The organism is Pseudomonas persica, assembly GCF_900291015.1.
Lineage (GTDB): Bacteria > Pseudomonadota > Gammaproteobacteria > Pseudomonadales > Pseudomonadaceae > Aquipseudomonas.
The window spans coordinates 1-55,425 of record NZ_OLKL01000016.1 but is presented as its reverse complement, the minus strand read 5'-3'; the positions used below and the strand labels follow the sequence as shown (position 1 = coordinate 55,425).

The window sequence follows — 55,425 nt, the reverse complement described above, 5'->3', positions numbered from 1 at the left end:
CATCGGACTTGGCCGCCGCCACCAGCGCCCGCAGCACCGCCTGGCTATGCTGCTCGGCCTGGGCCGGCGGCAGGCGGTCGACGGTCTGTGGCTCGGCGGCGGCCACCTGCTGGCGCGCCTGCCAGTTGCCGTAGGCCTTGTAGGCCAGCACACCGAGCGCAGCCAGGCCGCCATAGGTGAGGGCCTTGCTGCCATATTTGCGGGCTTTCCTGTTGCCCAGCAGCAAGCCCATGGCGCCCGCCGCCAGGGCACCGCCACCGGCACCGGAAAGCAGGCTGCCAAGGCCGCCGGCACTGGTGCCTGGCTTGCCAGAGCTGCCCTTGCCGGTCTGGCTGGCGAGCAAGTCCTGGCCGGACTTGAGCAACTGGTCGAGCAATCCCCGGGTATTCATCAAACGGTCTCCACGTTGGCCAAGGGAGCCGTCAGGTTAAGCCCTGTCTTGCCGATCGCCATGGGGGGATTTGCTTCCGGATGTTGCATTGGCTGGCAAAAAGCCAACTAGACTCGATATCGCCAATACCGCGCGCAACCGCACTACGTTTATAACGATCGCTTCACGGCTTGCTTGATGACTGCCCCGACCAAAATCGCCAAGAAGAGGGAACACCATGTCAGTGCACAAGACCGCCTTGCTCGGCGCCACCGCCTGCGCCGTGCTGGCCAGCGCCAGCCTGCTGGCTGCCGCACCGCCCAAGGCCCTGGGACCCGGCGAGGGCCGCCTGGACATCGTCGCCTGGCCCGGCTACATCGAGCGCGGTGAAAGCGACAAGGCCTACGACTGGGTGACCGGCTTCGAGCAGGAAACCGGCTGCAAGGTCAGCGTCAAGACCGCCGCCACCTCGGACGAGATGGTCAGCCTGATGACCAAGGGCGGCTACGACCTGGTCACCGCCTCGGGCGATGCTTCACTGCGGCTGATCGCCGGCAAGCGGGTACAGCCGATCAACACCGCCTTGATCCCCAACTGGAAGAACATCGACCCACGGCTGCAGAACGGTGGCTGGTACGTGGTCGACAAGCAGGTCTACGGCACTCCGTACCAATGGGGGCCGAACGTGCTGCTGTACAACACCGACGTGTTCAAGCAAGCGCCCAGCAGCTGGGGCGTGCTGTTCGAGCCGCAGAACCTGCCCGACGGCAAGCCGAACAAGGGCCGCGTGCAGGCCTACGATGGGCCGATCTACATCGCCGATGCGGCGTTGTACCTGAAGACGGCCAAGCCGGAACTGGGCATCCAGGACCCGTACGAGCTGAGCGAAGCGCAGTACAAGGCCGTGCTGGACCTGCTGCGCCAGCAGCGACCGCTGGTCCACCGCTACTGGCATGACGCCACGGTGCAGATGAGCGACGTAAAGAACGAAGGCGTGGTCGCCTCCAGCTCCTGGGGCTACATGGTCAATGGCCTGAAGGCCGAGAAGCAGCCAGTGGCCTCGACCATTCCCAAGGAAGGCGCGACCGGCTGGGCCGACACCACCATGCTGCACAGCGAGGCCAAGCACCCCAACTGTGCCTACAAGTGGATGGACTGGTCGCTGCAGCCGAAGGTACAAGGTGACGTGGCGGCCTGGTTTGGTTCGTTGCCTGCGGTGCCGGCAGCCTGTACCGGCAGCGAGCTGCTGGGAGCCGAGGGTTGCAAGACCAACGGTTTCGACAACTTCGACAAGATCGCCTTCTGGAAAACCCCGCAGACCCAGGGGGGCAAGTTCGTGCCGTATAGCCGCTGGACCCAGGATTACATTGCGATCATGGGTGGGCGCTGAGGTTGCCTGAATGCCTGTGCCGGCCTCTTCGCGGGTAAACCCGCTCCCACAAGTTCATCACCGCCTGTACAGGTGGCGCTTTACCTGTGGGAGCGGGTTCACCCGCGAAGAGGCCGGCACAGGAGAAACTTAGATGCCTGGAGCCAACGCATGCCCCTAGCCGTCCAGTTCACCCAGGTTTCCCGCACCTTCGGCGAGGTCAAGGCCGTCGACCAGGTCAGCATCGACATCATCGATGGCGAATTCTTCTCCATGCTCGGCCCCTCTGGCTCGGGCAAGACCACCTGCCTGCGCCTGATCGCCGGCTTCGAGCAACCCAGCAGCGGTTCGATCCGCATCCACGGCGTCGAAGCCGGCGGCGTGCCGCCCTACCAGCGCGACGTCAACACGGTATTCCAGGACTACGCACTGTTCCCGCACATGAACGTACTGGACAACATCGCCTACGGCCTGAAGGTAAAAGGCGTTGCCAGGGCCGAACGCCACAGCCGCGCCGAAGAAGCCCTGGCGATGGTGGCCCTGCCCGGCTACGGCGCGCGCAAGCCGGCGCAGTTGTCCGGTGGCCAACGTCAGCGCGTGGCCCTGGCCCGCGCGCTGGTCAATCGGCCACGGGTACTGCTGCTGGACGAGCCGCTGGGCGCGCTGGACCTGAAGTTGCGCGAACAGATGCAGGGCGAGCTGAAAAAGCTGCAGCGCCAGCTGGGCATCACCTTCGTTTTCGTCACCCACGACCAGACGGAGGCGCTGTCGATGTCCGACCGGGTGGCGGTATTCAACCGGGGCCGCATCGAGCAGGTCGACACCCCGCGCAAGCTGTACATGCAACCGGCCACCCCCTTCGTTGCCGAGTTCGTCGGCACCTCCAACGTTGTGCGCGGCGAACTGGCCACGTTGCTCAATGGCAGCCCGGCGCCCTTCTCCATCCGCCCCGAACACATCCGTCTCGGCGTCCCGGCCACAGCCGGTCAGCATGTCCAGGTCAGCGGCCTGCTGCACGATATCCAGTACCAGGGCAGTGCCACCCGCTACGAGCTGCAACTGGACAGCGGCCAGCTGCTGGCGGTGAGCCAGGCCAACGACCGCTGGCAGGCGCAGGCACAGGCCTGGCAACCCGGGCAACGGGTACAGGCACACTGGCCCCGTGAAGCCATGACGGTGCTGCAGGAAACCGAGGGCCGCTGACATGAGCACACTGCGCGGCCTGGCCAACCTGCTGTACCGGCGCCCCAACCTGTACCTGGCCCTGTTGTTGATCCCGCCGCTGACCTGGTTCGGCGCGATCTACCTGGGCTCGCTGCTGAACCTGTTGTGGCAGGGCTTCTATACCTTCGACGACTTCACCATGGCGGTGACCCCGGACCTGACCCTGGGCAATTTCGCCGCGCTGTTCAACCCGTCGAACTTCGACATCATCCTGCGCACCCTGGGCATGGCGTTGGCAGTGTCGCTGGCCAGCGCGGTGCTGGCCTTCCCCATCGCCTACTACATGGCGCGCTACACCAGCGGCAAGACCAAGGCGTTTTTCTACATCGCGGTGATGATGCCGATGTGGGCCAGCTACATCGTCAAGACCTATGCCTGGACCCTGCTGCTGGCCAAGGGCGGCGTGGCCCAGTGGTTCGTCCAGCAACTGCACCTGGATGCCCTGCTGCAAACGGTGCTGGCGGTGCCGGGCGTAGGCGGCAGCACGCTGTCGACTTCGCACCTTGGGCGCTTCATGGTGTTCGTGTACATCTGGCTGCCGTTCATGATTCTGCCGATCCAGGCCTCGCTGGAGCGCTTGCCGCCGTCGCTGCTGCAAGCCTCGGCAGACCTCGGCGCCCGCCCCGGGCAAACCTTCGTGCAAGTGATCCTGCCGCTGTCGATTCCGGGCATTGCCGCCGGCTCGATCTTTACCTTCTCGCTGACCCTGGGCGACTTCATCGTGCCGCAGCTGGTCGGCCCGCCCGGTTATTTCATCGGCAGCATGGTCTATGCCCAGCAAGGGGCGATCGGCAACATGCCGATGGCCGCCGCGTTCACCCTGGTGCCGATCGTGCTGATCGCGGTGTACCTGTCCATCGTCAAGCGCCTGGGGGCCTTCGATGCACTCTGAAAAAGCCTCGACCGGGCTGCGCCTGGCGGCCTGGGGCGGCTTGCTGTTCCTGCACTTCCCGATCCTGATCATCTTCCTGTACGCCTTCAACACCGAAGACGCGGCGTTCAGCTTCCCGCCCAAGGGTTTTACCCTCAAATGGTTGGCCGTGGCCTTCACCCGGCCCGATGTGCTGGAGGCGATCAAGCTGTCGCTGCAGGTGGCCTGCCTGGCCACGCTGATCGCCCTGGTGCTCGGCACACTGGCGTCGACGGCGCTGTACCGGCGCAACTTTTTCGGCAAGGAGAGCATTTCGCTGATGCTGATCCTGCCTATCGCCCTGCCCGGCATCATCACCGGCATCGCCCTGCTCTCGGCGTTCAAGACCCTGGGGATAGAGCCCGGGGTATTCACCATCGTGGTCGGCCACGCCACGTTCTGCGTGGTGATCGTCTACAACAACGTAATCGCCCGTCTGCGGCGTACTTCGCAGAACCTGATCGAAGCCTCGATGGACCTCGGCGCCGACGGCTGGCAGACCTTCCGCTACATCATCCTGCCCAACCTCGGCTCGGCGCTGCTGGCCGGCGGCATGCTGGCCTTTGCCCTGTCGTTCGACGAAATCATCGTCACCACCTTCACCGCCGGCCACGAACGCACCCTGCCGATCTGGCTGCTCAACCAGCTCAGCCGCCCGCGCGACGTGCCGGTGACCAACGTGGTCGCCATGCTGGTGATGCTGGTGACCATGCTGCCGATCCTTGGCGCCTATTACCTGACCCGTGGCGGCGAAAGCGTCGCGGGCAGTGGCAAATGACCCTGGAGGAGTCCCCGATGCAAACGCAGATGCTGATCAATGGCCAGCTGGTCGCTGGCGAAGGCCCGGCCTGGACCGTGCTCAATCCCGCCTTGGGCAGTGCCCTGGCGCAGATCAACGAAGCCAGCGAGGCCCAGGTGGACAGCGCCGTGCGCGCCGCCGACCAGGCCTTCGACAGCTGGTCGCAAACCAGCCCCAAGGAGCGCTCGCAGGCCTTGCTGGCGCTGGCCGACACTATCGAAGCCCATGGCGATGAACTGGCCCGGCTGGAATCGCAAAACTGCGGCAAGCCGCTGAGCGCCGCGCGGAATGACGAGATCCCGGCAATTGCCGATGTGTTCCGCTACTTTGCCGGTGCAGCGCGCTGCCTGGGCGGTTCGGCGGCCGGCGAGTACCTGCCGGGCCACACCTCGATGATCCGCCGCGACCCGCTGGGCGTGGTCGCCTCGATCGCACCATGGAACTACCCGTTGATGATGCTGGCGTGGAAGATCGCCCCGGCCCTGGCTGCCGGCAACACGGTGGTGATCAAACCCTCCGAGCTGACCCCGCTGACCGCCCTGCGCCTCGGCGAACTGGCCCAGGACCTGCTGCCAGCAGGGGTGCTGAACATTCTCTTCGGCCGTGGCCAGACGGTCGGCAACCCGCTGGTCAACCATCCCAAGGTACGCATGGTGTCGCTGACCGGCTCGATCCCCACCGGCGCGCACATCATCAGCGCCACCGCCGACAGCGTGAAACGCATGCACATGGAACTGGGCGGCAAGGCCCCGGTACTGGTATTCGACGATGCCGACATCGACGCCGCCATCGACGGCATCCGCACCTTCGGCTTCTACAACGCCGGCCAGGACTGCACTGCGGCCTGCCGACTGTATGTGCAGGATGGCATCTACGAGCGCTTCGTCGAACGCCTGGGGGCCGCAGTGGCCAGCCTCAAGCCAGGCCTGCAGGAGGCCAAGGACACCGAACTGGGGCCGCTGATCAGTGCCCAGCACCGCGACAAGGTCGCGGGCCTTGTGCAACGCGCGGTTGCCCAGCCGCACATTCGCCTGGTGACGGGTGGCAAGGCGATTGATGGCGACGGCTTCTTCTTCGAACCGACCGTGCTGGCCGACGCCCTGCAGGACGACGAAATCGTGCGCAACGAAGTGTTCGGCCCGGTAGTGTCGGTGACCCGCTTCAACGACGAAGCCCAGGCACTGGAATGGGCCAACGACTCCAACTACGGCCTGGCCTCGTCGGTGTGGACCCGCGACACCGGCCGCGCCCACCGCCTGGCGGCGCGCCTGCAGTATGGCTGCACCTGGGTGAACACCCACTTCATGCTGGTCAGCGAAATGCCCCATGGCGGGCAGAAGCATTCGGGGTATGGCAAGGATATGTCGATGTATGGGCTGGAGGACTATACCTGTGTGCGGCATGTGATGATCAAGCATTAAGCGGTTGTGTTGATCGAGGGGCCTTGCATCCCCTCGGTCAACATCTCAGAAGTTTCCTGCAAGCACGACCCCCACCCTCCTACTGCTCATCCATTGAGCCACCCTCATTGGTATCATAATCTGATACCATGAATAACCATCAGCAAGCCACACTTGAAGCAGTACTGAAAAAGCCGGTTCCCAGGACGCTGGAATGGGTGCGACTGGAGTCAATGTTGGTATCACTGGGTGCCCGGGTCATCGAAGGAAGAGGGTCACGGGTTCGCTTTGAACTCAATGGCGCAGTAGCAACCTTCCATCGCCCTCATCCGGACAGACACGCCAAGCCCTATCAACTAAGAGACACCCGCCAGTTCCTCGAGCAGGCAGGAGTAATACCATGAATGTCATGACCTACCGCGGCTACGCCGCTCGTATCGAATACAGCGACGAAGACCAGTTACTGATCGGCCATGTCGCAGGTATTCGCGATGTGATCGGTTTCCATGGCGAATCTATCAGTGAGCTGCGCCAAGCATTCGAAGACGCCGTGGACGATTATCTTGAGACTTGCCAACGCCTGGGCCGTGAGCCACAGAAAACCTACTCCGGCAAGCTCAGCCTGCGCCTGGAGCCTACCCTTCATGCCAGTGTGGCGGCCAAGGCCGAGCTGGCCGAGAAGAGTATCAACCAGTGGGTAAGCGATATTCTCAGCAAGGCTGCCTATAGCTGAATTGAGATGCCGACACGGTCGTTGTAGGAGCGGCCTTGTGTCGCGAAAGGGCCGCAAAGCGGCCCCGGCAATATCAGCGGCGGAGCTGAAAACCTGGGGCCGCTTCGCAGCCCTTTCGCGACACAAGGCCGCTCCTACAATCACCGCGTAATGTTTGGGTCAGGTCAATCCCGCAAGTCCGACTCGTGAATCGGGTTGGCCCGGCTGGTGGCGCGCTGGTACTGCGCTGGCCAGGTAGCTTTGTTGCCGCCCAGGTCGTCGTCAGCATGCAGCGGCCAATACGGGTCGCGCAGCAGTTCGCGGGCGAGGAAGATGATGTCGGCCTGGCCAGTGCGCAGAATGTGCTCGGCCTGAGCCGGTTCGGTGATCATGCCCACGGTGCCGGTGGCGATTTCCGATTCCTTGCGCACGCGCTCGGCGAAACGGGTCTGGTAGCCGGGGCCGGTGGGGATTTCGGCGTTTACCGAGGTACCGCCAGAGGACACGTCGATCAGGTCGACGCCCAAGCCACGCAGGCGGCGCGCCAGTTCAACGGTTTCATCCGGGTTCCAGCCGTCCTCGACCCAGTCGGTCGCCGATACCCGCACGAACAGCGGCAACTCGGCAGGCCAGACCTTGCGCACGGCCTCGACCACCTGCAGGGTCAGGCGGATACGGTTTTCGAAACTGCTGCCGTACTCGTCGCGACGCTGGTTGCTCAACGGCGACAGGAACTGGTGCAGCAGGTAGCCATGGGCGGCGTGGATCTCGACCACCTTGAAACCGGCCTTCAGGGCACGCTCGGTCGAAGCGACGAAGGCGGCGATCACATCCTGGATTTCGTCATGGATCAGCTCGCGTGGCGGTGTGTGTTGCGGGTCGAAGGCTATCTTCGACGGCCCTACCGGCTGCCAGCCGCCCTCCTCGAGCTTGACGCTGCCTTGCTTGCCCAGCCACGGGCGATAGGTGCTGGCCTTGCGCCCGGCGTGAGCCAGCTGGATGCCGGGCACGCCCCCCTGGGCGGTGATGAACCGGGTAATGCGTTGTAACGGGGCGATCTGCGCGTCATCCCACAGCCCGAGGTCTTCAGCGGTGATGCGGCCATCGGCGGTCACCGCCACGGCTTCAGTGATTACCAGGCCCGCGCCTCCCACGGCGCGGCTGCCTAAATGGACAAGGTGCCAATCGTTGGCCAGGCCATCGACGGCGGAATACTGGCACATCGGCGAAACGGCGATGCGGTTGGGCAGGGTCAGCTGACGCAGGGTGTAAGGCTCGAGCAGCAGGCTCATGAGGGCACCTCCCAAGGACTCCAATGGTGATCCGGCCCGGACACTCAATTGCACGTCCCTGGCCTGGGTCCGGTCATTCTTCAGACTAGACCAGAATGGTTGGGGGGGAGGTTCCATGGGATTCTGGATGGGGCGCGCGGGGGGTTGGCATGAGGATGATGGCGCCTGGGAGATCGAGCGCCGCCCGCGCGGCGCATCGCGAGCTGCGCTCGCTCCTACGTTTGTTTCGGGCCAGTTATTCCTGTGGGATTTGCGCGCGAACGCTTTGGCGCATGACGTGACATCGTGTCGTACGAACCAGGCGGTCGCGCGCGCCTGTCACAGGCGTGACTGGCCCGAAACAAACGTAGGAGCGAGCGCAGCTCGCGATGCGCCGCGCGGGCGGCGCTCGATCTCATAAGCGACACCCTTCCCGAGGCAGGCACCTGGCAGAGACTTACAGTCAGCGCGGCTCCATATGGGCAATCATCAATTGCACACTTTCATTGCCACGAAACTCGTTCACATCCAGTTTGTAAGCCAACTCGACCCAACGCACCGTCGGGTTCGGCCACACTTCGCGGTCAATGCCAAAGGCAATGCCATCCAGCCGCACCGAGCCGCACTCGCTCTTGAGCACCACCTTCAGGTGCCGCTCGCCCACCACGCGTTGCTCCACCAGCTGGAACACGCCATGGAACAGCGGCTCGGGGAAGTGTTGGCCCCAAGGACCGGCATGGCGCAGGGCCTTGGCCAGGTCGAGGTGAAATTCCTCCACCGCCAGGCTGCCATCGGACAACAGCCGGCCTGTCAGGTCCTCTTCGCATAACTGGCGCCGCACTTCTTCGTCGAACGCCTGGGCAAATGCCGGGAAATTGGCCTCGGGCAACGACAACCCGGCGGCCATGGCGTGGCCGCCGAACTTGCTGATCAGTTGCGGGTGACGCGCCGCCACGGCATCCAGCGCATCGCGAATATGGAACCCCGGCACCGAACGCGCCGAGCCTTTGAGCATGCCGTCACCGGCATCGGCGAAAGCGATGGTCGGCCGGTGATAGCGCTCCTTCAGGCGCGAAGCCAGAATACCGATCACCCCCTGGTGCCAGTCGGCATCGAACAGGCACAGGCCGTACGGCATCGACTCGACCGGCAGGTCCTTGAGCTGGGCCAGGGCCTCGCGCTGCATACCCTGCTCGATGGACTTGCGGTCCTGGTTCAGGTCATCCAGTTGCTGGGCCATGTCCTGGGCCAGGGCCGCATCCTCACACAACAGGCATTCGATGCCCAGGCTCATGTCATCCAGGCGCCCGGCAGCATTCAGCCGTGGGCCGAGGATGAAACCGAGGTCGGTCGAGGTGATGCGCCGGTGATCGCGGCGGGCCACTTCGAGAATGGCCTTCAACCCCGGGCGGGCACGGCCGGCGCGAATGCGCTCCAGGCCCTGATGCACCAGGATGCGGTTGTTGGCATCCAATGGCACCACGTCGGCGACGCTGCCCAGGGCAACCAGGTCGAGCAATTCGCCGATGTTCGGCTGCGGTTGCGTTTCGTAGCGCCCCAGGCTGCGCAGGCGCGCACGCAGGGCCATCAGCACATAGAAGATCACCCCGACCCCGGCCAGCGCCTTGCTCGGGAAACTACAGCCCGGCTGATTGGGGTTGATGATGGCATCGGCGTCGGGCAACTCCGCGCCCGGCAGGTGGTGGTCGGTGACCAGCACCTTGAGCCCGGCGGCCTTGGCGGCAGCCACACCGTCGACGCTGGAAATGCCGTTGTCCACGGTGATCAGCAGCTGCGGCTGGCGTTGCAGCGCCACCTCGACGATTTCCGGGGTCAGGCCGTAGCCATACTCGAAGCGGTTGGGCACCAGGTAATCGACATGGGCCGCACCCAGCAGGCGCAGGCCCAGCACGCCGACGGTACTGGCAGTGGCGCCGTCGGCATCGAAGTCGCCGACGATGAGGATGCGCTGGCGCTGGTCGAGGGCCTCGACCAACAGGTCCACGCCAGCCTCGATGCCCTTGAGCTGCTGGTACGGCAGCAGGCGCGCAAGGCTTTTGTCCAGCTCGGCCTCGCTCTGCACGCCACGCGCGGCGTACAGGCGAGTCAGCAAGGGGGGCAGGTTACCCAGGAATGGCAGGGTCGGCGGCAGGGGGCGAGGTTCGATACGCATGGGTTGTTTCAGCCGCGCTCACCTAGCAGCCACTGCAACTGGACTTCATGCTGGCCACGATCGTCGGTGACGAATACGGTACCTTCGCTGATCATCACGTCCCATTTGATGCTGCGCGGCATGTCGGTGGCCAGGGTCTCCAGTACCTCTTGCGGCACCGCGGCGATGCTCAGGTTCTTCAGGTTCTTGACCGCGCCCACCACCTTGCCCTCCCACACCCGCAGGCTGCCGTATGCCAGCAGGCTAGTGCGTTCGGTGCGACGCGAGCACCAGGTCAGGCGGTCGGCATCCGGTTGGCCGACTTCGATCCAGTGCAGCACGCGGTCGTCCAGGCTCTTTTCCCACAGCGCCGGTTCATCGACATCCGACAGGCCGCGGCCAAACGACAAGTTCTCGTTGTACCAGAGCGCATACGCCAGCAGCCGAACTGCCATGCGCTCTTCGGTTTCCGAAGGGTGGCGCGCGATGGTCTGCTTGACGCTTTCGTAGACGTTGCGATCAAGGTCGGTGAGATTCAGTTCGAACTTGTAGGTGGTGGACGGCTGGGCCATGGTCGACGGGCTTCGTGCAAAAGAAAAGTGGCACAGTCTAACCCATCCGCACCTTCCATGCGCCGCAGCAGTACCCGGCGAAACCGACGTGTGATAAAACCACGGCTCTGCCCAACTGCCACGGATGCCCCATGTCGACGCCCAGCAAACCCCTCGCCGGCCTCAAAGTTGTCGAACTCGGTACCCTGATCGCTGGCCCGTTCGCCTCGCGCATCTGTGCCGAATTCGGCGCCGAAGTGATCAAGGTCGAATCGCCCGATGGCGGCGACCCGTTGCGCAAATGGCGCAAGCTGTACGAAGGCACCTCGCTGTGGTGGTTCGTGCAGGCGCGCAACAAGCAGTCGCTCACCCTCAACCTCAAGCACCCCGAGGGCCGCGAGATTCTCAAGCGCCTGCTGGCCGAAGCCGACATCCTGATCGAGAACTTTCGCCCGGGCGTGCTGGAAAAGCTCGGCCTGGGCTGGGACGTGCTGCACGCGCTCAATCCGCGCCTGGTAATGGTGCGCCTGTCGGGTTTCGGCCAGACCGGGCCAATGAAGGACCAACCGGGCTTCGGCGCCGTGGGCGAGTCGATGGGCGGCCTGCGCTACATCACCGGCTTCGACGACCGCCCACCGGTGCGCACGGGCATTTCCATCGGTGACTCGATTGCTGCCCTGTGGGGGGTGATCGGCGCACTGATGGCGCTGCGGCACCGGGAAGTCAACGGTGGCCAGGGCCAAGTGGTGGACGTGGCCCTGTACGAAGCGATCTTCGCCATGATGGAAAGCATGGTCCCGGAGTTCGATGTGTTCGGTTTTATCCGCGAACGCACCGGCAACATCATGCCGGGCATCACGCCCTCCTCCATCCACACCAGCGCGGACGGCAAGCATGTGCAGATCGGCGCCAACGGCGATGCGATCTTCAAGCGCTTCATGCAGGCCATTGGCCGCCCCGACCTCGCCGACGACCCGACTCTGGCCACCAACGATGGCCGCGACCTGCGCCGTGACGAGCTGTACGGGGTGATCGACCGCTGGGCCAACAGCCTGCCGCTGGAGCAACTGATGCAGGTGCTGAACAGCGCCGAAGTGCCGGCCAGCCGTATCTACTCGGCCGAGGACATGTTCAACGACCCGCAATACCTGGCACGCGAAATGTTCCTGCAGGCCAAACTGCCGGACGGCAAGCCGTTCCGCATGCCGGGCATCGTGCCCAAGCTGTCGGACACTCCCGGCTCCAGCGAGTGGGTCGGCCCGGCGCTGGGCGAACACACCGAGGCGCTGCTCAGTAACCTGGGCTACGACGCGGCGGCCATCGCCAGCCTGCGCGCAGCAGGCACAGTCTGACCCTGGCGCTGCCCTGGTCCATGCGTGCTGCCCGTTGCCTACGTCAGCTGGCCCTGCTGTGCGGGCTGCTGCCCACATTGCTGCTGCAGCCTGCCAGCGCCAAGGAGCGCATCTTCTGGCTGGCGCGTGACCTGCCGCCGTTCACCATTTTCGAAGGCCCGGAGCAAGGCCAGGGGGTGATCGACCAGCTGTTGCCCCTGCTGATCGGGCAGATGCCCGAATACGACCACAGTATCGTGCGGGTCAACCGCGCCCGCAGCATCCAGATGCTGCAAGACCGCAACAGCTTCACCTGCGACCCGACCTTGCTGTGGACACCGGAGCGCGCCGAGTATGTGCACTTTTCCATTTCATCACTGGGCGTGCTCAGTGGCGGCGTGGTGTTGCGCAAGGACAGCCAGAAACTGGTGGCGCCTTACCTCGCCGGCCAGGAGGTAGACCTGCATGGCCTGCTGAGCAAGCCCCCGCAGAAGCTGGGGGTGGTCGCCGGGCGCAGCTACGGCACGCAGATCGACGCCATCCTGCGCCAGTTACCCGACACCGCGCTCATTCACCACTACGGCAACGACGCCACCGCCAACCTGCTGCAGATGCAACAACTGGGGCGCCTGCGCCTGGTGCTCGGCTACTGGCCTGAAGTGCGCTACCTGATCGAGCAGCAAGGCGGGGCACTGGCTGATTATCGGTTTCATCCTGTGCAGGGGGTGAACCACTACCAGTTTCTGCATGTGGGCTGTTCGCGCAACGCGCTGGGGCGTGAAGCGATTGCCCACATCGACCAGTTGCTGCCTGCCCTGCGCCGGGATGTGTTGCCGGGGTTGTACGCACGCTGGCTGGACCCGGCCTTGCAGGAAGACTACCTGGAAGAGAGCCGGCGCTTCTTCGAAGACCACTGATTGCCTGTTCCGGCGATAGGGCCGGTGCAGGCAAGACCAAAAGAAACCCCGGACGCTGGGGAGAAACGCCCGGGGCCAAGCGAAAGTCCTGGAGGACTTCTCGTGACAGTCCTGCCAGCGCCGGAGCAAAGCACTGGTCAGGCTGCACTACAGTCTCTGATAAACCACTCAGGCAAAGGTTCCATGGGGTTGCTGGCGTTGCTGCAACGCCGCGATCACACAAGGTTGCAAACGCCCTTCGGCGATCTGCAGGTCACGGTGGAGGCCATCCACCAGGTCGATCAACAGGCGTTGTTCCTGCAACTGGCGCTCGCTGACCGTGCGCCGCAGTGTGATGCCGGCGAGGCGGTCGTGAACGGTCAATTGGCGATTGCCCAGGGCATCGGCGACGCCGAGGTGGGTCTGGTAGGGGGTCAGGGCTTCGTTGAGCAGTCTGCAGATTCTTTCCATCCGGATCACTCGCTGCGTGGTGGGCTATAGAGGAACTGACCAACAGACGCAGCGGAAAGTTCGTTACACCGCGGCTGCTTCAGTGAGCATGCTGGGCGGACGTGACAGTTTGAATACGCCGCCAGGGACGCACCTGCATTGCTTGCAGGGCACGCTGCAGGCGTGGCATCGAAAGCGGCCAGGGCAGCTCGGCGAGCACCCACAACCCGCGGCTTCTGGCCTCTTGGGCAAGGTTGCGGCGCCTGGGGGTAGCCTGGCCGACAAACAGCAAAGCGCGTGTTCGATGCTGCTGTTCGAGCAAGGCAAGTCCGGCCCGGGTTGGCATGCCGTGGTCAAGGATCAGCAGGTCGGGGCAGTGATCGGCGCTCAGGCAGGCGTCGAGGTCTGCGCTGGTTTCGCTGATGCGCACATGGAAAATGCCCTGGGCGTTGAGGGCCTGGTGCAGGAGGATCTGATGGGATGGGCGAGCCTGGTGGATCAACACGTAGGGCTGGTGCATGAGCCGCTCCTGGTGGGAGGACCGGCTAATTTATGCTTGGCGCGGGGCGCCCTGAATAGGATATTTCTGATTGAGCAGTGGGAGGATTCGGAGAATCAGGGCTGCTCTGCAGCCCATCGCCGGCAAGCCAGCGCCCACAGGGACTGCACATGATCTTGGGTCTATGCGGTCGGGGTGCAAGCTGGCTTGCCGGCGATGGGCCGCAGAGCGGCCCCGATGTTTACAGAGGCTTGCCGCGGTTACCATGCTGGCTGACAAAGCCCTGCACAGCCTTCAGGTCATTGGCCAACACCGTGCAACGCTCTTCACGGCTGAACAGGTCGCTGAGGTGCGCAGGCAGTTCCAGCGCCTTGCCCACACCGGCCTTCTCCACCGCGTCCGGGAACTTGACCGGGTGCGCGGTACCCAGCACCACCATTGGCGTGTCCAGGCTGCGGCGGCACTCGCGGGCGGCCTTGACGCCAATTGCGGTGTGCGGATCGAGCACTTCACCGGTAGCGGCGAACACTTCGGCGATGGTCTCGCAGGTTTGCTCGTCGCTGACTGCCAGCGAGTCGAACAGCTTGCGCGCTTCGGTCCAGCGGTCTTGCTCGACACTGAAGCCGCCACCTTGCTTGAAGTTGGCCATCAGCTCGGCAATGGCGCCACCGTTGCGGCCGTGCAGGTCGAACAGCAGGCGCTCGAAGTTGGACGAGACCATGATGTCCATCGACGGCGACAGGGTCGCGTGCAGGGCTTCCTTGACGTACTGGTTGCCGCTCATGAAGCGGTGCAGGATGTCGTTGCGGTTGGTGGCGACGATCAGCTGGCTGACCGGCAGGCCCATGTTGCGCGCCAGGTAGCCGGCGAAGATGTCGCCGAAGTTGCCGGTCGGCACCGAGAACGCCACGGAACGCGCCGGGCCACCCAGCTGCAGGGCTGCGTGGAAGTAGTAGACGATCTGGGCCATGATCCGCGCCCAGTTGATCGAGTTGACCGCAACCAGGCGGGTGCCCTTGAGGAACGACTGGTCGGCGAAGCTGGCCTTGACCATTTCCTGGCAGTCGTCGAAGTTGCCTTCAATGGCGATGTTGTGGATGTTGTCGCCAAAGATGGTGGTCATCTGCCGGCGCTGCACTTCCGACACGCGCTGGTGCGGGTGCAGGATGAAGATGTCGACGTTGTCGCAACGGCGGCAGCCTTCGATGGCGGCGGAACCAGTGTCACCGCTGGTGGCGCCGATGATCACCACGCGCTCGTTGCGCTTGGCCAGCACGTGGTCGAGCAGGCGGCCGAGCAGTTGCAGGGCGAAGTCCTTGAACGCCAGGGTCGGGCCATGGAACAGCTCCAGCACCCACTCGTTGCTGTTCAGTTGACGCAGCGGGGCAACTGCGGCGTGGGCGAACTCGCCGTAGGTTTCTTCGAGGATCTTCTTGAAGTCGGCGTCGGCGATGCTGCCTTCGACGAACGGGCGCATCACCCGGAAGGCAAGTTCGTGGTACGGCAGGCCGGCCCACGAGGCGATTTCTTCCTGGGTGAAGCGTGGCAGGTTTTCCGGGACGTACAGGCCGCCGTCGCTGGCCAGGCCAGCCAGCAGGACGTCTTCGAAATTCAGGGCCGGTGCCTGGCCGCGGGTACTGATATAGCGCATGGGTGCAAACCTTCGATGCTGGGGCCGGGGCCGCGCTGGCGGCCCGCCGGCACTATTGTTAGTTGAGCTGCTCGACGCGAATGCGCACGACCTTGCCGACCACGTCCTGCAGGGCTTCCAGGGCGACGATGGCGTCGTTGATACGCTGCTCGACCACGCCATGGGTCAACAGGATCATCGGCACCAGGCCGTCCTGTTCCTCGGCTTCCTTCTGCATGATCGACTCGATGTTGATACCACGCTCCGAGAGGATGCTGGCCACCTGGGCCAGTACGCCCGGGTGATCCTTGGCCTGGATGCGCAGGTAGTAGGCGCTTTTGCAGGCTTCGATCGGCAGGATCGGGTGGGCCGACAGCGAATCCGGCTGGAAGGCCAGGTGCGGCACGCGGTTTTCCGGATCGGAGGTCATGGCACGGACCACATCGACCAGGTCGCCGACCACCGACGAAGCGGTAGGCTCCATGCCGGCACCAGCGCCGTAGTACAGGGTGGAACCGGCGGCGTCGCCGTTGACCATGACCGCGTTCATCACGCCGTTGACGTTGGCGATCAGGCGGTCGGCCGGGATCAGCGTCGGGTGCACGCGCAGTTCAATACCTTCGGCAGTGCGGCGGGCCACGCCCAGGTGCTTGATGCGGTAGCCCAGGGCCTCGGCGTAATTCACGTCAGCAGTGGTCAGCTGGGTGATGCCTTCGGTGTAGGCCTTGTCGAATTGCAGCGGGATGCCGAACGCGATCGAGGCGAGGATGGTCAGCTTGTGCGCGGCATCGATGCCCTCAACGTCGAAAGTCGGGTCGGCTTCGGCGTAACCCAGCGCCTGGGCTTCGGCCAGCACGTCCGGGAAGGCACGGCCCTTCTCACGCATTTCGGTGAGGATGAAGTTGCCGGTGCCGTTGATGATGCCAGCCAGCCAGTTGATGTGGTTGGCCGACAGGCCTTCGCGGATGGCCTTGATCACCGGGATGCCACCGGCCACGGCCGCTTCGAAGGCGACGATCACGCCCTTCTCGCGGGCCTTGGCGAAGATTTCATTGCCGTGCACGGCAATCAGCGCCTTGTTCGCGGTGACCACGTGCTTGCCGTTTTCGATGGCCTTGAGCACCAGTTCGCGGGCCACGGTATAGCCACCGATCAGCTCGATGACAATGTCGATCTCCGGGTTGCTCGCAACTTCGAACACGTCAGCGGTAATGGGGGTACCGGCAATCTGGCAGTTCGGGTTCTGCGAGCGCATGGCGATCTGTGCCACTTCAATACCGCGCCCGGCACGGCGGGCAATCTCCTCGGCGTTGCGCTGAAGTACATTGAAGGTTCCGCCACCGACGGTCCCCAACCCACAGATGCCTACTTTGACCGGTTTCACTGTGAACTCCCCATTGAACGGCCGACACCTATGCCGACCGTGTAACATGCCGTCACCCCATGACGACGGCGTACTGAATTGGATTACTTGGCCAGTGCCAGCTTGGCAACCTGTGGTGCCGGCTGGTAGCCCGGAATGACCTGGCCACTTTCAAGGACAATCGCCGGCGTGCCGTTGACGCCGATCGACTGGCCCAGCTGGAACTGCTTGCTGACCGGGTTGGCGCACTTGGCGGCCTTGATTTCTTCACCCTCGACCATCTTGTCCATCGCCGCACGGCGGTCGCTGGAACACCAGACGGCCTGCAACTGCTGGTCACCCGGCGAGCCGAGGCCCTGGCGCGGGAAGGCGACATAGCGCACTTCGATACCACGGCGGTTGAGCTCGGGCACCTCGGCGTGCAGCTTGTGGCAGTACGGGCAGGTGGTGTCGGTGAACACGGTGATGTGCGACTTGGTCTCGCCCTTGGCAGGATAAACCACCATCTCGGCGGCTGGAATGCCGTTGATGAGCTTGGCAATACCCAGACGCTCGGTCTTCTCGGTGAGGTTGACCGGCTTGCCGTCCTGGATCTGGAACAGGTAGCCCTGCATCACGAACTGGCCGTCGCCGCTGGCATACAGCACGCGACCGCCCTGCAGCTTGACTTCATACAGGCCGCTGACCGGGCTGCTGGCCACGCTTTCGACGGGCACTTCCAGCGCGAGGTTCTGCAACGACTTACGGATGGCCTGCTCGGCAGCGGTATTGTTGTCGGTTGCCGCGGCAACGGCAAAGGTACTGGCCAGCGCCAACGCGGCGGCGGCGAAAAACTGGGTCACGCGCATGGGAACTCCTGAAGGCGGACAGGGGCCGGAGGGCGCCACCCGCGGAAAATACGCGGTGACCGTGCGGCCCTTGGTGCAAACCGCCCAAGCCTACCACATCACACCGCCGGTGAAGGGCCTTGCAAGGGCCGGTCGGCGGAACATGAAAAACATTCATCCACGTGGGTGGTGCTGGGCGTGCAGTTGCTGCAGGCGTGCCTTGGCGACATGGGTGTAGATCTGCGTGGTCGACAGGTCACTGTGGCCCAGCAGTAGCTGTACCACGCGCAGGTCGGCGCCGTGGTTGAGCAGATGCGTGGCAAAGGCATGGCGCAGGGTATGCGGCGACAGCGGTTTGTCGATGCCGGCAACCCGGGCATGGTGCTTGATGCGATGCCAGAACGTCTGACGGGTCATCTGTTCGCCGCGCTGGCTGGGGAACAAGACATCGCTGGGGCGGCCATTGAGCAGTTCGGCGCGGCCATCGCGCAGGTAGCGCTGCAGCCACAGCACAGCCTCCTCGCCCATGGGTACCAGGCGCTCCTTGCTGCCCTTGCCCATCACCCGCAGCACGCCCTGGCGCAGGTTGACCTGGTCGAGGGCCAGGCTGACCAGCTCGGTAACCCGCAGACCGCAGGCATAGAGCACTTCGAGCATGGCGCGGTCACGCTGACCGATGGCCTCGCCCAGGTCCGGGGCTTGCAGCAAGGCTTCGACGTCGGCTTCGGACAGTGACTTGGGCAGTGGCTTGCCCAGTTGCGGCATGTCGACTAGCAGGGTCGGGTCGATGGCCACCAGCTTCTCCCGCAGCAGGTAGCGGAAGAAGCCGCGCAGGCCAGACAGGAAGCGTGCCGTGGAGCGTGGCTTGTAGCCCTGGTCGAGGCGCCAGGCCAGATGGTCGAGAATCAGGTCGCGACCGGCGTCAGGCAAGCTGACGCCGTGTTCCTGCAGCCAGCCGTTGAACAGGGCCAGGTCGCTGCGGTAGGACACGCGGGTGTTGTCGGACAGGCCCTTTTCAAGCCACAGGGCGTCGAGGAACTGGTCGATCAGGGGGTGGTCTAGGGCGGGCATTCGGGGCTGCTGGGTGTTGGAGGTGGCTTAGTGTTTCACAGCAGCATAATTGTTGTCTGTACTGGCCTCTTCGCGGCTAAAGCCCCTCCCACAGGGATATCACCGCCCTCGAGGTATGTGCGATCCCTGTGGGAGCGGCTTTAGCCGCGAAAGGGCCAGTGCAGGAGAACTCAGGCCTGGGGCAAAACCGGCACCGGCCGCTTGTCCTCATCGATGGCGACAAAGCTGAACACCCCATGGATCGCCCGCTCACGCCCGTCCAGGTACATGTTCTCGACGAACACATCCACCTGCACCTGCAAGCTGGTATTGCCCACCTTGATCACCGCCCCCACCAACTCGACGATCGAGCCCGCCGGGATCGGGTGCTTGAAGTCGATGCGGTCGGTGGACACGGTCACCAGCGGCAGGCGGCAGAAGCGCGTGGCGGCGATGAACGACACTTCGTCCATCCAGGCCAGGGCAGTGCCGCCGAACAGGGTGTTGTGGTGGTTGGTGGTGTTGGGGAACACCGCTTTGGTCACGCGGGTCACCGACAGCTCGGTGCGGCGCTGGATTTCCTGGTCTCGGCTAGTCATGGCAATCACATCTTCAGGGGGCAAAACGCAAAAAAGCAGCCCGAAGGCTGCTTTTTTCTCGCTAGGCGGCCTCGGCCACCGGGCAAACTGCACTCAGGACAGTTTTTCCTTGATGCGAGCGGCTTTGCCGGACAGGTCGCGCAGGTAGTACAGCTTGGCTTTACGCACGTCACCACGACGTTTCACGGCCAGGCTGTCGATTTGCGGGCTGTAGGTCTGGAAGGTACGCTCTACGCCAACGCCGCTGGAGATCTTGCGCACGGTGAAGGCGCTGTTCAGACCGCGGTTACGCTTGGCGATAACGACGCCTTCGAACGCCTGCAGACGGGAACGCTCACCTTCCTTCACTTTAACCTGGACGACAACGGTGTCGCCTGGTGCGAAGGTCGGGATTTCCTTGCTCATCTGCTCGGCTTCGAGCTGCTGGATGATCTTGTTGGTCATGCTGTGCTCCTAAGATGGATACGTGATCCACCATCGATACGTTTAACTATCGTCCCGCTCGCGGAGATATTCCTCGAGCAGCTTCTTCTCTTCTCCAGAAAGCGAGCGACTTTCCAGAAGATCGGCGCGTCGTTCGAAGGTCCTGCCAAGGGACTGCTTCATTCTCCAACGCCGGATGTGTGCATGGTTGCCACTTAGCAACACGTCGGGAACACGCTGATCCGCATACACCTCAGGCCGGGTGTAGTGCGGGCAATCGAGCAGACCGTCGGTGAAGGAATCTTCTTCCGCCGAGTCCACATGCCCTAACGCTCCGGGCAGCAGCCGTGTAACCGCATCGATCAGTACCATGGCCGGCAGCTCGCCACCGGAAAGCACATAGTCGCCAATCGACCACTCCTCATCGACATGAGCCTCGATAAAGCGCTCGTCGATGCCTTCATAACGACCGGCGATCAGGATCAACGATTCCTGTTCGGCCAGCCCTTTGACCGCCTGCTGAGTCAGCTTGCGGCCTTGTGGCGAAAGGTAGATCACCTTCGCCGCTGCTCCGGTCGCTTGCCTGGCGCTAACCAGGGCGTCTTCCAGAGGCTTGATTTTCATCACCATGCCCGGACCACCGCCAAACGGCCGATCATCCACCGTGTGATGACGATCTGTGGTGTAGTCCCGCGGGTTCCAGCAAGTCACCTGAAGCAACCCCTGTTTCACCGCGCGGCTGGTAATGCCGTACTCCGTGATGGCCGAGAACATCTCGGGGAACAACGTGATGACGTCTACGCGAAGGTTACCCATCGTTTAGAAGTCCGCGTCCCATTCAACCCGCATCACGCCTGCTTCCAGGTCGACGTCGAGCACGCATTGCGCCGTATAGGGCAACAGACGCTCGCGATCATCCAGGCTGCCTGCGCAGGGCTTGACCACCATTACATCGTTCGCACCGGTCTCCAACAGGTGATCGACCTTGCCGAACAGCTGTTCGTCCTGGTTGATGACCTTCAGGCCCACCAACTGGTACCAGTAGTACTCGTCAGCAGCCAGGTTGGGCAAAAGGCTCCGCGGTATGCAGATTTCGTAACCGCTCAGAAGACGGGCTTCATCGCGATCCTCGAGGCCTTTCAGCTTCACGACCAGGCCCTTCTGGGAGCCACGACCGTTGACCAGCTCGACCTGCTTTACCTTGCCTTCGTGCCGAAGCGTCCAGCGCGGATAATCCAACAGGTTTTCAATCGGATCGGTAAAGGAATACACCTTCACCTCGCCGCGAACGCCGTGAACCGAAAAAATCTTGCCAACGACGATGAGGTCGTCAGCCTTTTCTGGCGTCGCGTTCATACTGCTCAGGCAGCAGCCTTGGCCGCGTCCTTCAGCAGCTGAGCAACGCGCTCAGACGGCTGTGCACCCTGGCTCAGCCAGTAGTTGACGCGCTCTTGGTTGACCGACAGCTTGACTTCGGCGCCAGCAGCGATCGGGTTGAAGAAACCTACGCGCTCAACGAAACGGCCGTCACGGGCGTTACGCGAGTTGGTCACGGTCAGGTGGTAGAATGGGCGCTTTTTCGAGCCGCCACGGGCCAGACGAATGGTTACCATGTGAACATCGTTCCTATAGTCGGTGCTGCAGTTGATACAGCAGCTGGTACTGCAAATCTGAATGCCAAATAGGCACACGGGTGCCCAAAAGGCCGCATATTCTCGGGGAATACACGGACATTTGCAAATGACTTTTTCGGCAAGGCCCTGCCCTACCGTCCAGATCTGCCGGTTGAGCCGCGAAATCCGCGGCTGTTGCCCCGCTACAGCGGGGGTTCTGGGGGCCTGCCGGACAAACGGCAGGCCCCCGGAATAGGGGTTACAGCTTCGGCATGCCGCCGCCCGGCAGCATCCCGCCCAGGCCGCGCATCATCTTCGCCATGCCGCCCTTGGCGGAGAATTTCTTCATCATCTTCTGCATTTGCTTGTGCTGCTTGATCAGGCGGCCGACGTCCTGCACCTGGGTACCGGAACCGATGGCGATACGGCGCTTGCGCGAACCGCTGATCAACTCCGGATCACGGCGCTCGGCCGGGGTCATGGAGTTGATGATCGCTTCCATCTGCTTGAACTGCTTCTCGGCCGCGCCCTGGGCGTTGCCCATCTGCGACAGGTTGACCCCGCCGATGCTCGGCAGCTTGTCCATCAGGCCGCCGAGACCGCCCATGTTCTTCATCTGCTGCAGCTGGTCGCGGAAGTCTTCGAGGTCGAAGCCCTTGCCCTTCTTCAGCTTCTTGGCCAGCTTGTCGGCCTTGGCCTTGTCGATGTTCTGCTCGGCCTGCTCGATCAGGCTGAGCACGTCACCCATGCCGAGGATGCGCGAGGCGACGCGGTCGGGGTGGAACGGCTCGAGGGCTTCGGTCTTCTCGCCCATACCGATGAACTTGATCGGCTTGCCGGTGATGGCACGCACCGACAGCGCGGCACCGCCACGGGCGTCACCGTCGACCTTGGTCAGCACCACGCCGGTCAGCGGCAGCGCCTCGCCAAACGCCTTGGCGGTGTTGGCGGCATCCTGGCCGGTCATGGCGTCGACCACGAACAGGGTCTCGACCGGCTTGACCGCGGCGTGCAGCGCCTTGATCTCGTCCATCATGTCGGCGTCGATATGCAGACGGCCGGCGGTGTCGACGATGACCACGTCAATGAACTTCAGCTTGGCTTCGCGGATGGCCGCTTCAGCGATGGCCACCGGCTTCTGGCTGATGTCGGACGGGAAGAAGGTGACGCCGATGTCGTTGGCCAGGGTTTCCAGCTGCTTGATCGCCGCCGGGCGGTAGACGTCGGCGGACACCACCATCACGCTCTTTTTCTTGCGTTCCTTGAGGAAGCGCGCCAGCTTGCCGGCAGTGGTGGTCTTACCGGCGCCCTGCAGGCCGGCCATCAGCACCACCGCAGGCGGGGCGGCGTTCAGCGAGAGGTCTTCGTTGGCCGCGCCCATCAGGCTTTCCAGCTCGGCCTGGACGATCTTCACGAACGCCTGGCCCGGGGTCAGGCTGCGCGACACTTCGGTGCCGACTGCACGGTCCTTGACGCTGTTGACGAAATCCTTGACCACCGGCAGGGCAACGTCGGCCTCGAGCAGGGCCATGCGCACTTCGCGCAGCGTGTCCTTGATGTTGTCTTCGGTCAGCTTGGCCTTGCCGGTGACATGGCGCAGCGTCTGTGACAGGCGGTCGGTCAGGTTTTCGAACATGGTGATCCTTTCAGGCCCAGTAAAAGCCGAGGTTTGTCAGGCGCCCAGGGGGAATGCATACCCGCCGGGCACAGCAAGGCGGCGATTATAGCGAAGTGCGGCGGCGGCGCACACCTTGGCGGCGGTATGGTAGATAATCGGTGGCTGTGCCGGCCTCTTCGCGGGTGAACCCGCTCCCACAGGGTCCTCACCACATTCGAAGCCGGCGCTGTACCTGTGGGAGCGGCTTTACCCGCGAATGCCGCGACGCGGTCTGCCAGTCTTCCTAGAGCAGCGGAATCTATGCCACACTCCGTCTCTTTAAAGGCTCGCCAACCAGGACTTATGTTCTCCTCACCCAGCCTCATCCCCAACCTGATCGCCGCCGGCCTATATATAGCTGTGGCTATCTACCAGGGTTCTTACCTTGCCCAGAACCGCAAGGCCGACAAGCGCCTGCTTGCCCTGCTGGGTACCTTCGCGGTGCTCGCCCAGGCCGGTGCGCTGTTCTTCCAGCTGATCACCCCGCTGGGCCTGAGCCTGGACTTCTTCAGTGCCGCCAGCCTGATCGCCGTGGCAGTCATCGCCCTGACCCTGCTGGCCTGCTTGCGCATACCCGTGGAAAACCTGCTGGTGCTGCTGTTCCCGCTGGGCGCGGTGACCGCGCTGCTGGCCCAGTTCGCGCCCCCCGGCACGGTGCCGCTGGTCAATGAAGAACCGGGCATCCTCGCGCATATCCTGCTGTCGATCCTGGCCTACGGGCTGTTCACCATCGCGGTGTTCCAGGCGCTGCTGTTGCTGCTGCAGGACCGCCAACTGAAGAACAAGCACCCGTCCGGGCTGATCCGCAACTTCCCGCCGCTGCAAACCATGGAAAGCCTGCTGTTCGGCTTCCTCTGGGCCGGCTGGTGCCTGCTGTCACTGTCGCTGATCTCCGGCTGGCTGTTCCTCGACAACCTGTTCGCCCAGCACCTGGCACACAAGACCCTGCTGGCCTGTGTTGCCTGGGTGGTGTTCAGCGTGCTGCTGTGGGGCCGCACCCGCCTGGGCTGGCGTGGCCACAAGGCCATCCGCTGGACACTGGCCGGTTTCTGCCTGCTGATGCTGGCCTATTTCGGCAGCAAGCTGGTTCGCGAATTCATCCTGCATATCTGACGGCCGCCCATGAATACCCTGCCGTACGCACCGCTATTCGGCACCTTGGCACTGGCGCTGTTGTGGTCGGCGCTGTTCACTGCAGTAGATGCCGCCCGCCTGCAACTCAATGGCGCCCTGCGCGCCGGCGAGGACGGCCAACCCGTGCTGCCGGCCCAGGCCCTGGTGCTGTGCGCCAGCCTGGGCAAGCTGCTGGTGCTGGGCCTGGCCTGCCTGGTCGGTCAGCGCCATAGCGGCGAGCACGGTTTCTGGCTGGCCGGGTTGGCCGCCACCCTCACTTTGCTGGTGTTTGCCGAATACCTGCCGCGGCGCCTGGCCCGGCGCAACCCGCAGGCGTTCGTCAGCCTCGGTGCCAGCCTGCTGAAAGTACCCCTCGCCCTGCTGCAACCGCTGGCCTGCCTGCTGGATGGAATTGCCAAGCTGATCCTGCGTCCGTTCCGTGTGCAACCCACGGCCGTGGCCCTGCACCCGCAGGAAGCCGATGAGTTCGACGAGGACGAGGAACACGAAGCGCCGCGCCACGGCCTGCTCGACGGCCTGCAGTCACTGGACAAGATGACCGTCAATGACATCCTGGTACCGCGCAACGAAGTGGACGGCATCAGCCTCGACGAGCCGATCGAGCGCATCATCGAGCAGCTGATCGTCAGCCGCCACACCCGCCTGCCGGTGTACCACAGCGACATCAACCAGGTTGAAGCGATCCTCAACACCAAGCTGATCAGCCACCTGCTGCCCAAGGCCGAGCTGAGCCTGGAGACGCTGCTCGGCGCCTGCTACGAGCCCTATTTCGTGCCGGAGAGCACGCCCCTGCAAATGCAGCTGCTGAACTTCCACAAGCAGCAGCGCCGCCTGGGCGTGGTGGTGGACGAGTACGGCGAAGTGCTGGGCATCGTCACCCTGGAAGACATCCTCGAAGAGATCGTCGGTGAGTTCGAGGATGAACAAAGCCTGGACAACCCCCACGTGCACCCGCAGCCCGATGGCACCTTCGTCATCGACGGCACCGCTTCGCTGCGCGAGATCAACCGCAGCCTGGGCTGGCACCTGCCCTGCGACGGCGGGCCGAAAACCCTCAACGGGCTGGTCACCGAAGCGCTGGAAAGCATCCCGGAAAGCGCCGTTTGCCTGAAGATCGGCCGTTATCGCCTGGAAATCCTCGAAACAGAGGACAATTGTGCCAGCAAAGTACTGGTATGGACTGTGACCCGATAGCTATACTCGGGTCACGCTTACCCAGCCCCGCCGTCCCGCCTGCTACCCGCACCCGGCGCCCCACGGCCAGTCCGCTCCACTGACACGCCCTGCGGTCCTGCTTCAACACCCCGAACAGTGCCCGCCCCCGCCCCTATCCCCCTTGGGCTATCGTCAGTCGGGCGCAGACAACAACAAAACGCTCCGGCGTCCGCGGTGCCGTGCCTGCCCTTTTGCATTGCACGCCGCGGAGTCAATCCCATGGAGCCGGACCAGACTGTCAGGGACCTATTCAATGACTACCAGCAGCACCTATACCGAAGCGCCTGCCGCACCAGTCAACTCACCCGCGCGGGTAGCCACCGCCAGCTTCATCGGCACCGCCATCGAGTTCTACGATTTCTACGTCTACGCCACTGCCGCCGCCCTGGTGATCGGCCCGGTGTTCTTCCCGTCCGGGTCGGGCACCGCGCAGATGCTGGCGGCCTTCCTCACCTTCGGTATCGCCTTCCTCGCCCGCCCGCTGGGCTCGGCACTGTTCGGCCACTTTGGCGACCGTATCGGCCGCAAGTCGACCTTGGTCGCCTCGCTGCTGCTGATGGGCGTGTCCACCACGGCCATTGGCGTGCTGCCGGGCTACGACAGCATTGGTGTATGGGCGCCGATCATCCTCTGCCTTTTACGCTTTGGCCAAGGCCTGGGCCTGGGTGGCGAATGGGGCGGCGCGGCATTGCTGGCCACCGAGAACGCGCCGGAAGGCAAGCGCGCCTGGTTTGGCATGTTTCCGCAACTGGGCCCGTCGATCGGCTTCCTGGCCGCCAACGGCCTGTTCCTGACCCTGGCCCTGGTACTCAGCGACGAACAGTTCCGCGAGTGGGGCTGGCGCATTCCGTTCCTGCTCAGCGCCGCGCTGGTACTGGTGGGCCTGTATGTGCGCCTGAAGCTTGAAGAAAGCCCGGTATTCGTCAAGGCCGTCGCCCGCCACGAGCGGGTGAAAATGCCGGTGGTTGACCTGTTTGCCAAATACTGGCTGCCGACCCTGCTGGGCGCCGCGGCGATGGTGGTGTGCTACGCGCTGTTCTACATCTCCACGGTGTTCTCGCTGAGCTATGGCGTGACCACGCTGGGCTACAGCCGCGAGACGTTCCTTGGCCTGCTGTGCTTCGCGGTGGTGTTCATGGCCCTGGCCACACCTCTGTCGGCCTGGCTCAGCGACCGCTACGGGCGCAAACCGGTGCTGATCGTCGGCGGCGTGCTGGCGGTGGCCTCAGGCTTTGCCATGGAGCCGCTGCTGACTTCGGGGTCGACCGCAGGCGTGGCGTTGTTCCTGGCCATCGAGCTGTTCCTGATGGGCGTGACCTTTGCGCCGATGGGGGCACTGCTGCCTGAGCTGTTCCCGACTCACGTGCGTTATACCGGCGCTTCGGCGGCGTATAACCTGGGCGGCATCGTCGGCGCCTCGGCGGCACCGTTCTTTGCCCAGAAGCTGGTGAGCATGGGTGGGTTGAGCTGGGTCGGGGGTTATGTGTCGGTGGCGGCGGTGATCAGCCTGATTGCCGTGCTGTGCCTGAAAGAGACCCGCAATACTGCACTTTGAGTGATGGGGGCTGCTTTGCAGCCCCCATCGGATCAGAACTCGACCTTGACCGCCTGCGCAGCACGGGTCGCCTTGGCCCGCGCCGCTTCGACCGACTCGTCACGCGCCAGGCACACGCCCATGCGGCGAGTACCGTTGATTTCCGGCTTGCCGAACAGGCGAATGGCGGTATCCGGCTCGCTCAGCGCCGCGCCCAGGTTGGCAAAACTGGTCTGCTGCGACTGCCCCTCGGGCAAGATCACCGCCGAAGCCGAAGGGCCGAACTGGCGCACTGCCGGAATCGGCAGGCCGAGAATGGCTCGGGCATGCAGGGCAAACTGCGACAGGTCCTGGGAAATCAGGGTCACCAGGCCGGTGTCATGCGGGCGTGGCGAGACTTCGCTGAACCACACCTGGTCGCCCTTGACGAACAGCTCCACGCCAAACAGGCCACGACCGCCCAGGGCATCGGTGACCGCTTTGGCCACCCGCTGCGATTCGGCCAGCGCCTTCGGGCTCATGGCCTGTGGCTGCCAGGACTCCTGGTAGTCGCCCTTCTCCTGGCGGTGGCCGACTGGCTCGAGGAAGGTGGTGCCACCGACATGGCGCACGGTCAGCAGAGTGATTTCGTATTCGAAGTCGATGAAGCCCTCGACGATGACCCGGCCTTTGCCGGCGCGGCCGCCTTCCTGGGCGTAGGCCCACGACTTCTGCAGGTCGGCATCGCTGCGCAGCAGGCTCTGGCCCTTGCCCGACGAGCTCATCACCGGCTTGACCACGCACGGGTAGCCGACATCGGCCACGGCCGTGGCGTAGTCTTCGTAGGTGTCGGCGAAGTGGTACGGCGAGGTTGGCAGGTCCAGCTCTTCGGCGGCCAGGCGACGGATACCTTCGCGGTTCATGGTCAGCTGGGTGGCGCGGGCGGTCGGCACCACGTTGAAACCTTCGTTTTCCAGCTCGACCAGGGTGGCGGTGGCGATGGCTTCGATTTCAGGGACGATGTAGTGCGGCTTTTCGGCCTCGATCACGGCGCGCAGGGCCACACCATCGAGCATGTTGACCACGTGGCTGCGGTGCGCCACCTGCATTGCCGGGGCATTGGCGTAGCGGTCGACGGCGATCACTTCGACGCCCAGGCGCTGCAGCTCGATCACCACTTCCTTGCCCAGCTCGCCACAGCCGCAGAGCAGTACACGGGTCGCAGTGGGCGACAAGGGGGTTCCGATACGGGTCATTTCAGGTCCTCGAAGGCGTCCGGGGCCGCACCAGGCTTGGCGCCGCCCGCTGAAAAAGGACCATTATTCTACACCATCAACCCGCCACGGCGGCCCGCCGGGCGCGAAATGCCATGGCCAGCCACACGGCGGTGACACCGGCGAATTTCGAGGCCATGGCGGTACCGATCACGGCAGGGGTCAAGGCACCGATCATGCCGAAGAAGATGAAGGTGTCCACCGGGATGCTCAGCGCCGAGCTCAGCCACAGGCGGTCGCGCAGCGGTCGGCGGGTGATGCTGAACACCAGCCAGTCGATCAGTTCGGAAATGAAGAACGCGGTGGCGCTGGCCAGGGCGATGGCCGGGTCCGAGGTGACATAGGACAGCACCAGCGCCACCAGCATGGCGACCAGAGCGCCATGGCCGAAGCGGGTCTGCACCATGTCGCGCAGGATGAACACCAGGCCGCCCCAGGCGGACCAGATGATGTCCAGGTGCGGCGCGCTGGAAAAGGCGTAGTTGATCAGCACTACGCTGCTGATGTAGGCAATCAGATAGAGCATGGCGGGTAGTCTGTGGGCAAGCGGCACAGATTACCGCTGGCTTGTTCGCGGGTAAACCCGCTGCCCCAGCCCTTTGGGCTGCGCTGTCGCATAGAGAACTGAATTCGCAAGCGGTCCGTGCATCCTGTGGGAGCGGCTTTAGCCGCGAAGAATCCAACGCGGTGCATGGCACCGGCTGCGCCGGTGTTCGCGGCTAAAGCCGCTCCCACAGGGGCCCTGCTAATTCAACGAGTTATGTGCAGTTCTATGAGAGCGGGTTTACCCGCGAACAAGCCAACTCGGTGGATGGCACCGGCTGCGCCGGTGTTCGCGGGTGAACCCGCTCCCACAACCTACAGGATGAGGCCAGCCTCTAGCGCTCGTTCATGGCAACGCTTCAGCACTGCCCGGCGCTCGTCATTGTCCATCCGCGCCCAGCGGCCGATCTCGGCCACGGTACGCTGGCAGCCGGTGCAGACATCCTGCTCGTCCAGCGCGCAGATGCTCACGCACGGCGAGGCCACCGGCCGCTCCACAACATCACTCATCGTCAACCACCAACTCCCGTGCATAACGCTGGGCATTGTGCACGTAATGCGCCGCACTGGCTTCGAGCATGCGCTTCTGTTGTTCGGTCAGCTCACGCACCACCTTGCCTGGCGAGCCCATTACCAGTGAACCGTCGGGAATCTCCTTACCTTCTGCAATCAACGCATTGGCGCCGATGATGCAGTGCTTGCCAATGCGCGCGCCATTGAGGATCACCGCGTTGATACCGACCAGGCTGTAGTCGCCCACCGTGCAGCCATGCAGCATGGCGTTGTGGCCAACGGTCACGCCCTTGCCCAAGGTCAGCGGCGAACCCATGTCGGTGTGCATCACCGTACCATCCTGCACGTTGCTGCCCTCGCCAATGTCGATCAGCTCGTTGTCCCCGCGCAGCACTGCGCCAAACCACACGCTGGCATTGGCCTGCAGCCGCACCTTGCCGATCAGCGTGGCGTTGGGTGCGGCCCAACTGGTGGGGTGGTTCTCGACCCGCAGGTCGCCCAGGCGGTATTTCATGCTTGCTCCTCAGGCTGCAACGCAGACGACGGGGTTGGCCCCGCTCAGTTTTCGATGTAACGCTCAGGGGGCTGGTGCAGGCTGATGCCGGCATCGAACAGCAGGTTGACCAGTTCGACGATCATGATCGCCGACAACCCCCAGATCTTGTATTCGCCATACCGATAGCTAGGCACATACCAGCTGCGCCCCTGGTAATCGATACGGTGGGTATGGTCGCGCGGGTCCTGTCGGAAGAATTCCAGCGGCACGGTGAATACTGCCGCGATCTCGGCATCATTGGCGCGGTATTGGACAAAATCGGGGATAAGCCCGACGAATGGCGTCACTTTCAGGCCGTGCAGCGAAATCAGCGGGCTGAGCGGGCCGATCACTTCCACCAGGCCTGGCGGCAGGCCGATTTCTTCTTCGGCTTCACGAAGTGCGGTGAACACCAGGTCCGGGTCTTCCGGGTCGCGGCGGCCACCGGGAAAGGCCACTTCGCCACCATGGGTGGACAGGCCCTTGGCGCGCAGGGTCAGGACCAGCTCGGGCGCTTCGCTGCGGGTAATGGGCAAAAGGACCGCCGCTTCGGGGAACCGTCGGTCGATTTCCAGTGATGCGGGTTGGTGGTTGCTCATTCGGCGAAGTAGCTCGTCCAACATTGCGCACGCTCGTATCCAAGGCCTGTCTTGCATGATGCACCAAAGGCGCGAAGCACCCAAGCCCCGTGCGCTTGCGGCGGCCCGGCCGGCGCACCAAGATAGCCCAGAGCAAAAGGAACGACACATGAAATTCTGCAGCGCGTGCGGCCAGCCGGTCACTCAGCGGATTCCCGAGGGCGACAGCCGCCTGCGGTATGTCTGCGAGTCTTGCCAGACCATCCACTACCAGAACCCCAACATCGTCGCCGGCGTGTTGCCGACCTGGGGCAGCCAGGTGCTGCTGTGCCGGCGCGCCATCGAGCCACGCCGCGGCTTCTGGACCCTGCCCGCCGGTTTCATGGAGAACGGCGAAACGCTCGACCAGGCGGCCCGTCGCGAAACCGTCGAGGAAGCCTGCGCCCGGGTCGCCAGCATGAGCCTGTACCAGCTGTTCGACCTGCCACACATCAACCAGGTGCACGTGTTCTTCCGCGCCGAGCTGGCAGACCTTGATTTCGCTGTCGGTGTCGAGAGCCTGGAGGTGCGGCTGTTCGAAGAACATGAAATACCGTGGGGCGAACTGGCTTTCCGCACCGTCACCCGCACACTAGAATGCTACTATCGCGACCGCATCGGGCAGCACTACCCCATAGGCCATGAATACCTGCCGCCGATGAACGTCTCGACCACTACCTAGAAGCCTTCAGGGATACCGTTACATGCGCTGGTTGCTTGCCCTTTTCTGCCTTTGCGTTACCTCGGTGTCCCAGGCGGCCTTCACCGAGACCATCATCCGCAAGCCCCAGCCGGCAGTGCAAACACCCTCGCCTTCGCAGCAGGCCATGCAGCCGTTGATCGACAAGGTGCTGGTGATCAAGTCCGAACGCCGCCTGCAGTTGATCAGCCGCGGCGAACCGCTGAAAACCTACCGCATCTCGCTGGGCAAGCAGCCCAAGGGCGCCAAGGAACGCGAGGGCGACAAGAAAACCCCCGAAGGCCTGTACTGGCTGGACTGGCGCAAGCAAAGCGACCGTTTCAACCTGGCCATCCACATCAACTACCCGAACATCACCGATGCCGCCCGGGCCAGCCGTGAAGGGGTGAGCGCCGGCAGCATGATCATGATCCATGGCACACCGATCAACGACGAGTACCCGGAGTGGTACTTCCATACCCTGGACTGGACCGATGGCTGCATTGCCATGCGTAACCGCGACATGCAGGAAGTGTGGGACCTGGTACGGGACGGGACGTTGATCGAGATTCGGCCTTGAGGTTTTAGAAGGTCGCTCTACCAACGCAAGTCTCGCTGCCCTGCCAACGCCTGCGGCCCAAGCCACTGCGCCCCGCGCAGCAGTGGCATCAGCGCCGCCCCAGGCTGCAACTCGAACACCACCTGCGCCCGGCGCCCTGGCAGGTCGGCATTCACGGCCAGTTGGTGCTGCGCCTGCTGCAGCAACTGCCCGCGCAGGCGCCAGCCGCTCTGACAGTCCATTTCCAGCCAGCCCTGCCCCAGGCCGAGCGACCAGGGCTCGCTCAGGGCAAGGTCGGTAACCGTTATGCGGCCTTCGCTGGCACGGCATTGGCGCCCAGCCCCCTCAATTCGCACTCCCCCCTGCCACTGGCCCGCCAGGCGGTAATCCATCGGGACTGTCGCCTGGGCGCCCACCGCAGAGGCGTCGAGCCGCCAGCGCCAAGGCCAGCCTTCGGCACGCAACTGCCAGGCCTGGCCCTGAAAGCCCAGCTGCGCGCTCGCCTGCAAGCGCCAAGGCTGCACCGTCCAGTGCAAAGGCCCGACCGGGCCCAACTGTCGGGCCTGGCCTTGCCACAGGCTGCCACTGGCGTCACGCACTGGCAGGCCGAACGCACGCACCACCCAACTGACCGGAAGCTCAACCACTACCGACAGCACGAATACCAGCACAACCCACGCCATTCCATTGCGGCTCATGGCTGCACCACCAGGTCGAAATGCAGGCCACTGGCATCCTGCTCCAGCCCCCATTGCAGTAGCTGTGCACCTTCTGCGCGCAGGCTTTGCAACCAGCCTTGCAGCACGCGCTCGTCGGCTACCTGCCCATGCAGTTGCCAGGTTTTGCCCTGCGCATCGACCTCGGCCAGTTCGATCTGCCGCGCCTGGGCCGACTGGCGTAGTCGCTCCAGGCTCAACCCTGGGCCACGCTGCAGGCTGGCGGCCTGTTCGGCCAGCCCGCGCCACTGGCTGAGTTCGCGCCACTGTGCAAAGCCTGCGCGCAGGGTCAGGAAGGCCAGCAACAAGGCAATCAGTGCCCAGGCGAACTTCAGACGATGACGCTGTAGCCAATCCCGGTTCATGAGGCCGCTCCCAGGTCGAACACCACTTGGCCATCTTGCACCTGGACGGAGGCCCCGGCAGCCGTGGCCATGTCGTTCCATGGCGGCGCACTGCCCTCGCCCTCCAGCCGCAGGTGCCAGCGCTGACCATCGAAGCGCACCGCGTGCAGGCGCCAGCCGGGGTGGTCACGCAGCCAGGCCTGCAGCGCCGCCTGCAAGTCGTCAAGCTGGCGCGTGCGCAGTTGCTGTTGCAGCTCATTTTCTCGCAGGCGTTTGAGGGCCTGCGCGGCGTGCCGCGGGCTGGCCTGCTCACCGGTCACGGCGATGACCTGGCTGCGCCAGAGTTGCGCCTGGGCCCACTGCTTGCTCAACCACAGCCCACCCCAGACGGCAGCCAGTACCAGGCAGGCAGCGAGCAGCCGTTGCTGCGCCCGGGAAGCCACCGGCAGCGAGCGCACCTTGCGGGTACGCTCGAACAGGCCGGGCAATGAATCAAGCGCTGCCAACGTACTTGGCCAGTCGCCACTCAGCGAGACCGTTTGCAGCTCCGCCCACGGTTGCTGTACCACCTCGCCCAGTGCCTCCGGCCAGGCCAGCCAGTGTTCCTGCCCGTCTTCGCCCTGCCCTTTGTACAAGGACATGCCGGGTGTGCGCTGCCATTGCCAGGCACCGCCCGCCTCGGGGGCCGGCAGCAACTGCAGCTCCGCCCAGCAACGTACTACCTGCAGGCCCCATTCGGCACACTGCCCGCGCCAGTCGTCCAGTTGCTGTCGGGCCACCACCAACAACCGAAGATGACCTCGCTCGCGGGCCAGGCAGGCGCATGTCACCTCGTCGGCGGCCTGTAGCAAGCGGTCCTCGAGCAACAGCGGCCATTCTTCACGCTTGAGCCCGGGCGGTGCCGGCACGCGGAAATGGCTGCAGGCCTCGGCAGGCAGGACCAACGCCACACGGGCCTGCAGGTTCGCCGGAGGCTCGCCCTGCCCTTGGCGTTGTACAAGGCCGCCTTCGGCCAGCGCCCAGTGCCAGACAACGCCCGGTCGCAGCAACAGCCACGGCTGGGCCGAGGTACGCGGCCGCCATTCAAACTTCATGAGCGCCCCCACGGGAGGGCGAAGGTGCAGACATAGGGGGCTCCGTCACGCTGCAGTTCCAGACGCACGCCACGGCCGGGGTGCGCAGGTTGGTCGGAAGGCCAGGCCAGCCAGCGGCCGCCCTGGTAATACAGAACATTCATGGCACTGACCCGATCGAGCCGTTCGCGCTGCACCCAACGTGGGGCGGCGGCGGCGTAAAGGTCAGCCGAACTTTCCAGCAGCAGGTGCTGCTCGCCGGCCTCGAAGCGCAGGCGCTGGCGTTGCAGGCGCGAGCCGCCTTCGGCTTGCGGCAGGCCGGTGGTGGCGACCCAGAGCAACTGGTTGTTTGCCGGTTGCCAGTCCAGCCAGCGGCTGGCCAGGGGCAGACGCTGCTCGTAGACACGGCGCATCACCGGGCTGTCGAAGCGACGCTCCAGGGCCAGGCAGAAGTCCAGCACCGAGGTTTCCTGGGTGGTGACCTGCAGGCGTTCGCGGACCTTGAGCCAGCCGTTGACCAGGGCGGCGAGCATGATGCCGAGTATGGCGGTAAGGGCCAGGGCGACCATCAGTTCGATCAGGGTCAGGCCGGCCTGGCGGCGCTTCGTGGGCAGGATACCGGGCTGACGGGTATACGCCGTCCCTGTGGGAGCGGGTTCACCCGCGAACACCGGCGAAGCCGGTGCCATACACCGCGGTGCCTGCTTCGCTGGTAAAACCGCTCCCACAGGGACCGCACAAGCTTCACGATCTCTGTAGCTCATGGCCGCTCCAGGAATACGGTGTACTGGCCTAGCGGCAGGCGCTGGTCGCGGTCGGCGAACAACAGCAGCTCGCCACGGCGCAGGTCGCGTACGCCGGTGCGGCGCAGTTGCAGTTGCCAGTAGCAGCGCTGGCCGCCCTGGCTCAGTTCACCGCCAACCTGGCTTGCAGCTGGCCAGTACTGCTCGACGGCAAAGCGGGTTTGCAGTTCGCGCGCGCACAGCAGGCCAAGGCGGTGCTGTTGCAGGTTGTCCTGCACCGCCAGGCGCTGGCGCAGGACCTGACTGGTGATCACCGCCAGCACCGCGGCTATCGCCAGGGCCACGGTCACTTCCAGCAGGGTAAAGCCACGCTGATGCTGCTTCATGGGATGGCCGCCACCTGCAAGCGGCCATCGCGGCTCCAGGCCCATTGCTGGCTGCCATCGGCCCAGCGCCAGCGCACGTTGCCCGCTTGCGTCCAACCGTGCGGGGTGAACAGCAGGCGCGGTTGCGGGCTGGCCGGCCAGTCCGGGCGCAGGCCCTTGGGCCAGGCGCCGAGGGCGACTGCTTCGACCACCCAGCCATTACCCTCGCGCCGGACGAACTCCGGGCGCTGGCCATTCCAGCGCAGCCCGCGCAGTTGCCCGGCATGTCGGGCCAGTGCGGCCTGCGCCCGGGTCTCGCTCGCCAGCCGTTGCAGGGCCTGGTCGACACTGGCCTGGCGGTTGCCGAGCCCGGCCACCACCAGCCCGGTCATCAGGCCAGCGATGGCCAGCACCACCAGCAACTCGATCAGGCTGAAGCCCCGCTGACAGCGCACCCTTTACAGCTCCCAGTTACCCAGATCGGCATCCTGGCCTTCGCCGCCCGGCAGACCATCGGCACCCAGCGAGTACACGTCGACCCGGCCATGTTCACCGGGCATGCGGTACTGGTACGGGGTGCCCCACGGGTCTTCCGGCAGGCGGCGCACGTAGCCGTCACTGCGCCAGGCCCGTGGCAGCGGCTCCTGGGCCGGCTGTTTCACCAGCGCGGCCAGGCCCTGCTCGCTACTGGGGAAGCGCAGGTTGTCCAGGCGGTACATGTCCAGCGCTTGCTCCAGGGTGGCCAGGTCGGCCATCACCTTCTGCTTCATGGCCTTGTCCTGGTTGCCCAGCACGCTGGGCGCGACCACGGCGATCAGCAGGCCGATGATGAAGATCACCACCATGATTTCCATGAGGGTGAAGCCGCGCTGGCGGTTACGTCGATGCTGCATGGCAGTACTCCTTGTCGTCACAGTTGCAGGCCCTGGTTGAGTTGCATGATCGGCAGCAGCACCGCCAGCACGATGAACAGCACCACGGCGCCCATCACCAGGATCATCAGGGGTTCGAACAGCGCCATGGCGGTATCGACCTGGCGGGCAAAGCCGCGCTCCTGGTCGTCGGCCACCCGTTCGAGCATGTCGGCGAGGGTGCCGCTGGCCTCGCCGCTGCCGACCATGTTCACCAGCAGCGGCGGGAATTGCTGGCTGGCATCCAGCGCGCGGTGCAGGCTGGTACCGCCCTGCACCTGCTGGCGCACCTGCTCCATGGCCAGACGGATTCGCCGGTTGCCGACAGTTTCAGTGGCCACTTGCAGGGCTTCGAGCAGGGCCACACCGCTGCCGCTGAGAATCGCCAGGCTGCGTGCCAGGCGCGCGCTTTCCAGCACCTGCAGCAGGCTGCCAATGTGTGGCAGGTGTAGCAGCAACTGGTCGCGGCGCAGGCACCAGTACGGCTTGCGCAACAACCAGCCGCCGAGCACGCCGAGCATCAGGGCCAACGCCAACAGCCAGGGCCCGGCCTGCACCAGCCCTTGGCTCAGACCGATCAGCAGCGATGTAATGAGCGGCAGGCTCTGCCCGGCGTGGGCGAACTGTTCGGTGAGCTTGGGCACGACGAAGGTCATCAGGCCTGCTACCACGGCGAGTGACACCCCCATCAATACGGTGGGGTAGATCAGCGCGGTACGTGCCTTGTGCTGTTGCCGTTGTACCTGCTCCAGGTGGTCGGCGAGGCGGGTCAGCACCTGGGCCAGGCGCCCGGAACGCTCGCCAGCCTCGACCAGCGCGCAGTACAAGCCAGTAAACGGTGCCCCCTGACGTGCCAGGCTGCGGGCCAGGCCCAGGCCTTCGGCCAGCGAGCCGCGCAAGGCCACCAGCACACTGTGCAGCGCGGGCTGGTGCAGTTGCCGTTCCAGGGTAGCCAGGGCGTCGACCAGCGGGATGCCGGCACCGGTCAGGGTGGCCAGCTGACGAGTCAGTTCGCACAGTTGGGCGCGGCTCAGGCGCTGGCGCCGGGGTTGCCGGGTGCCGGCTTCGTGACGCTGCAAGCGGCGGGCGAACAGGCCCTGCTCACGCAACAACTGACGGGCATGACGTTCGCTGTCGGCCTGCAAGCTGGCCTTGTGGGGCTTGCCGGCGAGGTCGACCGCTTGGTAGCGATAGGTCGGCATGGCTCAGCCCTGCACCACGCGCAGTACTTCGGCCAGGCTGGTCTCGCCACGGGCCAGGCAGTCGCTGGCCATCGCCACCAGGCTCTGCCGGCGTCCGGCCAGGTAGTCCTGCATGGCCAGTTCACTGGCGCCGTCGTACAGCAGGCCGATCAGCCCGGCATCCAGTTCAACGAATTCATACAAGCCCAGGCGCCCGACATAACCACTGCCCTGGCACTGCTCGCAGCCCACGGCGTGGTAGCTGCTACCCAGCGCCGCCAGCTCGGGCCACAGGTCACGTTCCGCCGACTGCAGCGGCTGCGCCACGGCGCAACTGCACAAGCGCCGCACCAGGCGCTGGGCCAGTACGCCGCGCAGGCATGAGGCGATCAGGAACGGTTCGACGCCCATGTCGCGCAGGCGGGTCACCGCGCCCACTGCGCTGTTGGTGTGCAGTGTGGACAACACCAGGTGACCGGTGAGGCTGGCCTGCACGGCGATCTGTGCGGTCTCCTGGTCGCGGATTTCGCCGAGCATGATCACGTCCGGGTCCTGGCGCAGGATGGCGCGCAGGCCGCTGGCGAAGGTTAGCCCGGCACGCGGGTTGATGGCGGTCTGGCCGATGCCGGCGATAGCGTATTCCACCGGGTCCTCGACGGTGAGGATGTTGCGGCTACCGTCATTGAGGCTGTTGAGGCTGGCGTACAGGGTAGTGGTCTTGCCCGAACCGGTCGGCCCAGTGGACAGCACGATGCCATTGGGCCGCGCCAGGCAACCGCGCAAGCCCTGCAACACGGCTGCCGGCATGCCCAGGTTGGCCAGCGCCAGCAGGCTGGCCTGCTTGTCGAGCACGCGCATCACCACCCGTTCGCCGTGAATGCCAGGCAGGGTCGAAACGCGCACATCCACTTCCCGCCCCGCCGCACGCAAGGTGATACGGCCATCCTGGGGCTGGCGCTTTTCGGCGATGTCCAGGCGCGCCATGACCTTGATCCGCGACACCAGCATGGCCGACAGCGCACGCGGTGGGCGCAACACTTCGCGCAGGTGGCCATCGACCCGCAGGCGCACCACCAGGCTCTGTTCGAAGGTTTCAATATGAATGTCCGAGGCGCGCAGGCGCAGGGCCTGGCCGAACAGGCCGTTGATCAGGCGGATCACCGGGGCTTCGTCGTCGCTTTCCAGCAGGTCCTCGATGCGCGGCATTTCGCTCATCAGGCTGTCCAGGTCGACCTGGTCGCCGATGCCTTCGATCAGCGCCTCGGTGGCGGCATCACCGGCCTGGTACAGCTGGCCAAGGCGTTCGTCGAACAGCGCAGGCTCCAGGTATTCGAGCAGGCTGGGCTGGCCGTGCACGCGCAACAGCTCCTGCAACTGGGCACTGTCGGCGTCGGGCCGCAGCCACAGCTGCCAGCCCTGCTCCGCCGGGGCCATGGCCACCCCGCTCTGCCGCGCCTGTCGATAAGGCAGCATCACCAGTTACCGCCTTCCAGCCGTGCACGGCTGGAGGGGAACACCTGCAACAGCGGCGTCGCTGTTTGCGCATCAGCCAGGTCAGGCAATTGCAGCGGCGTGGTCTGCTGCAAGGTGCGGTACTTGTCTTCGCTGAGCCCGGCCAGACTCGGCCCGTCACGCAGGATGCGCGGGCGGATGAACACCATCAGGTTCTGCCTGGTGTTCTTGCTGGCGTCGGAGCGGAACAGCCGGCCCAGGTAAGGGATATCGCCAAGCAGCGGCACGCGCTGGTCGCTGGTGCTCAGTTCGTCGCTGATCAGGCCGCCAAGAATCACCAGGCCGTTGTCTTCGACCATGACCTTGGTCTTGATCTCACGCTTGTTGGTGATCACGTCGCTGGCAGCGGTAGACTCGGCAATCGACGACACCTCCTGGACGATGTCCAGGCGCACGCTGTTGTCGATGTTGATCTGCGGCTTGATGCGCAGCTTCACCCCGACTTCCTTGCGCTCGATGGTCTGGTACGGGTTGGCGTTGCTCTGCGTCACCGAACCGGTGACGAAGGGCACTTCCTGGCCGACCAGGATCGACGCCTCGGCGTTGTCCAGGGTCAGCAGGGTGGGCGTGGACAGCAGGTTGAAGCCGCTCTTGCCCTTCAGCGCGTTGACCAGCATGGCGAAGTTGAAACCGCCGCCGAAATGGCCGATACCCGCCATGGCGCCGGTGGTGCCGGACAACAGCTCGCTGAGGGCCCCGTTGTCGCCACTGGCGGCGGCCCCGGCGATGTTGGCGATGTTCACCCCGTTGCTGCCGAAATTGACGATGCCGGCACCGAACTTTTCGTCGGCGAACAACCACTGCACACCCAGCTCCTGGGCGCTGCTGTCGGAGACCTCGGCGATGATCGCCTCCACCACTACCTGGGCACGGCGGATGTCCAGCTGCTCGACGATGGCGCGGTAGGCGGCCAGCTCGCTGTCGGGGCCGACCATGACCACGGCATTGGTGCCTTCTTCGTATTCCAGACGAATGCCCGAGCCACCGGTGACAGCCACTACGGGCCGGTCCTTGCCCTCTGCTTCGCCCGCACCTTCAGAAGGCGCCATGCCTTCCTGGCTGAGCCCGCGCAACACCTTGACCACTTCGCCAGCATTGGCATGGCGCAGGTAGATGACCTGAGTACTGCCGCTGCCTGGTGCGTCCTGGGGGCGGTCGAGCTGGCGCAGCAAGCTGGCGATACGGTCCAGGTTGCTGCGCCAGTCGGTAACGACCAACTGGTGCGCCGCCGGATAAGGTGTGATCACACCGACCCGTGGGTCGATCAGGGGCTTGAGGATGCCCAGCACCTGCTCGCTGGCGGCGTTGCGCACATTGAATACCCGAGTAGCCACGCTGTCGCTGCCTTCCCCCTGCTGCCCTCCCGCCTCCACCGGCACAGGCTCCAGGCGAGCGGCCTGGTCGGGAACGATCTTCACGCTGCCGTTAGGCAGGTCGACAGTGGCGTAGCCCTGGGCGCGCAACTGCGCCAGAAAGATGTCGTAGATGGCATCGGCGTCGTGCAGGTCGACGGTGCGCACGGTGACCTTGCCCTTGACCCGGGGGTCGACGATGAAGGTGGTGCCGGTGATGCGCGACACGCTATCGATGAACTCGTCCAGTTCGGTGTCGACGAAGTTCACCTCGTACAGGGGCGTGCCGCTGTCATCGAACACCGGCTCTTCGGCACTGGCTGTGGGCAGGGCCAAGAACAAGGCCAGGCTCAGCGCGGCCACCATGCGATATCTGACAGGCATCGTTCATCCTTGCCGCTTGAAGCCGGTCACGCCGGGGCGTGGCGGCCAGGGCAGGCGCTCGCGCCGCCCCTGGTTGTTGAAAATCAATCCATCGCTGTCGATGTCCTGCAGCACGATCCCTGGCGCCAGGCGCTGGCCGCGGGCCAGGGTGCGCACCTGCTCGCCATAGCGCAGCACTACCACGCTGGAGGCCAGCGGCTGGGCCTTGAGGCCGCCGAGGTATTGCAGTGGCAGGCGGGTGATGGCAATGGCACCGTCGTCGACGGGTACCTGCCAATGGCCGACCATCAAGCCAGGCAGCGGCTTGTCGGCCGCTGCGGGCGCAGTGGCCGGTTGCGGCTGGCGGCCCAGTTGCAACACGCACTGGGCGGCTAGCCAGCCGGCCAGGGTCAGGCCAGCGCCAGTCAGCAGGCGCGAGGCGAGCATCACGAGGCCAGCTGCCTTGGGTGCCAACCCGGGTGCCCCTGCACGTAGCGCACTTCGGGCAGTTGCAGCGGCGCCAGTTGCCAGTCGGTCGCCTGGCGGGCGAGCCAGGCTTCGACCCGTTGCCACAGCGGCTCGCCGGCCTGGGTTTCAAATTGCAGGCCAAACGTGCGACACAGCCCCTGAACCGGCTCCAGGCCACTGATGCGCTTGCCTTGCGGGCTGTAGCTGACACGCCAGGCCTGGCCCTGCCAACGCGGCAGGTCCTGGCTGTTGTCCAGCAGCAGCGGGTCGCCGAACAGTTGCTCCGCGGCGTTTTCCAGCACTTGCTCGACCTGCCGGGCAGGCGCTTCGACCACCGGTGCGGGGTAGCCACCGGTGAGGCTGATCAGGTGCTCGCGGGTGATGGCCGCCCCGGCGGGCAGCGGGTAGTCATAACGCAGGCCCGGCAGCAGCACCGGTATGCTGCTGTCGTCGGCCAGGGCCTGATGCAGCACACGGTCCCAGCTGCCACCTCGGGTGTCGCGGCGCCACAGCGCCTGGGGCGCGCGGGCCAGCGGTTGGTCGAGCCAGGCCGCGTGGCCGGCGCGCTGCTGACGCAGCTCCGTCTGCAATGCCCCGACACGCTGCTGCGCGGCGGGTGCCAGCTGTTGTTCAAAGGCCGGGAAGAAGCGCCCGTCGAACCGCCACAGCCCGGCCACGCGCTGGCAGCGCAGGCGGAAGGCGCCGCAGCCCCGGCATCCGGCGAACAGTACCGGCACGCGGCGGCCGCTGGCCTGGCTCACCTCGACCGGCGCCGGCCACAGGTCCTGGCCACGAGCGCACAGCAGCACGTCGATCTGCGGCACCCGCTCGGCCAGCCACAGGCCCGGCCCGGTACCGACATCGGCCATGGCCACCACCAGGTCAGCCTCGCGCCGGGCCTGCTCGAACACCGGCTGCAATGACTGGTACCACTGTTTAAGAGAGGCTTTCTGGTCCTGGGCGTAAGGGTCGGTCACGCCAACCACGGCAATACGTGCGCCGCCGCGTTCGAAGACGTGCAAGGCGTCCAGGCCCAAAGCCTGACGTTGCGTGTCCGCCAGCCCGGCGCCCAGGGTCACGGCGCTAGCCTGGTGATACAGCGCCGGGCTGCGCTGTGGCCACAGCACGCGCTCGTCGCTGCTGACCCGCGCTTCGCTGCCCAGCAACTGGCTGCCCTGCAGGCCGCTTTCACCCTGGGTCAGGTAGGCCAGGCCACTGCCATTCCAGCCCTGGCCGTTTTCCAGGGTCAGGCTGTTGCCCGCCCCAGCCTCGCCGCGCAATTGCTCCAGCAACGCCGCCAGCACCGCATAGCCACCCAGCCGGGCAGATGCAGCCTGGCTGGCATCGAGCAGCGGCGCCAGTTGCGGGTAGCCGATACTGGCGCTGCTGCCGGTCATCCATGGAGCACGCCCTAGGTGGCTGACCGGCCCCAGGCGGGTGGCCGGCACCACGGCCTGGCCAGGCTGGCGGGCATCGAGGGTATCGGCCACGTACAGCAGGTCGAGGTTGGCGTTGCCGCCCTGCTGCCCTGGGAAGGCGGAGCAGGCGCCGAGCAACGGTGCCAAGGCACCGACACCCATCCAGCCAATCACTTCGCGCCTGTGCACACTGCTTGCCATCGAACCTGCCATCCTTATCCATGTTCATTCAGGGACCCGGATGTTGCGGCGTTGGCATTACAGTTTGATGGCAGAAATCCGACAGACATTCCAATTTGATCTGTAGGGCGTGCTTCTAAGAGCGAGTTGTTTTAAAAACCCCTTAACATTTCTGCCAATGAATCATCATATTTGCGCACTAAAGTCGCGGTTTCCTCTAACTCAGCCAACATAAGGACACCCTGATGAGTCGAGATACCGGCGACAACCTGGACCGGAACCAAAGCGGCAACCTGCCGATGGCCAACGTCATGGACGCCTACCTGAGCCGCCGCAGTGTGATCCGCGGCAGCCTGGGCGCCGCCATCGCCATGATTGCCGGTACCGGCCTGACAGGCTGCTTCGACGGTGGTGGTTCCGATCACGATGATCCGGTCACCGAGCCCCCCGTGACTGAGCCGGAAGTGCCGAAACTGGCACTGGGCTTCCAGTCCATCCCGGGCTCGCGCACCGACGCCTGCGTGATTGCCGCCGGCTACAGCGCCTACGTGCTGGCACCCTGGGGCACGCCGATCAACAGCAACGGCAACCCGTGGAAGGCCGACGGCAGCAACACCTCGACCGACCAGGCCAACGCCATGGGCATGCACCATGACGGCATGCACTTCTTCCCCATCAACGGCAGCTCCGAAGACGGCCTGCTGGCGATCAACTTCGAGTACATCGATACCGCTGCCCTGCACCCGGCCGGCCCGACCACCGATGTCAACGGCAAGCGCCCGGCCGAGGAAGTGCGCAAGGAAATCAACGCCCATGGCGCCGGTGTGGTGCGCCTGCAGAAAATCGCTGGCCGCTGGCAGGTGGTCGACAACGACCCGCTCAACCGCCGCTTCACTACTGCTTCGCGCATGGAAATCACCGGCCCGCTGCGGGGTACCGACCACGTCAAGACCAAGTACTCCAGCGCCGGCACCCACTGCCGCGGCACCAACAACAACTGCGGCAACGGCTACACCCCGTGGGGCACCTACCTGACCTGTGAAGAGAACTGGCCAGGCATCTTCGTCAACAAGGGCACCCGCCCTGAAGACCAGCGCCGCATTGGCGTGGGCACCTCCAGCGGCCAGTACAAGTGGGAAACTGCTGCCGGTGACAGCAGCGAAGTGGCCGACGAGTTCGCCCGTTTCGATGTCACCGTCAAAGGCGCCAGCGCCACCGACGACTACCGCAACGAAGCCAGCACCTACGGCTACATCGTCGAAATCGACCCGTACGACAGCAACACCCTGGCCACCAAGCGCACCGCGCTGGGCCGCTTCCGCCACGAAGGCTGTTGCCCGGGTCTGCCGGTCGCCGGCAAGCCGCTGGTATGGTACATGGGTGACGACTCGAACAACGAATACCTGTACAAGTGGGTGTCCACCGCCGTGTGGGACGCCGCCGACGCCACCCCGGCCGACCGCCTGGCCACCGGCGCCAAGTACCTCGACCAAGGCAAGCTGTACGTGGCCCGCTTCAATGCCGACGGTACTGGCGTATGGCTGCTGCTGGACGTGGCCACCGCCACCACTGGCGGCAGCACCCTGGGCGCACTGTATGGCGACCTGCCGGGCATCATCCTCAACACCCGTGGTGCTGGCGATGCCGTGGGCGCAACGCCGATGGACCGCCCGGAATGGACCACGGTCAACCCGCTCAACGGCGACGTGTACCTGACCTTGACCAACAACAGCGCGCGCACCCCGGAAAAGGTCGATGCAGCCAACCCGCGCGGCCCGAACCGTCACGGCCATATCATCCGCTGGCACGACAGCGACGACCAGCTGAGCTTCACTTGGGACATCTTCGTGTTCGGCGCCAACGCTGCCGGCACCGCCGACATCAACCGCTCCGGCCTGACCGAACTGAACCAGTTCGCAAGCCCCGACGGCATGAGCTTCGATAGCCGTGGCGTGCTGTGGTTCGAGACCGACAACGGCGAGAGCAGCGTGACCGACTACACCAACGACCAGTTGCTGGCGGTAATCCCCACCAACCTGGTGGATGCCAGCGGCAAGCAGGTGCCGGTAAACGCGCAGAACCAGGTGGACCTGCGCCGTTTCTTCGTCGGACCGAATGGCTGCGAGGTGACCGGAATTACCTTTACCCCGGACAACAAGACGCTGTTCGTCAACATCCAGCACCCGGATAACTGGCCGTATACCGACAAGGCCACCGATGCCACCCCGGCAGGCACCACGGTAAGGCCGCGGGCTGCGACAGTGGTGATTCAGCGCATTGATGGCGGGGAGATCGGGACTGTCTGACATGGCGCCGGTCAGTCAGCCTTGTGCTGGCTGTACCGGCCTCTTCGCGGGTAAACCCGCTCCCACAAGTACCGCACAGTTTTTGAACCCTGTGCAGTACCTGTGGGAGCGGGTTTACCCGCGAAGAGGCCGCTGAACATTACTGAACTATCGGCTCCCGGCTCCTGACCCGCACCTGCTGCGCTGGCACCCGGGCATGCCATTGCACTACCCCCAGTGCCTCCACCTGGAACTCGCTGCGGATCACCCGCCCCTCCTCCGTAAACGACAGCTGCAACAGGAAATACCCACTGTTCAGCAGCAGCCCTTCGCTCAAGCGCTCGAAGGTTTCGTCATCCACCGCGCCCAGCGCCTGGCGTAGCGCAGCTGCATCCACATACCCCGACGCCGGCCGGCCGCTGATGATGCGGCTGAGCAACGAGCGCGGATAACGCCCTTCATACAGCGCTTCCAGCAACGGCAGATGCTCCAGCCCAAGGGCATTGGCATTCAGCCGCCAGCCGGTGGTCTGCGGCAAGGCGCACAACCTCGGGTAACGGCCCTGGCGGCCGGCGTCCGGCTCCAGCAGCAGGTTCAGCTCGCTGGTATCGACCATCGGCTGGTTGGCCGCCAGGCGTGGTGGTTGCTGGCGCAGATACTGGGCGCTCTCGGCGCCCTGCAGGCGGGCATCGCTGTCGGCATCCAGCCAGTCGGCCAGGGCATCGACCAGGCGCTCGGCAGCCATGTCGTCGCCCAGCAGGTAACGCAACTGACGCGCGGCACGCTCGCCATCAGCACCGAGCAGCGCATTGACGTTGAAGCAGGTGTGCTGGTCGCGCACCCGCAACTGTGCCTGGCCAGCGCCAAAGTCATAATTCAGCGGCTGCCCGCGCAAGGCCTGCCAGAACAGCGGGCTAAGCCGCCAGCTGGGGTCACGCAGGGCCTGCCCGGCATAGGCCAGGCCGGCCTGCTCCATCGCTCGCGCCTGCACCCGCTGGTGCAACAGGCGCACATCATCGACCTGGCGCCGGCCATCTTCCACCAGCCAGGCCATGCCCGCCGCCAGCATCGCCAGCACCACCATCACCATCAGCAGGGCCGCGCCCTGCTGTTGCCTGCCACCCATCCTTGCCTGCCTCGCTACCGAATAAAAACGCCAGTCAAACACGCTAGGTGTTGCAGGTAGATGGCAGTGACCGTTCGTCATGTGTACGTCATCTACGCGAGGCAGGATTGTCTTTCCTTTTCATGACCTTACAGGAGTGGTCGCAATGGGTGGCATTGGAATCTGGCAACTGGTGATCGTACTGCTGATCGTATTCCTGCTGTTTGGTACCAAGCGCCTCAAGGGCCTGGGCAGTGATGTGGGCGAGGCGATCCAGGGTTTTCGCAAGTCCATGGGCGGCGACACTGACGCCAATGCCCCTGGCCAGGCGCACGTACAGCAACAGGCGCCGCTGGCTGGCCAGGCCGCGCAACAACCGCAAGCGGACCGTCAGGCCTGATGTTCGAGGTAGGCTTCAGCGAGTTGCTGCTGGTCGGCATCGTCGCGCTATTGGTGCTGGGCCCGGAGCGCCTGCCGGTGGCGGCACGCACCCTTGGGCGCGGCCTGGGCCAGGCGCGCAGGGCCATGCAGGCGTTGCGCACGCAGGTGGAGCGGGAGATCGAACTGCCCAACCTCGACAGTGCGCCTTTGCAGCGCCTGGAACAGGAGATCCGCCAGGGCATCAGCCTGAACGCGGAGCCGGCCAATGATGCGGCCACGGTCGCTGCCCCCAAGGAAAACGCTTCATGAGTATTGCCATGGACCCGACGGCGAGCATGCCGCTGACCGAACACCTGCGTGACCTGCGCAAACGCCTGGTGCGCTGCCTGGCGCTGGTGGCACTGGTATTCGTCGGCCTGTTCCCCTTCGCCCAAACGCTGTACACACTGATTTCCGAACCGCTGCGGCGCTTCTTGCCGGAAGGCGCGAGCATGATCGCCACCAGCGTCACTTCGCCGTTCCTGACGCCGTTCAAGCTGACCGCGATGTGCGCGCTGTTCGTGGCCATGCCGCTGTTGCTGCACCAGGCCTGGGGCTTTCTGGCGCCGGGGCTGTACCGCCGTGAGCGGCGCATTGCCCTGCCGCTACTGGTGTCGAGCATCGTGCTGTTCTATGCCGGCATGGCCTTCGCGTTCTTCCTGGTGTTCCCGATGATGTTCGGTTTCTTTGCCAGCGTGACACCGGAAGGCGTGGCGATGATGACCGATATCAGCCAGTACCTGGACTTTATCCTGGCGCTGTTTCTGGCGTTCGGGCTGGCCTTCGAGATACCGGTGGCGACGTTTATCGTGGTCTGGGTGGGGTTGGCCGATGTGGCTACGTTGCGGCGCAGCAGGCCCTACGTGATCGTCGGCTGCTTTGTGGTGGGGATGATTCTGACGCCGCCGGATGTGTTTTCGCAGACGATGCTGGCGGTGCCGATGTGGGTGCTGTTCGAGGTGGGGTTGCTGGCGTGTGGCTGGCTGAAGCGGCCCGAGCAGGACAAGCAGATTGTGGCTGGATTGTAGGGCCTCTTCGCGGGTAAACCCGCTCCCACAGGGATCGCACAATATCCGAGGGTTGTGCGATCCCTGTGGGAGCGGGTTTACCCGCGAATTGCCTTGATGCGGTCTAGAACTCGGCGAGCCGCCAGACTTCATAGGCTGGCGTCTCGTACGGGTGGCTCTGCTTGAGTGCAGCGACGACCTGGACAATCAGCTCGTCCGCCACCACCAGCTCCACCTTCCACTCCTCCACTACCTCGACCTGGCCGGTTTGCCCGAGGAACGGCTGGCTGCCGTCCAACGGGCGGAACTGGCCCTGGCCCAGGGTTTGCCAGGCGCAGTGGTCATAGTCACCGATGCGCCCGCCACCCGCGGCGAACACAGCGGCCTTGACCACTTCGACGTGGCTGGCGGGGACGAAGAAGGCGAGCTTGTACACGCCTTAGTTCACCCACACCCGTGCGTTACGGAACATACGCATCAGCGCGGCATCTTCCTGCCACTCATCCGGGCGCCAGGAGTTCTGCACGGCACGGAACATACGCTCCGGGTGCGGCATCATGATGGTCACGCGGCCGTCGCGGCTGGTGAGGCCGGTGATACCCCGCGGCGAGCCGTTCGGGTTGGCCGGGTAGGCTTCGGTGACCTTGCCGTGGTTGTCGACGTAGCGCAGGGCCACACAACCGGACAGGTCGGCTGCCAGCAGCGCTTCTTCGCTGGCGAACTCGGCATGGCCTTCACCGTGGGCGATGGCGATCGGCATGCGCGAACCGGCCATGCCCTGCAGGAAGATCGAGTTGGACTTCTGCACTTCGACCATGGCCACACGCGCCTCGAACTGCTCCGAGCGGTTGCGCACGAAGTGCGGCCAGTGCTCGGTGCCCGGGATCAGTTCGTGCAGGTTGGACATCATCTGGCAACCGTTGCACACGCCCAGGGCGAAGCTGTCGGTACGCTCGAAGAAGGCCTGGAAGGCATCACGGGCACGGCTGTTGAACAGCGCCGACTTGGCCCAGCCTTCACCGGCACCCAGCACGTCACCGTAGGAGAAACCACCGCAGGCGACCAGGCCCTTGAAGGCCTCGAAGTCGACACGGCCAGCTAGGATGTCGCTCATGTGCACGTCGATGGCGGCGAAGCCGGCACGGTCGAAGGCGGCTGCCATTTCGACCTGGCCGTTGACGCCCTGCTCGCGCAGGATGGCCACTTGCGGGCGCACGCCCTTCTTGATGTACGGCGCGGCGATGTCGTCGTTGACGTCGAAGCCCAGCTTGACCGACAGGCCCGGGTTGTCTTCCTCGAGCAGCAGGTCGAATTCCTGGTCGGCGCAGTCGGCGTTGTCGCGCAGGCGCTGGATCTGGTAGCTGGTCTCGGCCCACTGGCGCTGCAGCATGCGGCGGTCGTCGTCGAACAGCACTTCGCCGTTCAGGCTGATGGACACTTCACCGTTGTTGATCGGCTTGCCGATCACCGCGACGCACTCGCCCAGGCCAGCGGCGCTGAACTGTGCCAGCACGTCCGGGGTGGCATCCTGGCGAACCTGGATGACCGCGCCCAGCTCTTCGTTGAACAGGATGGCCGGTACGTCGCCACGGCTGTCGGTCAGCGGGTCGAGGTGCAGGTCGAGGCCGCAGTGGCCGGCGAAGGCCATTTCCAGCACGGTGGTGACCAGGCCGCCGTCGGAACGGTCGTGGTAGGCCAGCAGGTGACCGTCGGCGTTCAGGCCCTGGATCACGGCGAAGAAGGCCTTCAGGTCTTCGGCATCGTCGACGTCCGGTGCCTGGGCGGCGATCTTGCCGTAGGTCTGCGCCAGGATCGAAGCGCCCATGCGGTTCTTGCCGCGGCCCAGGTCGATCAGGATCAGGTCGGTCTCGCCCTTGTCCATGCGCAGTTGCGGGGTCAGGGTCTTGCGGATGTCGGTGACCGGGGCGAAGCCGGTGATGATCAGCGACATTGGCGAAGTAACGCTCTTCTCGACGCCCTCGTCGCTCCACTTGGTCTTCATCGACATCGAGTCTTTGCCGACCGGAATGGTAATGCCCAGCTCCGGGCACAGCTCCATGCCGACAGCCTTGACGGTGTCGTACAGGCGGGCGTCTTCACCTGGGTGGCCGGCGGCAGACATCCAGTTGGCCGACAGTTTGATGTCGGACAGCTTCTCGATGCGCGAGGCAGCCAGGTTGGTCAGTGTCTCGCCAATTGCCATGCGGCCGGACGCCGGGGCATCCAGCAATGCCAGCGGGGTACGCTCGCCCATGGCCATGGCTTCACCGGTGTAGACGTCGAAGCTGGTGGCGGTGACGGCGCAGTCGGCCACCGGTACCTGCCACGGGCCGACCATCTGGTCGCGGGCAACCAGGCCGGTGATGGTGCGGTCGCCGATGGTGATCAGGAAGCTCTTGCTGGCCACGGCCGGGTGGCTGAGGACGCGCTGAACGGCGTTGTCCAGATCCAGCTTGCTCGGGTCGAAGTCATCGCCCAGCTCGGCTTCGCGGGTAACCGAACGGTGCATGCGTGGCGGCTTGCCCAGCAATACGTCGAGCGGCATGTCTACCGGCGTGTTGCCGAAGTGGCTGTCGCTTACGGTCAGGTGTTGCTCTTCGGTCGCTTCACCGACTACGGCGAACGGGCAACGCTCACGTTCGCAAATGGCCTTGAACCGCTCGAAGTCGACGGCGCTGACGGCCAGCACGTAACGCTCCTGCGATTCGTTGCTCCAGATTTCGTGCGGGGCCATGCCCGGCTCGTCGTTGGGCACGTTGCGCAGCTCGAAGCGGCCACCACGGCCACCGTCGTTGACCAGCTCAGGGAAGGCGTTGGAGATACCGCCGGCACCAACGTCGTGGATGAAGGCGATAGGGTTGGCGTCGCCCAGCTGCCAGCAGCGGTCGATGACCTCCTGGCAACGGCGCTCCATTTCCGGGTTTTCGCGCTGTACCGAAGCAAAGTCCAGGTCAGCCGAGCTGGCACCGGTGGCCACCGACGAAGCGGCGCCGCCGCCCAGGCCGATCAGCATGGCCGGGCCACCGAGCACAATCAGCTTGGCGCCGACAGTGATCTCGCCCTTCTGCACGTGGTCTTCACGGATGTTGCCCATGCCGCCGGCGAGCATGATCGGCTTGTGGTAGCCGCGTACTTCTTCGCCGTGCGGGGTGTTGATGGCCTGCTCGAAGGTACGGAAGTAACCGGTCAGGGCCGGGCGACCGAATTCGTTGTTGAACGCGGCGCCGCCCAACGGGCCTTCGATCATGATATCGAGGGCGTCGACGATACGCTCAGGCTTGCCGTAGGCCTGCTCCCACGGCTGTTCGAAGCCCGGGATGCGCAGGTTGGACACGGTGAAACCGGTCAGGCCGGCCTTGGGCTTGGCACCACGGCCGGTCGCACCTTCGTCGCGGATTTCGCCGCCGGAGCCGGTGGATGCACCGGAGAACGGGGCGATGGCGGTCGGGTGGTTGTGGGTTTCCACCTTCATCAGGATGTGCACCGGCTCCTGCACCGCGCCGTACTGGCGGGTTTCAGGGTTCGGGAAGAAACGGCCGGCAACGTTGCCGACGATCACCGAAGCGTTGTCCTTGTACGCAGACAGCACACCTTCGTTGTGCATCTGGTAGGTGTTCTTGATCATGCCGAACAGGCTCTTTTCCTGAGCCTGACCGTCGATATCCCAACTGGCGTTGAAGATCTTGTGGCGGCAGTGCTCGGAGTTGGCCTGGGCGAACATCATCAGTTCGATGTCGTTCGGGTTGCGCTTGAGGCCCTGGAAGGCATTGACCAGGTAGTCGATCTCGTCTTCGGCCAAGGCCAGGCCCAGGTCGATGTTGGCCTTGGCCAGGGCGTCACGGCCACCGGCGAGGATGTCCACCGAGGTCATCGGCTTGGGCTGGGCATGGCTGAACAGGTCAGCGGCCTGCTCCAGCTGGCCGAGCACGCGCTGAGTCATGCGGTCGTGCAGTTCGGCGGCGATCAGTTCGGCGTCGGCTTCGCTCAGGCTGCCGGCAACATAGTAGGCGATACCGCGCTCCAGGCGCTGGATCGCCTGCAGGCCGCAGTTGTGGGCGATGTCGCTGGCCTTGCTGGCCCACGGCGAAATGGTGCCCAGGCGCGGCACGACCAGGAACAGGCGGCCGCTCGGCTCCTGTACCGGCACGCTCGGGCCGTACTTGAGCAGACGGCCCAGCACCTGCTGCTGGTCGGCGGTCAGCTCGCCGTCGACATCGGCGAAGTGGGCGAATTCGGCATACAAACCAGTAACAGCGGGGACTTTCTGGCTCAGTTGCTCGAGTAATTTACCGTGGCGAAAGGCAGAAAGGGCAGGAGCGCCGCGCAGGATCAACATCGTCGGGACAGCCTCAGGAAGGGGTGTGCTTAGAGGCCGTGCATTCTAGCCTAATTCAAAGGGTTTCGGCACCCGCTCTAAGGCACGGCTGCCGGGCGGCGGAACCGGACTTTCGGGTCAAAAAAAATTTGTCTTGTGTTGCCTGTCCCGGCCCTGTCGCCGGCACGCCAGCGATAGGCCCGTGAAGCACAGAACCCGCTACCAGACAAGCTAACAGTTGTCGAGATATGGTTGGGCCAGTCCTTTGCGTATACTGCAACCTATGTTCGCCCACACTGCTTTGCGCCAGCGTTGCGCCAGATGGCTTTTCGCAACCGGACTCTTTCTGCTGCTCGGTGCCTGCGTTGAAAAACCCAGCACCCTCGAGCGCGTGAAGGAGGATGGCGTGCTGCGCGTGATCACCCGCAACAGCCCGGCCACCTACTTCCAGGACCGCAACGGCGAAACCGGCTTCGAGTACGAACTGGTCCAGCATTTCGCCGAGGATCTCGGCGTGAAGCTGCAGATCGAGACCGCCGACAACCTCGACGAGTTGTACGATAGCCTCGGCACGCCCTCCGGCCCGGTGCTGGCAGCGGCCGGCCTGGTCACCAGCGAACGGCGCAAGGCCCAGGTGAAGTACTCCCACCCTTACCTGGAAGTGACCCCACAAGTCATCTACCGCAACGGCCGTACGCGCCCCACCAACGCCAAGGGGCTGGTCGGCAAGAAGATCATGGTGCTCAAGGGCAGCAGTCACGCTGACCAACTGGCCGAGCTGAAAAAGCAGTACCCGGGCCTGGAGTACGAAGAATCCGACGCTGTCGAGGTGGTCGACCTGCTGCGCATGGTCGACGAAGGGCAGATCGACCTGACCCTGGTCGACTCCAACGAACTGGCGATGAACCAGGTGTACTTCCCCAACGTGCGGGTTGCCTTCGACCTGGGCGACACCCGCGACCAGCGCTGGGCGGTGGCGGCCGGTGAAGACAACAGCCTGCTCAACGAGGTCAACGAATTCCTCGACAAGGCACAGAAGAACGGCACCCTGCAACGCCTGAAGGACCGCTACTACGGCCATGTCGACGTACTGGGCTATGTCGGTGCCTATACCTTCGCCCAGCACCTGCAGCAGCGCCTGCCCAAGTACGAGAAGCACTTCAAGAGCTACGCCAAGGTCGAACAGGTGGACTGGCGCCTGCTGGCCGCCATCGGCTACCAGGAATCGATGTGGCAGCCCGAGGTCACCTCCAAGACCGGCGTGCGCGGCCTGATGATGCTGACCCAGCGCACCGCCCAGGCCATGGGCGTGTCCAATCGCCTGGACCCGAAGCAGAGCATCCAGGGTGGCGCCAAATACTTCATGAAGATCAAGGAAGAGCTCGACGACAGCATCCGGGAACCGGACCGCACCTGGTTCGCCCTGGCCGCCTACAACGTCGGCACCGGCCACCTGGAAGACGCCCGGACCCTGGCCAAACGCGAGAAGCTCAACCCGAACAAGTGGCTGGACGTGAAAAAGATGCTGCCGCGGCTGTCGCAGAAGCAGTGGTACCGGCAGACCAAATACGGTTATGCCCGTGGCGGCGAGCCGGTGCATTTCGTGGCCAACATCCGTCGTTACTACGACATCCTTACCTGGGTGACCCAGCCGCAGCTCGAAGGCCAGGTGGCCGAGGGTAGCCTGCATGTGCCCGGAGTGAACAAGGACAAGCCGGCGGAGCAGTCGCCGCCGATGTAAGCCTGCACCGGCCTCTTCGAGGGTAAACCCGCTCCCACAGGTACATCACTGGTGTTGAAGATAGTGGTATTCCTGTGGGAGCGGGTTTACCCGCGAAGGGGCCGGAACAGGTCAAGACTTGGCCCGGCGGGCCTTGAAGAACTCACTGAGGATCTGCCCGCACTCCTCGGCCAGCACCCCGCCCTCCACCATCACCCGGTGGTTCAGGAAGCCCTGCCCGAAGAACTGCCCCTGGCTCTGCACGATCCCCGCCTTGGGCTCCAGCGCGCCGTATACCACACGCATCACCCGCGAATGCACAATCAGCCCCGCACACATGCTGCACGGCTCCAGGGTCACATACAGGGTGCTGCCGGGCAGCCGGTAGTTACTGGCGGATTTCGCCGCCGCGCGAATGGCCACCATCTCGGCGTGCGCACTGGGGTCACTGTCGATGATCGGCCGATTGAAGCCCTGCCCGATCACCTGCCCGTGCTGCACCAGCACCGCGCCCACCGGCACCTCGCCCATGGCCGCACCTTCGGCGGCCAGGGCCAGGGCCATGCGCATGAATTCCTGATCGCGACTGCGATCGATGATCTGCGGGCGCATCAGACCACCGCGATCGCGGCCATCAGGCCGGTTTCCATGTGGTCAATGACGTGGCAGTGGAACATCCAGGTACCCGGGTTATCCGCCACCAGCGCCACCTGGGCGCGCTCGTTCTTGCCGAGCAGGTAGGTGTCGGTGAACCACGGTTCCTTTATGTCGTGGCGGTTGGAGGCGATCACCTTGAAACTCATGCCATGCAGGTGGATCGGGTGCTGGTACTGGGTCATGTTCTTCAGCTCGAAGATGTAGCTCTTGCCCTTCTTCAGCGTGGCAATCGGCCGGTCGGCACAGGTCTTGTCTGTAATGTCCCAGGCCTGGCCGTTGATCTGCCACATGCTCGACGGCTTGTCCGCGTCGGTGGTTACCGAGACTTTTGCCGCCCATTCGAAATTGAAGTTGAGCTTCTCGGCATTCTCCAGGTCCGGCTCGGCAATCGGGTTGACCGGCAGCGCCGGCGGCCAGTCGCTCGGCGCGTCGGTGCTGGCCACCGAACGCAGGGTGCCCAGGCGCACGAAACCGTCGCGCAGGGAGATCTCCTCGCCCGCCTCGGGAATACGGATAGCCAGGCAGATGCGCATGCCAGGGCCGAGCCAATACTCGTCCTCCAGAAGGCGCGGGGTCACCGGATTGCCGTCGAGGGCATAGATTTTCGCCTCGCAATTGCCCTTGAGGTTGAGGCGGTAGGTCCAGGTGTTGTCCAGGTTCAGCAGGCGCACGCGCACCACCTGGCCTGCAGGCAGCTCGGTAACCGAGTCGGCCTGGCCATTGATGGTGATCAGGCGCCCGGCGGTGCCGTTGCGCGCGGCCTCACGCGGGATGCTGAAAGGCAGCCAGGCGCCTTGCTCGTCCACGTGCCAGTTCTTCAGGCTCAGCGTGCGCTCATGCTGGAAGCCGGTCGGCTCGCGCTCCTCGACGATCAGCGGGCCGACCAGCCCGCGGCCCAGCTCCTCGGAGCTGCTGACATGCGGGTGGTACCAGTAGCTCCCGGCATCCGGCACGCGGAACTTGTAATCGAAATACTCGCCCGGCTTGACCGGCAGTTGCGAAACATAAGGCACGCCGTCCATTTCCAGCGGCAGGCGGATGCCGTGCCAGTGGATGGTGGTTTCCACCGGCAGGTGGTTGATGAAGCGCACCCGCAGCCAGGTGCCCTGGCGCACGCGCAGCTCGGTACCCGGTGCCGAGGGGCCGAAGGCCCAGGCCTCGGTCTTGAAGCCCGGCACCAGCTCGACGTCCAGCGGCGCAGCGATCAGCTCGTAATCATGCCCGGCATTGTCATCTTCGACCTTGCCCAGCCAGTAACGCGCCGCGCCACCGGCGCCCAGGCCAACCACAACCAGGCCGGTCAGGCCCTTGAGCATTTGTCGACGGGTGAAGGACATCGGTGCGGGTACCTCGTGTTCTGCGCAATCAAGCTGCCAGCACGGCTGGCGATGAAGGGCGAATACGATACACCTGCAAATGGGAAAGATTAAGTGAAGTCTCGTTTTTGCCTATGCTGGCCTCTTCGCGGGCAAGCCCGCTTGTATGGTTAGACTTGAAGGGGTGGTGGGACTAAATGCCCGATTCTGACTGTTCACAGCAGTACAGACCGTGGGAGACATCGCCCCACCTCTTCCACCAAAGCGCCGATAAAGAATGCATCGTTTGCAAGCGA

57 protein-coding genes (1 of these 57 only partly in view) are annotated in these 55,425 nt (G+C 64.6%); 19 read left to right on the top strand and 38 right to left on the bottom strand.

Translation table 11 applies throughout. The annotated features are described in order from the left end of the window. Positions 1–391 carry the 5' portion of a tellurite resistance TerB family protein gene (locus tag FQ664_RS08045; RefSeq protein WP_144171455.1) on the bottom strand. It extends 302 nt beyond the left edge of the window, so 391 of the gene's 693 nt are visible here — the first part of the coding sequence; it begins with the start codon at positions 389–391; the stop codon falls past the left edge of the window. 217 nt (positions 392–608) lie between these two features. Here FQ664_RS08045 and ydcS point away from each other — a divergent pair, with 217 nt between their 5' ends. The 7 genes from ydcS to FQ664_RS08010 all read left to right on the top strand — a co-directional run bounded on the left by ydcS (position 609) and on the right by FQ664_RS08010 (position 6,805). Continuing rightward, positions 609–1,760, top strand: a complete 1,152-nt coding sequence (gene ydcS, locus FQ664_RS08040) for a putative ABC transporter substrate-binding protein YdcS (RefSeq protein ID WP_144171453.1) — start codon at positions 609–611, stop codon at positions 1,758–1,760. A 150-nt stretch (positions 1,761–1,910) separates the two neighbouring features. Next, on the top strand, positions 1,911–2,942 hold the full coding sequence (locus tag FQ664_RS08035) for an ABC transporter ATP-binding protein (protein ID WP_144171451.1): 1,032 nt from the start codon (positions 1,911–1,913) through the stop codon (positions 2,940–2,942). Position 2,943: 1 nt separating this feature from the next. Continuing rightward, on the top strand, positions 2,944–3,855 hold the full coding sequence (locus FQ664_RS08030; RefSeq protein ID WP_144171449.1) for an ABC transporter permease: 912 nt from the start codon (positions 2,944–2,946) through the stop codon (positions 3,853–3,855). Further along, positions 3,845–4,651 carry an ABC transporter permease gene (locus tag FQ664_RS08025; RefSeq protein WP_144171447.1) on the top strand — a complete coding sequence of 269 codons (807 nt, stop codon included), beginning with the start codon at positions 3,845–3,847 and terminating at the stop codon, positions 4,649–4,651. The genes FQ664_RS08030 and FQ664_RS08025 overlap by 11 nt, the downstream gene beginning before the upstream one ends. Positions 4,652–4,668: 17 nt before the next feature. Next, positions 4,669–6,093, top strand: a complete 1,425-nt coding sequence (locus FQ664_RS08020; RefSeq protein ID WP_144171444.1) for a gamma-aminobutyraldehyde dehydrogenase — start codon at positions 4,669–4,671, stop codon at positions 6,091–6,093. A 128-nt stretch (positions 6,094–6,221) separates the two neighbouring features. Next, positions 6,222–6,476, top strand: coding sequence for a type II toxin-antitoxin system HicA family toxin (locus FQ664_RS08015; RefSeq protein ID WP_144171442.1), 255 nt, complete (start codon positions 6,222–6,224; stop codon positions 6,474–6,476). After that, positions 6,473–6,805: a type II toxin-antitoxin system HicB family antitoxin gene (locus FQ664_RS08010; protein WP_013971202.1), complete on the top strand. Its 333-nt coding sequence runs from the start codon at positions 6,473–6,475 to the stop codon at positions 6,803–6,805. The genes FQ664_RS08015 and FQ664_RS08010 overlap by 4 nt, the downstream gene beginning before the upstream one ends. 164 nt (positions 6,806–6,969) lie before the next feature. Here FQ664_RS08010 and FQ664_RS08005 read toward each other — a convergent pair whose 3' ends face one another. The 3 genes from FQ664_RS08005 to FQ664_RS07995 all read right to left on the bottom strand — a co-directional run bounded on the left by FQ664_RS08005 (position 6,970) and on the right by FQ664_RS07995 (position 10,779). Further along, a complete protein-coding gene (locus FQ664_RS08005) occupies positions 6,970–8,076 on the bottom strand; it encodes an NADH:flavin oxidoreductase/NADH oxidase (protein ID WP_144171440.1) in 1,107 nt (368 codons plus the stop codon). Between the two features lie 442 nt (positions 8,077–8,518). Beyond that, positions 8,519–10,228 (bottom strand): single-stranded-DNA-specific exonuclease RecJ, encoded by a 1,710-nt coding sequence (recJ, locus tag FQ664_RS08000; protein ID WP_144171438.1) that lies wholly within the window; start codon positions 10,226–10,228, stop codon positions 8,519–8,521. A gap of 8 nt (positions 10,229–10,236) precedes the next feature. Continuing rightward, a complete protein-coding gene (locus tag FQ664_RS07995; protein ID WP_144171436.1) occupies positions 10,237–10,779 on the bottom strand; it encodes a YaeQ family protein in 543 nt (180 codons plus the stop codon). A gap of 131 nt (positions 10,780–10,910) precedes the next feature. Here FQ664_RS07995 and FQ664_RS07990 point away from each other — a divergent pair, with 131 nt between their 5' ends. Then, complete coding sequence (locus FQ664_RS07990) at positions 10,911–12,110, top strand: CaiB/BaiF CoA transferase family protein (RefSeq protein ID WP_144171434.1); 1,200 nt, start codon at positions 10,911–10,913, stop codon at positions 12,108–12,110. 20 nt (positions 12,111–12,130) lie between these two features. After that, entirely contained in the window at positions 12,131–13,006 is an 876-nt protein-coding gene (locus FQ664_RS07985) for a TIGR02285 family protein (protein ID WP_144171432.1), read from the top strand. A 168-nt stretch (positions 13,007–13,174) separates the two neighbouring features. On the opposite strand, the gene FQ664_RS07980 is transcribed toward FQ664_RS07985, so the two are convergent. From FQ664_RS07980 to ffh, 12 genes are all read right to left on the bottom strand, one after another. Further along, positions 13,175–13,456, bottom strand: a complete 282-nt coding sequence (locus FQ664_RS07980; RefSeq protein WP_144171430.1) for a DUF3509 domain-containing protein — start codon at positions 13,454–13,456, stop codon at positions 13,175–13,177. Between the two features lie 79 nt (positions 13,457–13,535). Next, the gene (locus FQ664_RS07975; protein ID WP_144171428.1) at positions 13,536–13,955 is read right to left on the bottom strand and encodes an ANTAR domain-containing protein; all 420 of its coding nucleotides are present in this window, start codon (positions 13,953–13,955) and stop codon (positions 13,536–13,538) included. Positions 13,956–14,175: 220 nt separating this feature from the next. Further along, positions 14,176–15,585, bottom strand: a complete 1,410-nt coding sequence (gene thrC, locus FQ664_RS07970) for a threonine synthase (protein ID WP_144171426.1) — start codon at positions 15,583–15,585, stop codon at positions 14,176–14,178. 58 nt (positions 15,586–15,643) lie between these two features. After that, positions 15,644–16,948, bottom strand: coding sequence for a homoserine dehydrogenase (locus FQ664_RS07965; protein WP_144171424.1), 1,305 nt, complete (start codon positions 16,946–16,948; stop codon positions 15,644–15,646). A gap of 83 nt (positions 16,949–17,031) precedes the next feature. Then, positions 17,032–17,775, bottom strand: a complete 744-nt coding sequence (locus tag FQ664_RS07960; RefSeq protein ID WP_144171422.1) for a thioredoxin fold domain-containing protein — start codon at positions 17,773–17,775, stop codon at positions 17,032–17,034. 153 nt (positions 17,776–17,928) lie between these two features. Continuing rightward, entirely contained in the window at positions 17,929–18,825 is an 897-nt protein-coding gene (xerD, locus tag FQ664_RS07955) for a site-specific tyrosine recombinase XerD (protein WP_144171420.1), read from the bottom strand. Positions 18,826–18,995: 170 nt separating this feature from the next. Further along, positions 18,996–19,403 carry an acyl-CoA thioesterase gene (locus FQ664_RS07950; protein WP_144171418.1) on the bottom strand — a complete coding sequence of 136 codons (408 nt, stop codon included), beginning with the start codon at positions 19,401–19,403 and terminating at the stop codon, positions 18,996–18,998. A gap of 93 nt (positions 19,404–19,496) precedes the next feature. Next, on the bottom strand, positions 19,497–19,847 hold the full coding sequence (gene rplS / locus FQ664_RS07945; RefSeq protein ID WP_003252148.1) for a 50S ribosomal protein L19: 351 nt from the start codon (positions 19,845–19,847) through the stop codon (positions 19,497–19,499). Positions 19,848–19,889: 42 nt separating this feature from the next. After that, positions 19,890–20,642: a tRNA (guanosine(37)-N1)-methyltransferase TrmD gene (trmD, locus tag FQ664_RS07940; RefSeq protein WP_003252146.1), complete on the bottom strand. Its 753-nt coding sequence runs from the start codon at positions 20,640–20,642 to the stop codon at positions 19,890–19,892. A gap of 3 nt (positions 20,643–20,645) precedes the next feature. Continuing rightward, entirely contained in the window at positions 20,646–21,182 is a 537-nt protein-coding gene (rimM, locus tag FQ664_RS07935; protein WP_144171415.1) for a ribosome maturation factor RimM, read from the bottom strand. A gap of 5 nt (positions 21,183–21,187) precedes the next feature. Continuing rightward, positions 21,188–21,439, bottom strand: coding sequence for a 30S ribosomal protein S16 (rpsP, locus tag FQ664_RS07930; protein WP_003259424.1), 252 nt, complete (start codon positions 21,437–21,439; stop codon positions 21,188–21,190). 259 nt (positions 21,440–21,698) lie between these two features. After that, positions 21,699–23,075 carry a signal recognition particle protein gene (gene ffh / locus FQ664_RS07925; protein ID WP_144171413.1) on the bottom strand — a complete coding sequence of 459 codons (1,377 nt, stop codon included), beginning with the start codon at positions 23,073–23,075 and terminating at the stop codon, positions 21,699–21,701. 324 nt (positions 23,076–23,399) lie between these two features. Between ffh and FQ664_RS07920 the strand changes: the two genes are divergently transcribed. The 3 genes from FQ664_RS07920 (at position 23,400) to FQ664_RS07910 (ending at position 27,000) form a co-directional block, all read left to right on the top strand. Beyond that, a complete protein-coding gene (locus FQ664_RS07920) occupies positions 23,400–24,209 on the top strand; it encodes a cytochrome C assembly family protein (RefSeq protein ID WP_144171411.1) in 810 nt (269 codons plus the stop codon). A gap of 9 nt (positions 24,210–24,218) precedes the next feature. Further along, a complete protein-coding gene (locus FQ664_RS07915) occupies positions 24,219–25,424 on the top strand; it encodes a transporter associated domain-containing protein (RefSeq protein WP_144171409.1) in 1,206 nt (401 codons plus the stop codon). A 274-nt stretch (positions 25,425–25,698) separates the two neighbouring features. Beyond that, on the top strand, positions 25,699–27,000 hold the full coding sequence (locus FQ664_RS07910; protein ID WP_144171406.1) for an MFS transporter: 1,302 nt from the start codon (positions 25,699–25,701) through the stop codon (positions 26,998–27,000). A gap of 32 nt (positions 27,001–27,032) precedes the next feature. Here FQ664_RS07910 and purT read toward each other — a convergent pair whose 3' ends face one another. The 5 genes from purT to FQ664_RS07880 form a co-directional block, all read right to left on the bottom strand. Next, positions 27,033–28,214: a formate-dependent phosphoribosylglycinamide formyltransferase gene (purT, locus tag FQ664_RS07905; RefSeq protein ID WP_144171404.1), complete on the bottom strand. Its 1,182-nt coding sequence runs from the start codon at positions 28,212–28,214 to the stop codon at positions 27,033–27,035. A 76-nt stretch (positions 28,215–28,290) separates the two neighbouring features. Further along, positions 28,291–28,758 carry a VUT family protein gene (locus tag FQ664_RS07900; protein WP_144171402.1) on the bottom strand — a complete coding sequence of 156 codons (468 nt, stop codon included), beginning with the start codon at positions 28,756–28,758 and terminating at the stop codon, positions 28,291–28,293. Positions 28,759–29,090: 332 nt separating this feature from the next. Continuing rightward, a complete protein-coding gene (locus FQ664_RS07890; RefSeq protein ID WP_144171398.1) occupies positions 29,091–29,285 on the bottom strand; it encodes a DUF1289 domain-containing protein in 195 nt (64 codons plus the stop codon). Next, positions 29,278–29,802 (bottom strand): gamma carbonic anhydrase family protein, encoded by a 525-nt coding sequence (locus tag FQ664_RS07885; protein WP_144171396.1) that lies wholly within the window; start codon positions 29,800–29,802, stop codon positions 29,278–29,280. The genes FQ664_RS07890 and FQ664_RS07885 overlap by 8 nt, the downstream gene beginning before the upstream one ends. Before the next feature lie 44 nt (positions 29,803–29,846). Next, complete coding sequence (locus FQ664_RS07880) at positions 29,847–30,446, bottom strand: CoA pyrophosphatase (RefSeq protein ID WP_144171394.1); 600 nt, start codon at positions 30,444–30,446, stop codon at positions 29,847–29,849. A 124-nt stretch (positions 30,447–30,570) separates the two neighbouring features. Between FQ664_RS07880 and FQ664_RS07875 the strand changes: the two genes are divergently transcribed. Then, on the top strand, positions 30,571–31,122 hold the full coding sequence (locus tag FQ664_RS07875) for an NUDIX hydrolase (protein ID WP_144171392.1): 552 nt from the start codon (positions 30,571–30,573) through the stop codon (positions 31,120–31,122). A 22-nt stretch (positions 31,123–31,144) separates the two neighbouring features. Further along, on the top strand, positions 31,145–31,699 hold the full coding sequence (locus tag FQ664_RS07870) for a L,D-transpeptidase family protein (RefSeq protein WP_144171390.1): 555 nt from the start codon (positions 31,145–31,147) through the stop codon (positions 31,697–31,699). 17 nt (positions 31,700–31,716) lie between these two features. Here the strand turns inward: FQ664_RS07870 and FQ664_RS07865 are convergent, their stop codons facing one another. The 12 genes from FQ664_RS07865 to FQ664_RS07805 form a co-directional block, all read right to left on the bottom strand. Then, positions 31,717–32,376 carry a type II secretion system protein N gene (locus FQ664_RS07865; protein ID WP_144171388.1) on the bottom strand — a complete coding sequence of 220 codons (660 nt, stop codon included), beginning with the start codon at positions 32,374–32,376 and terminating at the stop codon, positions 31,717–31,719. Continuing rightward, positions 32,373–32,759: a type II secretion system protein GspM gene (gspM, locus tag FQ664_RS07860; RefSeq protein WP_144171386.1), complete on the bottom strand. Its 387-nt coding sequence runs from the start codon at positions 32,757–32,759 to the stop codon at positions 32,373–32,375. The genes FQ664_RS07865 and gspM overlap by 4 nt, the downstream gene beginning before the upstream one ends. Beyond that, on the bottom strand, positions 32,756–33,832 hold the full coding sequence (gene gspL, locus FQ664_RS07855; RefSeq protein WP_144171384.1) for a type II secretion system protein GspL: 1,077 nt from the start codon (positions 33,830–33,832) through the stop codon (positions 32,756–32,758). Before gspL ends, gspM begins: the two co-directional genes overlap by 4 nt. Then, positions 33,829–34,500: a prepilin-type N-terminal cleavage/methylation domain-containing protein gene (locus FQ664_RS07850; protein ID WP_144171382.1), complete on the bottom strand. Its 672-nt coding sequence runs from the start codon at positions 34,498–34,500 to the stop codon at positions 33,829–33,831. The genes gspL and FQ664_RS07850 overlap by 4 nt, the downstream gene beginning before the upstream one ends. Before the next feature lie 71 nt (positions 34,501–34,571). Next, positions 34,572–34,940: a type II secretion system protein GspI gene (locus FQ664_RS07840; protein WP_144171378.1), complete on the bottom strand. Its 369-nt coding sequence runs from the start codon at positions 34,938–34,940 to the stop codon at positions 34,572–34,574. After that, on the bottom strand, positions 34,937–35,374 hold the full coding sequence (gene gspH, locus FQ664_RS07835) for a type II secretion system minor pseudopilin GspH (RefSeq protein WP_144171376.1): 438 nt from the start codon (positions 35,372–35,374) through the stop codon (positions 34,937–34,939). Before gspH ends, FQ664_RS07840 begins: the two co-directional genes overlap by 4 nt. Before the next feature lie 3 nt (positions 35,375–35,377). Next, positions 35,378–35,812 carry a type II secretion system major pseudopilin GspG gene (gspG, locus tag FQ664_RS07830; RefSeq protein ID WP_144171374.1) on the bottom strand — a complete coding sequence of 145 codons (435 nt, stop codon included), beginning with the start codon at positions 35,810–35,812 and terminating at the stop codon, positions 35,378–35,380. Between the two features lie 17 nt (positions 35,813–35,829). Beyond that, positions 35,830–37,032 carry a type II secretion system inner membrane protein GspF gene (gene gspF, locus FQ664_RS07825; protein WP_144171372.1) on the bottom strand — a complete coding sequence of 401 codons (1,203 nt, stop codon included), beginning with the start codon at positions 37,030–37,032 and terminating at the stop codon, positions 35,830–35,832. 3 nt (positions 37,033–37,035) lie between these two features. Continuing rightward, positions 37,036–38,484: a GspE/PulE family protein gene (locus FQ664_RS07820; protein ID WP_144171370.1), complete on the bottom strand. Its 1,449-nt coding sequence runs from the start codon at positions 38,482–38,484 to the stop codon at positions 37,036–37,038. Further along, complete coding sequence (gene gspD / locus FQ664_RS07815; RefSeq protein WP_474707138.1) at positions 38,484–40,259, bottom strand: type II secretion system secretin GspD; 1,776 nt, start codon at positions 40,257–40,259, stop codon at positions 38,484–38,486. Before gspD ends, FQ664_RS07820 begins: the two co-directional genes overlap by 1 nt. A 3-nt stretch (positions 40,260–40,262) precedes the next feature. Next, a complete protein-coding gene (locus tag FQ664_RS07810; protein WP_178090962.1) occupies positions 40,263–40,688 on the bottom strand; it encodes a pilus assembly protein PilZ in 426 nt (141 codons plus the stop codon). Continuing rightward, a complete protein-coding gene (locus tag FQ664_RS07805; RefSeq protein WP_144171368.1) occupies positions 40,685–42,325 on the bottom strand; it encodes a bifunctional UDP-sugar hydrolase/5'-nucleotidase in 1,641 nt (546 codons plus the stop codon). Before FQ664_RS07805 ends, FQ664_RS07810 begins: the two co-directional genes overlap by 4 nt. A 224-nt stretch (positions 42,326–42,549) precedes the next feature. Between FQ664_RS07805 and FQ664_RS07800 the strand changes: the two genes are divergently transcribed. After that, positions 42,550–44,610: a PhoX family protein gene (locus FQ664_RS07800; protein ID WP_144171366.1), complete on the top strand. Its 2,061-nt coding sequence runs from the start codon at positions 42,550–42,552 to the stop codon at positions 44,608–44,610. Between the two features lie 139 nt (positions 44,611–44,749). Here FQ664_RS07800 and gspK read toward each other — a convergent pair whose 3' ends face one another. Next, on the bottom strand, positions 44,750–45,715 hold the full coding sequence (gene gspK / locus FQ664_RS07795; protein WP_144171364.1) for a type II secretion system minor pseudopilin GspK: 966 nt from the start codon (positions 45,713–45,715) through the stop codon (positions 44,750–44,752). Positions 45,716–45,860: 145 nt separating this feature from the next. Here gspK and tatA point away from each other — a divergent pair, with 145 nt between their 5' ends. Genes tatA through tatC form a run of 3 tightly spaced genes read left to right on the top strand, consistent with a single transcriptional unit; the run spans position 45,861 to position 47,142 of the window. After that, positions 45,861–46,094: a twin-arginine translocase TatA/TatE family subunit gene (gene tatA, locus FQ664_RS07790; protein ID WP_144171362.1), complete on the top strand. Its 234-nt coding sequence runs from the start codon at positions 45,861–45,863 to the stop codon at positions 46,092–46,094. After that, positions 46,094–46,384: a Sec-independent protein translocase protein TatB gene (gene tatB, locus FQ664_RS07785; protein WP_144171360.1), complete on the top strand. Its 291-nt coding sequence runs from the start codon at positions 46,094–46,096 to the stop codon at positions 46,382–46,384. Before tatA ends, tatB begins: the two co-directional genes overlap by 1 nt. After that, a complete protein-coding gene (gene tatC, locus FQ664_RS07780) occupies positions 46,381–47,142 on the top strand; it encodes a twin-arginine translocase subunit TatC (protein ID WP_144171358.1) in 762 nt (253 codons plus the stop codon). The genes tatB and tatC overlap by 4 nt, the downstream gene beginning before the upstream one ends. A 103-nt stretch (positions 47,143–47,245) precedes the next feature. Here the strand turns inward: tatC and FQ664_RS07775 are convergent, their stop codons facing one another. Together FQ664_RS07775 and purL are read right to left on the bottom strand one after the other, a co-directional pair. Then, positions 47,246–47,557 (bottom strand): YqfO family protein, encoded by a 312-nt coding sequence (locus tag FQ664_RS07775; RefSeq protein ID WP_144171356.1) that lies wholly within the window; start codon positions 47,555–47,557, stop codon positions 47,246–47,248. A gap of 3 nt (positions 47,558–47,560) precedes the next feature. Further along, the gene (gene purL, locus FQ664_RS07770) at positions 47,561–51,457 is read right to left on the bottom strand and encodes a phosphoribosylformylglycinamidine synthase (protein WP_144171354.1); all 3,897 of its coding nucleotides are present in this window, start codon (positions 51,455–51,457) and stop codon (positions 47,561–47,563) included. 262 nt (positions 51,458–51,719) lie between these two features. Here purL and mltF point away from each other — a divergent pair, with 262 nt between their 5' ends. Beyond that, entirely contained in the window at positions 51,720–53,177 is a 1,458-nt protein-coding gene (mltF, locus tag FQ664_RS07765; protein ID WP_144171352.1) for a membrane-bound lytic murein transglycosylase MltF, read from the top strand. A gap of 111 nt (positions 53,178–53,288) precedes the next feature. On the opposite strand, the gene tadA is transcribed toward mltF, so the two are convergent. Next, positions 53,289–53,768: a tRNA adenosine(34) deaminase TadA gene (tadA, locus tag FQ664_RS07760; RefSeq protein WP_144171350.1), complete on the bottom strand. Its 480-nt coding sequence runs from the start codon at positions 53,766–53,768 to the stop codon at positions 53,289–53,291. Further along, entirely contained in the window at positions 53,768–55,150 is a 1,383-nt protein-coding gene (locus tag FQ664_RS07755; protein ID WP_144171348.1) for a multicopper oxidase family protein, read from the bottom strand. The genes tadA and FQ664_RS07755 overlap by 1 nt, the downstream gene beginning before the upstream one ends. Positions 55,151–55,425: the final 275 nt, after the last annotated feature.

Excerpts from the sequence above, each read along its gene's own strand:
- ydcS (WP_144171453.1), top strand. The coding sequence starts at position 609 with ATGTCAGTGCACAAGACCGCCTTGCTCGGCGCCACCGCCTGCGCCGTG.
- FQ664_RS08035 (WP_144171451.1), top strand. The coding sequence starts at position 1,911 with ATGCCCCTAGCCGTCCAGTTCACCCAGGTTTCCCGCACCTTCGGCGAG.
- FQ664_RS08030 (WP_144171449.1), top strand. The coding sequence starts at position 2,944 with ATGAGCACACTGCGCGGCCTGGCCAACCTGCTGTACCGGCGCCCCAAC.
- FQ664_RS08025 (WP_144171447.1), top strand. The coding sequence starts at position 3,845 with ATGCACTCTGAAAAAGCCTCGACCGGGCTGCGCCTGGCGGCCTGGGGC.
- FQ664_RS08020 (WP_144171444.1), top strand. The coding sequence starts at position 4,669 with ATGCAAACGCAGATGCTGATCAATGGCCAGCTGGTCGCTGGCGAAGGC.
- FQ664_RS08015 (WP_144171442.1), top strand. The coding sequence starts at position 6,222 with ATGAATAACCATCAGCAAGCCACACTTGAAGCAGTACTGAAAAAGCCG.
- FQ664_RS08010 (WP_013971202.1), top strand. The coding sequence starts at position 6,473 with ATGAATGTCATGACCTACCGCGGCTACGCCGCTCGTATCGAATACAGC.
- FQ664_RS08005 (WP_144171440.1), bottom strand. The coding sequence starts at position 8,076 with ATGAGCCTGCTGCTCGAGCCTTACACCCTGCGTCAGCTGACCCTGCCC.
- recJ (WP_144171438.1), bottom strand. The coding sequence starts at position 10,228 with ATGCGTATCGAACCTCGCCCCCTGCCGCCGACCCTGCCATTCCTGGGT.
- FQ664_RS07995 (WP_144171436.1), bottom strand. The coding sequence starts at position 10,779 with ATGGCCCAGCCGTCCACCACCTACAAGTTCGAACTGAATCTCACCGAC.
- FQ664_RS07990 (WP_144171434.1), top strand. The coding sequence starts at position 10,911 with ATGTCGACGCCCAGCAAACCCCTCGCCGGCCTCAAAGTTGTCGAACTC.
- FQ664_RS07985 (WP_144171432.1), top strand. The coding sequence starts at position 12,131 with ATGCGTGCTGCCCGTTGCCTACGTCAGCTGGCCCTGCTGTGCGGGCTG.
- FQ664_RS07980 (WP_144171430.1), bottom strand. The coding sequence starts at position 13,456 with ATGGAAAGAATCTGCAGACTGCTCAACGAAGCCCTGACCCCCTACCAG.
- FQ664_RS07975 (WP_144171428.1), bottom strand. The coding sequence starts at position 13,955 with ATGCACCAGCCCTACGTGTTGATCCACCAGGCTCGCCCATCCCATCAG.
- thrC (WP_144171426.1), bottom strand. The coding sequence starts at position 15,585 with ATGCGCTATATCAGTACCCGCGGCCAGGCACCGGCCCTGAATTTCGAA.
- FQ664_RS07960 (WP_144171422.1), bottom strand. The coding sequence starts at position 17,775 with ATGCGCGTGACCCAGTTTTTCGCCGCCGCCGCGTTGGCGCTGGCCAGT.
- xerD (WP_144171420.1), bottom strand. The coding sequence starts at position 18,825 with ATGCCCGCCCTAGACCACCCCCTGATCGACCAGTTCCTCGACGCCCTG.
- FQ664_RS07950 (WP_144171418.1), bottom strand. The coding sequence starts at position 19,403 with ATGACTAGCCGAGACCAGGAAATCCAGCGCCGCACCGAGCTGTCGGTG.
- rplS (WP_003252148.1), bottom strand. The coding sequence starts at position 19,847 with ATGACCAACAAGATCATCCAGCAGCTCGAAGCCGAGCAGATGAGCAAG.
- trmD (WP_003252146.1), bottom strand. The coding sequence starts at position 20,642 with ATGGGTAACCTTCGCGTAGACGTCATCACGTTGTTCCCCGAGATGTTC.
- rimM (WP_144171415.1), bottom strand. The coding sequence starts at position 21,182 with ATGAACGCGACGCCAGAAAAGGCTGACGACCTCATCGTCGTTGGCAAG.
- rpsP (WP_003259424.1), bottom strand. The coding sequence starts at position 21,439 with ATGGTAACCATTCGTCTGGCCCGTGGCGGCTCGAAAAAGCGCCCATTC.
- ffh (WP_144171413.1), bottom strand. The coding sequence starts at position 23,075 with ATGTTCGAAAACCTGACCGACCGCCTGTCACAGACGCTGCGCCATGTC.
- FQ664_RS07920 (WP_144171411.1), top strand. The coding sequence starts at position 23,400 with ATGTTCTCCTCACCCAGCCTCATCCCCAACCTGATCGCCGCCGGCCTA.
- FQ664_RS07915 (WP_144171409.1), top strand. The coding sequence starts at position 24,219 with ATGAATACCCTGCCGTACGCACCGCTATTCGGCACCTTGGCACTGGCG.
- FQ664_RS07910 (WP_144171406.1), top strand. The coding sequence starts at position 25,699 with ATGACTACCAGCAGCACCTATACCGAAGCGCCTGCCGCACCAGTCAAC.
- purT (WP_144171404.1), bottom strand. The coding sequence starts at position 28,214 with ATGACCCGTATCGGAACCCCCTTGTCGCCCACTGCGACCCGTGTACTG.
- FQ664_RS07900 (WP_144171402.1), bottom strand. The coding sequence starts at position 28,758 with ATGCTCTATCTGATTGCCTACATCAGCAGCGTAGTGCTGATCAACTAC.
- FQ664_RS07890 (WP_144171398.1), bottom strand. The coding sequence starts at position 29,285 with ATGAGTGATGTTGTGGAGCGGCCGGTGGCCTCGCCGTGCGTGAGCATC.
- FQ664_RS07885 (WP_144171396.1), bottom strand. The coding sequence starts at position 29,802 with ATGAAATACCGCCTGGGCGACCTGCGGGTCGAGAACCACCCCACCAGT.
- FQ664_RS07880 (WP_144171394.1), bottom strand. The coding sequence starts at position 30,446 with ATGTTGGACGAGCTACTTCGCCGAATGAGCAACCACCAACCCGCATCA.
- FQ664_RS07875 (WP_144171392.1), top strand. The coding sequence starts at position 30,571 with ATGAAATTCTGCAGCGCGTGCGGCCAGCCGGTCACTCAGCGGATTCCC.
- FQ664_RS07870 (WP_144171390.1), top strand. The coding sequence starts at position 31,145 with ATGCGCTGGTTGCTTGCCCTTTTCTGCCTTTGCGTTACCTCGGTGTCC.
- FQ664_RS07865 (WP_144171388.1), bottom strand. The coding sequence starts at position 32,376 with ATGAGCCGCAATGGAATGGCGTGGGTTGTGCTGGTATTCGTGCTGTCG.
- gspM (WP_144171386.1), bottom strand. The coding sequence starts at position 32,759 with ATGAACCGGGATTGGCTACAGCGTCATCGTCTGAAGTTCGCCTGGGCA.
- gspL (WP_144171384.1), bottom strand. The coding sequence starts at position 33,832 with ATGAAGTTTGAATGGCGGCCGCGTACCTCGGCCCAGCCGTGGCTGTTG.
- FQ664_RS07850 (WP_144171382.1), bottom strand. The coding sequence starts at position 34,500 with ATGGCACCGGCTTCGCCGGTGTTCGCGGGTGAACCCGCTCCCACAGGG.
- FQ664_RS07840 (WP_144171378.1), bottom strand. The coding sequence starts at position 34,940 with ATGAAGCAGCATCAGCGTGGCTTTACCCTGCTGGAAGTGACCGTGGCC.
- gspG (WP_144171374.1), bottom strand. The coding sequence starts at position 35,812 with ATGCAGCATCGACGTAACCGCCAGCGCGGCTTCACCCTCATGGAAATC.
- gspF (WP_144171372.1), bottom strand. The coding sequence starts at position 37,032 with ATGCCGACCTATCGCTACCAAGCGGTCGACCTCGCCGGCAAGCCCCAC.
- FQ664_RS07820 (WP_144171370.1), bottom strand. The coding sequence starts at position 38,484 with ATGCTGCCTTATCGACAGGCGCGGCAGAGCGGGGTGGCCATGGCCCCG.
- gspD (WP_474707138.1), bottom strand. The coding sequence starts at position 40,259 with ATGCCTGTCAGATATCGCATGGTGGCCGCGCTGAGCCTGGCCTTGTTC.
- FQ664_RS07805 (WP_144171368.1), bottom strand. The coding sequence starts at position 42,325 with ATGGCAAGCAGTGTGCACAGGCGCGAAGTGATTGGCTGGATGGGTGTC.
- FQ664_RS07800 (WP_144171366.1), top strand. The coding sequence starts at position 42,550 with ATGAGTCGAGATACCGGCGACAACCTGGACCGGAACCAAAGCGGCAAC.
- gspK (WP_144171364.1), bottom strand. The coding sequence starts at position 45,715 with ATGGGTGGCAGGCAACAGCAGGGCGCGGCCCTGCTGATGGTGATGGTG.
- tatA (WP_144171362.1), top strand. The coding sequence starts at position 45,861 with ATGGGTGGCATTGGAATCTGGCAACTGGTGATCGTACTGCTGATCGTA.
- tatB (WP_144171360.1), top strand. The coding sequence starts at position 46,094 with ATGTTCGAGGTAGGCTTCAGCGAGTTGCTGCTGGTCGGCATCGTCGCG.
- tatC (WP_144171358.1), top strand. The coding sequence starts at position 46,381 with ATGAGTATTGCCATGGACCCGACGGCGAGCATGCCGCTGACCGAACAC.
- purL (WP_144171354.1), bottom strand. The coding sequence starts at position 51,457 with ATGTTGATCCTGCGCGGCGCTCCTGCCCTTTCTGCCTTTCGCCACGGT.
- mltF (WP_144171352.1), top strand. The coding sequence starts at position 51,720 with ATGTTCGCCCACACTGCTTTGCGCCAGCGTTGCGCCAGATGGCTTTTC.
- tadA (WP_144171350.1), bottom strand. The coding sequence starts at position 53,768 with ATGCGCCCGCAGATCATCGATCGCAGTCGCGATCAGGAATTCATGCGC.
- FQ664_RS07755 (WP_144171348.1), bottom strand. The coding sequence starts at position 55,150 with ATGTCCTTCACCCGTCGACAAATGCTCAAGGGCCTGACCGGCCTGGTT.